This window comes from Anaerorhabdus furcosa (genome assembly GCF_900167375.1).
GTDB lineage: Bacteria > Bacillota_I > Bacilli_A > Erysipelotrichales > Erysipelotrichaceae > Anaerorhabdus > Anaerorhabdus furcosa.
The window spans coordinates 173,014-230,684 of sequence record NZ_FUWY01000001.1 but is presented as its reverse complement, the minus strand read 5'-3'; the positions used below and the strand labels follow the sequence as shown (position 1 = coordinate 230,684).

At 31.8% G+C, this 57,671-nt stretch carries 62 protein-coding genes and 3 tRNA genes (2 of these 65 only partly in view); 51 read left to right on the top strand and 14 right to left on the bottom strand.

What is annotated here, in order from left to right:
- The 14 genes from pulA to B5D14_RS01135 all read left to right on the top strand — a co-directional run.
- Nucleotides 1-1,459: the 3' portion of a type I pullulanase gene (pulA, locus tag B5D14_RS01200; protein ID WP_078710754.1), read on the top strand. The gene continues 677 nt to the left of window position 1, outside the view; only the last 1,459 of its 2,136 coding nucleotides appear in the window; its start codon lies beyond the left edge, outside the window; it ends in the stop codon at nt 1,457-1,459.
- 50 nt (nt 1,460-1,509) lie between these two features.
- Nucleotides 1,510-3,822, top strand: a complete 2,313-nt coding sequence (secA, locus tag B5D14_RS01195; RefSeq protein WP_078710753.1) for a preprotein translocase subunit SecA — start codon at nt 1,510-1,512, stop codon at nt 3,820-3,822.
- Nucleotides 3,822-4,070, top strand: coding sequence for a zinc ribbon domain-containing protein (locus tag B5D14_RS01190; protein ID WP_078710752.1), 249 nt, complete (start codon nt 3,822-3,824; stop codon nt 4,068-4,070). The genes secA and B5D14_RS01190 overlap by 1 nt, the downstream gene beginning before the upstream one ends.
- Before the next feature lie 8 nt (nt 4,071-4,078).
- On the top strand, nt 4,079-5,413 hold the full coding sequence (locus B5D14_RS01185) for an alpha/beta hydrolase (RefSeq protein ID WP_078710751.1): 1,335 nt from the start codon (nt 4,079-4,081) through the stop codon (nt 5,411-5,413).
- Nucleotides 5,406-6,629 (top strand): aminopeptidase, encoded by a 1,224-nt coding sequence (locus tag B5D14_RS01180; protein ID WP_078710750.1) that lies wholly within the window; start codon nt 5,406-5,408, stop codon nt 6,627-6,629. Before B5D14_RS01185 ends, B5D14_RS01180 begins: the two co-directional genes overlap by 8 nt.
- 152 nt (nt 6,630-6,781) lie before the next feature.
- Nucleotides 6,782-8,413: a Na/Pi cotransporter family protein gene (locus tag B5D14_RS01175; protein WP_078710749.1), complete on the top strand. Its 1,632-nt coding sequence runs from the start codon at nt 6,782-6,784 to the stop codon at nt 8,411-8,413.
- A 36-nt stretch (nt 8,414-8,449) separates the two neighbouring features.
- A complete protein-coding gene (locus tag B5D14_RS01170; RefSeq protein ID WP_078710748.1) occupies nt 8,450-9,115 on the top strand; it encodes a uracil-DNA glycosylase in 666 nt (221 codons plus the stop codon).
- 2 nt (nt 9,116-9,117) lie between these two features.
- Entirely contained in the window at nt 9,118-10,356 is a 1,239-nt protein-coding gene (locus B5D14_RS01165; protein WP_078710747.1) for a bifunctional folylpolyglutamate synthase/dihydrofolate synthase, read from the top strand.
- Nucleotides 10,349-11,206 (top strand): DUF3137 domain-containing protein, encoded by an 858-nt coding sequence (locus B5D14_RS01160; protein WP_159443679.1) that lies wholly within the window; start codon nt 10,349-10,351, stop codon nt 11,204-11,206. Before B5D14_RS01165 ends, B5D14_RS01160 begins: the two co-directional genes overlap by 8 nt.
- Nucleotide 11,207: 1 nt before the next feature.
- Entirely contained in the window at nt 11,208-11,747 is a 540-nt protein-coding gene (locus B5D14_RS01155; RefSeq protein WP_078710745.1) for a LemA family protein, read from the top strand.
- 117 nt (nt 11,748-11,864) lie between these two features.
- The gene (locus B5D14_RS01150) at nt 11,865-13,001 is read left to right on the top strand and encodes a glucose-1-phosphate adenylyltransferase (protein WP_078711122.1); all 1,137 of its coding nucleotides are present in this window, start codon (nt 11,865-11,867) and stop codon (nt 12,999-13,001) included.
- A gap of 12 nt (nt 13,002-13,013) precedes the next feature.
- A complete protein-coding gene (glgD, locus tag B5D14_RS01145) occupies nt 13,014-14,129 on the top strand; it encodes a glucose-1-phosphate adenylyltransferase subunit GlgD (RefSeq protein ID WP_078710744.1) in 1,116 nt (371 codons plus the stop codon).
- An 8-nt stretch (nt 14,130-14,137) separates the two neighbouring features.
- Nucleotides 14,138-15,571: a glycogen synthase GlgA gene (gene glgA, locus B5D14_RS01140; protein WP_078710743.1), complete on the top strand. Its 1,434-nt coding sequence runs from the start codon at nt 14,138-14,140 to the stop codon at nt 15,569-15,571.
- A 153-nt stretch (nt 15,572-15,724) separates the two neighbouring features.
- Entirely contained in the window at nt 15,725-15,934 is a 210-nt protein-coding gene (locus tag B5D14_RS01135; RefSeq protein ID WP_078710742.1) for a hypothetical protein, read from the top strand.
- Between the two features lie 12 nt (nt 15,935-15,946).
- On the opposite strand, the gene B5D14_RS01130 is transcribed toward B5D14_RS01135, so the two are convergent.
- The gene (locus B5D14_RS01130) at nt 15,947-16,288 is read right to left on the bottom strand and encodes a helix-turn-helix domain-containing protein (RefSeq protein ID WP_078710741.1); all 342 of its coding nucleotides are present in this window, start codon (nt 16,286-16,288) and stop codon (nt 15,947-15,949) included.
- 583 nt (nt 16,289-16,871) lie between these two features.
- On the opposite strand from B5D14_RS01130, the gene B5D14_RS01125 reads away from it, so the two are divergent.
- From B5D14_RS01125 to smpB, 8 genes are all read left to right on the top strand, one after another.
- Entirely contained in the window at nt 16,872-18,071 is a 1,200-nt protein-coding gene (locus B5D14_RS01125; protein WP_078710740.1) for a phosphoglycerate kinase, read from the top strand.
- 1 nt (nt 18,072) lies between these two features.
- The gene (tpiA, locus tag B5D14_RS01120; protein ID WP_078710739.1) at nt 18,073-18,816 is read left to right on the top strand and encodes a triose-phosphate isomerase; all 744 of its coding nucleotides are present in this window, start codon (nt 18,073-18,075) and stop codon (nt 18,814-18,816) included.
- Between the two features lie 77 nt (nt 18,817-18,893).
- On the top strand, nt 18,894-20,210 hold the full coding sequence (eno, locus tag B5D14_RS01115) for a phosphopyruvate hydratase (RefSeq protein ID WP_078710738.1): 1,317 nt from the start codon (nt 18,894-18,896) through the stop codon (nt 20,208-20,210).
- Between the two features lie 95 nt (nt 20,211-20,305).
- Nucleotides 20,306-21,205 (top strand): SPL family radical SAM protein, encoded by a 900-nt coding sequence (locus B5D14_RS01110; RefSeq protein ID WP_078710737.1) that lies wholly within the window; start codon nt 20,306-20,308, stop codon nt 21,203-21,205.
- Nucleotides 21,206-21,258: 53 nt separating this feature from the next.
- Nucleotides 21,259-22,137 (top strand): DUF1307 domain-containing protein, encoded by an 879-nt coding sequence (locus B5D14_RS01105; RefSeq protein ID WP_159443678.1) that lies wholly within the window; start codon nt 21,259-21,261, stop codon nt 22,135-22,137.
- A gap of 114 nt (nt 22,138-22,251) precedes the next feature.
- Nucleotides 22,252-22,473, top strand: a complete 222-nt coding sequence (gene secG, locus B5D14_RS01100) for a preprotein translocase subunit SecG (RefSeq protein WP_078710735.1) — start codon at nt 22,252-22,254, stop codon at nt 22,471-22,473.
- Nucleotides 22,474-22,521: 48 nt separating this feature from the next.
- Nucleotides 22,522-24,654, top strand: a complete 2,133-nt coding sequence (rnr, locus tag B5D14_RS01095) for a ribonuclease R (RefSeq protein ID WP_200804727.1) — start codon at nt 22,522-22,524, stop codon at nt 24,652-24,654.
- Between the two features lie 29 nt (nt 24,655-24,683).
- A complete protein-coding gene (smpB, locus tag B5D14_RS01090; protein ID WP_078710734.1) occupies nt 24,684-25,133 on the top strand; it encodes an SsrA-binding protein SmpB in 450 nt (149 codons plus the stop codon).
- Here the strand turns inward: smpB and B5D14_RS01085 are convergent.
- A complete protein-coding gene (locus B5D14_RS01085) occupies nt 25,130-25,792 on the bottom strand; it encodes a Crp/Fnr family transcriptional regulator (RefSeq protein ID WP_159443677.1) in 663 nt (220 codons plus the stop codon). The two genes, smpB and B5D14_RS01085, sit on opposite strands and share 4 nt — an antisense overlap.
- An 82-nt stretch (nt 25,793-25,874) precedes the next feature.
- Between B5D14_RS01085 and B5D14_RS01080 the strand changes: the two genes are divergently transcribed.
- The 12 genes from B5D14_RS01080 (at nt 25,875) to B5D14_RS01025 (ending at nt 33,954) form a co-directional block, all read left to right on the top strand.
- Complete coding sequence (locus tag B5D14_RS01080; RefSeq protein ID WP_078710732.1) at nt 25,875-26,558, top strand: ATP-binding protein; 684 nt, start codon at nt 25,875-25,877, stop codon at nt 26,556-26,558.
- A gap of 23 nt (nt 26,559-26,581) precedes the next feature.
- A complete protein-coding gene (locus B5D14_RS01075; RefSeq protein WP_078710731.1) occupies nt 26,582-26,767 on the top strand; it encodes a ferredoxin in 186 nt (61 codons plus the stop codon).
- An 85-nt stretch (nt 26,768-26,852) separates the two neighbouring features.
- Nucleotides 26,853-27,410, top strand: coding sequence for a lytic transglycosylase domain-containing protein (locus B5D14_RS01070; RefSeq protein ID WP_159443676.1), 558 nt, complete (start codon nt 26,853-26,855; stop codon nt 27,408-27,410).
- Between the two features lie 9 nt (nt 27,411-27,419).
- Complete coding sequence (gene rpiB / locus B5D14_RS01065) at nt 27,420-27,866, top strand: ribose 5-phosphate isomerase B (RefSeq protein WP_078710729.1); 447 nt, start codon at nt 27,420-27,422, stop codon at nt 27,864-27,866.
- A 122-nt stretch (nt 27,867-27,988) separates the two neighbouring features.
- Nucleotides 27,989-29,356, top strand: a complete 1,368-nt coding sequence (locus tag B5D14_RS01060; RefSeq protein WP_078710728.1) for an MATE family efflux transporter — start codon at nt 27,989-27,991, stop codon at nt 29,354-29,356.
- Between the two features lie 111 nt (nt 29,357-29,467).
- On the top strand, nt 29,468-31,201 hold the full coding sequence (locus tag B5D14_RS01055) for an ABC transporter ATP-binding protein/permease (protein WP_200804726.1): 1,734 nt from the start codon (nt 29,468-29,470) through the stop codon (nt 31,199-31,201).
- Complete coding sequence (locus B5D14_RS01050) at nt 31,198-32,847, top strand: amino acid ABC transporter ATP-binding/permease protein (RefSeq protein ID WP_078710727.1); 1,650 nt, start codon at nt 31,198-31,200, stop codon at nt 32,845-32,847. Before B5D14_RS01055 ends, B5D14_RS01050 begins: the two co-directional genes overlap by 4 nt.
- The gene (locus tag B5D14_RS01045) at nt 32,847-33,173 is read left to right on the top strand and encodes a nitrous oxide-stimulated promoter family protein (protein ID WP_078710726.1); all 327 of its coding nucleotides are present in this window, start codon (nt 32,847-32,849) and stop codon (nt 33,171-33,173) included. The genes B5D14_RS01050 and B5D14_RS01045 overlap by 1 nt, the downstream gene beginning before the upstream one ends.
- Nucleotides 33,170-33,544, top strand: a complete 375-nt coding sequence (locus B5D14_RS01040; RefSeq protein ID WP_078710725.1) for a YbaN family protein — start codon at nt 33,170-33,172, stop codon at nt 33,542-33,544. Before B5D14_RS01045 ends, B5D14_RS01040 begins: the two co-directional genes overlap by 4 nt.
- A 102-nt stretch (nt 33,545-33,646) precedes the next feature.
- Nucleotides 33,647-33,722, top strand: a tRNA-Asn gene (locus B5D14_RS01035).
- Between the two features lie 8 nt (nt 33,723-33,730).
- Nucleotides 33,731-33,807, top strand: a tRNA-Glu gene (locus B5D14_RS01030).
- Between the two features lie 71 nt (nt 33,808-33,878).
- Nucleotides 33,879-33,954 (top strand) — tRNA-Lys (locus tag B5D14_RS01025).
- A 222-nt stretch (nt 33,955-34,176) separates the two neighbouring features.
- Here B5D14_RS01025 and B5D14_RS01020 read toward each other — a convergent pair.
- Entirely contained in the window at nt 34,177-34,653 is a 477-nt protein-coding gene (locus B5D14_RS01020; protein ID WP_078710724.1) for a helix-turn-helix domain-containing protein, read from the bottom strand.
- Nucleotides 34,654-34,892: 239 nt separating this feature from the next.
- Here B5D14_RS01020 and B5D14_RS01015 point away from each other — a divergent pair, with 239 nt between their 5' ends.
- The 4 genes from B5D14_RS01015 to B5D14_RS01000 all read left to right on the top strand — a co-directional run bounded on the left by B5D14_RS01015 (nt 34,893) and on the right by B5D14_RS01000 (nt 38,516).
- A complete protein-coding gene (locus B5D14_RS01015; protein ID WP_078710723.1) occupies nt 34,893-35,102 on the top strand; it encodes a hypothetical protein in 210 nt (69 codons plus the stop codon).
- A gap of 2 nt (nt 35,103-35,104) precedes the next feature.
- Nucleotides 35,105-36,700: a tyrosine-type recombinase/integrase gene (locus tag B5D14_RS01010; RefSeq protein ID WP_078710722.1), complete on the top strand. Its 1,596-nt coding sequence runs from the start codon at nt 35,105-35,107 to the stop codon at nt 36,698-36,700.
- Between the two features lie 214 nt (nt 36,701-36,914).
- Nucleotides 36,915-37,220: a plasmid mobilization protein gene (locus tag B5D14_RS01005; RefSeq protein WP_078710721.1), complete on the top strand. Its 306-nt coding sequence runs from the start codon at nt 36,915-36,917 to the stop codon at nt 37,218-37,220.
- Nucleotides 37,221-38,516, top strand: a complete 1,296-nt coding sequence (locus B5D14_RS01000) for a relaxase/mobilization nuclease domain-containing protein (protein WP_078710720.1) — start codon at nt 37,221-37,223, stop codon at nt 38,514-38,516.
- 189 nt (nt 38,517-38,705) lie between these two features.
- Here B5D14_RS01000 and B5D14_RS00995 read toward each other — a convergent pair whose 3' ends face one another.
- The 7 genes from B5D14_RS00995 to B5D14_RS00965 all read right to left on the bottom strand — a co-directional run bounded on the left by B5D14_RS00995 (nt 38,706) and on the right by B5D14_RS00965 (nt 44,585).
- Entirely contained in the window at nt 38,706-39,002 is a 297-nt protein-coding gene (locus B5D14_RS00995; protein ID WP_078710719.1) for a hypothetical protein, read from the bottom strand.
- Nucleotides 39,003-39,064: 62 nt separating this feature from the next.
- On the bottom strand, nt 39,065-39,589 hold the full coding sequence (locus B5D14_RS00990; RefSeq protein WP_078710718.1) for a hypothetical protein: 525 nt from the start codon (nt 39,587-39,589) through the stop codon (nt 39,065-39,067).
- A gap of 67 nt (nt 39,590-39,656) precedes the next feature.
- The gene (locus tag B5D14_RS00985; RefSeq protein ID WP_078710717.1) at nt 39,657-40,895 is read right to left on the bottom strand and encodes a GHKL domain-containing protein; all 1,239 of its coding nucleotides are present in this window, start codon (nt 40,893-40,895) and stop codon (nt 39,657-39,659) included.
- Nucleotides 40,896-40,900: 5 nt separating this feature from the next.
- A complete protein-coding gene (locus B5D14_RS00980) occupies nt 40,901-41,587 on the bottom strand; it encodes a LytR/AlgR family response regulator transcription factor (protein WP_078710716.1) in 687 nt (228 codons plus the stop codon).
- Between the two features lie 288 nt (nt 41,588-41,875).
- On the bottom strand, nt 41,876-42,403 hold the full coding sequence (locus tag B5D14_RS00975) for a lipoprotein (RefSeq protein ID WP_078710715.1): 528 nt from the start codon (nt 42,401-42,403) through the stop codon (nt 41,876-41,878).
- Nucleotides 42,403-43,188, bottom strand: a complete 786-nt coding sequence (locus B5D14_RS00970; protein ID WP_078710714.1) for a hypothetical protein — start codon at nt 43,186-43,188, stop codon at nt 42,403-42,405. The genes B5D14_RS00975 and B5D14_RS00970 overlap by 1 nt, the downstream gene beginning before the upstream one ends.
- Nucleotides 43,189-43,385: 197 nt before the next feature.
- Complete coding sequence (locus tag B5D14_RS00965; RefSeq protein ID WP_078710713.1) at nt 43,386-44,585, bottom strand: helix-turn-helix domain-containing protein; 1,200 nt, start codon at nt 44,583-44,585, stop codon at nt 43,386-43,388.
- A gap of 169 nt (nt 44,586-44,754) precedes the next feature.
- On the opposite strand from B5D14_RS00965, the gene B5D14_RS00960 reads away from it, so the two are divergent.
- Entirely contained in the window at nt 44,755-44,952 is a 198-nt protein-coding gene (locus tag B5D14_RS00960; RefSeq protein WP_078710712.1) for a hypothetical protein, read from the top strand.
- 371 nt (nt 44,953-45,323) lie between these two features.
- Here the strand turns inward: B5D14_RS00960 and B5D14_RS12405 are convergent, their stop codons facing one another.
- Together B5D14_RS12405 and B5D14_RS00950 are read right to left on the bottom strand one after the other, a co-directional pair.
- The gene (locus B5D14_RS12405) at nt 45,324-45,503 is read right to left on the bottom strand and encodes a tyrosine-type recombinase/integrase (protein ID WP_159443675.1); all 180 of its coding nucleotides are present in this window, start codon (nt 45,501-45,503) and stop codon (nt 45,324-45,326) included.
- Nucleotides 45,504-45,541: 38 nt separating this feature from the next.
- Nucleotides 45,542-45,787, bottom strand: a complete 246-nt coding sequence (locus tag B5D14_RS00950) for a helix-turn-helix domain-containing protein (protein ID WP_159443674.1) — start codon at nt 45,785-45,787, stop codon at nt 45,542-45,544.
- 127 nt (nt 45,788-45,914) lie between these two features.
- Between B5D14_RS00950 and B5D14_RS12400 the strand changes: the two genes are divergently transcribed.
- The 7 genes from B5D14_RS12400 (at nt 45,915) to B5D14_RS00915 (ending at nt 52,972) form a co-directional block, all read left to right on the top strand.
- The gene (locus B5D14_RS12400) at nt 45,915-46,172 is read left to right on the top strand and encodes an Abi family protein (protein ID WP_078710709.1); all 258 of its coding nucleotides are present in this window, start codon (nt 45,915-45,917) and stop codon (nt 46,170-46,172) included.
- 43 nt (nt 46,173-46,215) lie between these two features.
- Nucleotides 46,216-46,392 carry an Abi family protein gene (locus B5D14_RS12395; protein ID WP_078710708.1) on the top strand — a complete coding sequence of 59 codons (177 nt, stop codon included), beginning with the start codon at nt 46,216-46,218 and terminating at the stop codon, nt 46,390-46,392.
- A 796-nt stretch (nt 46,393-47,188) separates the two neighbouring features.
- Nucleotides 47,189-48,847 carry an ATP-binding protein gene (locus tag B5D14_RS00935; RefSeq protein ID WP_078710707.1) on the top strand — a complete coding sequence of 553 codons (1,659 nt, stop codon included), beginning with the start codon at nt 47,189-47,191 and terminating at the stop codon, nt 48,845-48,847.
- Between the two features lie 1,071 nt (nt 48,848-49,918).
- The gene (locus tag B5D14_RS00930; RefSeq protein ID WP_078710706.1) at nt 49,919-50,509 is read left to right on the top strand and encodes a DUF308 domain-containing protein; all 591 of its coding nucleotides are present in this window, start codon (nt 49,919-49,921) and stop codon (nt 50,507-50,509) included.
- Between the two features lie 180 nt (nt 50,510-50,689).
- On the top strand, nt 50,690-52,048 hold the full coding sequence (brnQ, locus tag B5D14_RS00925; protein ID WP_078710705.1) for a branched-chain amino acid transport system II carrier protein: 1,359 nt from the start codon (nt 50,690-50,692) through the stop codon (nt 52,046-52,048).
- Nucleotides 52,049-52,198: 150 nt separating this feature from the next.
- A complete protein-coding gene (locus tag B5D14_RS00920) occupies nt 52,199-52,690 on the top strand; it encodes a YbaK/EbsC family protein (RefSeq protein WP_078710704.1) in 492 nt (163 codons plus the stop codon).
- Nucleotides 52,691-52,735: 45 nt separating this feature from the next.
- On the top strand, nt 52,736-52,972 hold the full coding sequence (locus tag B5D14_RS00915; RefSeq protein ID WP_078710703.1) for a hypothetical protein: 237 nt from the start codon (nt 52,736-52,738) through the stop codon (nt 52,970-52,972).
- 28 nt (nt 52,973-53,000) lie between these two features.
- Here the strand turns inward: B5D14_RS00915 and B5D14_RS00910 are convergent, their stop codons facing one another.
- A complete protein-coding gene (locus tag B5D14_RS00910) occupies nt 53,001-53,876 on the bottom strand; it encodes a LysR family transcriptional regulator (RefSeq protein ID WP_078710702.1) in 876 nt (291 codons plus the stop codon).
- Nucleotides 53,877-54,006: 130 nt separating this feature from the next.
- Here B5D14_RS00910 and B5D14_RS00905 point away from each other — a divergent pair, with 130 nt between their 5' ends.
- Genes B5D14_RS00905 through B5D14_RS00890 form a run of 4 tightly spaced genes read left to right on the top strand, consistent with a single transcriptional unit; the run spans nt 54,007 to nt 56,461 of the window.
- Complete coding sequence (locus B5D14_RS00905) at nt 54,007-54,249, top strand: hypothetical protein (RefSeq protein WP_078710701.1); 243 nt, start codon at nt 54,007-54,009, stop codon at nt 54,247-54,249.
- Nucleotides 54,246-55,034 carry a transporter substrate-binding domain-containing protein gene (locus B5D14_RS00900; protein ID WP_078710700.1) on the top strand — a complete coding sequence of 263 codons (789 nt, stop codon included), beginning with the start codon at nt 54,246-54,248 and terminating at the stop codon, nt 55,032-55,034. The genes B5D14_RS00905 and B5D14_RS00900 overlap by 4 nt, the downstream gene beginning before the upstream one ends.
- Before the next feature lie 9 nt (nt 55,035-55,043).
- Nucleotides 55,044-55,706, top strand: a complete 663-nt coding sequence (locus B5D14_RS00895) for an amino acid ABC transporter permease (RefSeq protein ID WP_078710699.1) — start codon at nt 55,044-55,046, stop codon at nt 55,704-55,706.
- Nucleotides 55,707-55,714: 8 nt separating this feature from the next.
- Nucleotides 55,715-56,461, top strand: coding sequence for an amino acid ABC transporter ATP-binding protein (locus B5D14_RS00890; RefSeq protein ID WP_078710698.1), 747 nt, complete (start codon nt 55,715-55,717; stop codon nt 56,459-56,461).
- Between the two features lie 19 nt (nt 56,462-56,480).
- Here B5D14_RS00890 and B5D14_RS00885 read toward each other — a convergent pair whose 3' ends face one another.
- Nucleotides 56,481-57,383: a sugar phosphate nucleotidyltransferase gene (locus B5D14_RS00885; RefSeq protein WP_078710697.1), complete on the bottom strand. Its 903-nt coding sequence runs from the start codon at nt 57,381-57,383 to the stop codon at nt 56,481-56,483.
- A 66-nt stretch (nt 57,384-57,449) separates the two neighbouring features.
- Between B5D14_RS00885 and B5D14_RS00880 the strand changes: the two genes are divergently transcribed.
- Nucleotides 57,450-57,671: the start of a Maf family protein gene (locus B5D14_RS00880; protein ID WP_078710696.1), read on the top strand. It continues 345 nt past the right edge of the window; only the first 222 of its 567 coding nucleotides appear in the window; the start codon lies at nt 57,450-57,452; the stop codon falls past the right edge of the window.

Here is a 57,671-nt window from a genome sequence, read left to right as displayed (position 1 = left end):
TATGACATCAAGCAGTACAAGTGGAACAAAAAAGAATGGTAAGTATGAAGGATTAATTGAAAGAAATACAAAAAATAATGGTAGACCTACTGGTTTTGATTACATCCGTCTTTTGGGTGTAACACACGTTCAACTCATGCCTGTTGCTGATTTTGCGACAATTGATGAAGATAATCCAAATCGACAATATAATTGGGGATATGATCCATTGAATTATTTCTGTCCAGAAGGGTCTTATAGTACAAATCCAAATCATCCATTAACACGTGTAAACGAATTGCGTAAAGTGGTTAGTTCATTTCATGATGTGGGTATAAGAGTAAATCTCGATTTAGTATTAAATCATCATTATGATTTATCAAAATCAAACTTGAACTTAATTGTTCCATATTATTATTTTAGATATCATGAGAATGGATCACTATCAAATGGTTCATATTGTGGTAATGATACGGATAGTTGTCGTTTCATGATGCGAAAATATATGATTGATAACATAAAAATGTGGATTCAAAAATATGACATTGATGGATTTAGATTTGATTTGATGGGAATACTGGATGTGGATACAATGAATCGTATTGTAAAAGCAGCAAAAGAATTAAAACCAAATTGTATGATTTATGGGGAAGGCTGGAATCTACCAACCTACCTTAGTGAAGAAAACAAGGCATGTATCTCGAATAATGCGAAGATGCCTGATGTAGGACACTTTAATGATTACTTTAGAGATTCAATTAAAGGGAAGTCATCTGAAACAGAATCATTTGTTAAAGGATATTGTACGGGTGATGGTGATTTGGCTTATAATGTCGCAAGTAGTTTTTGCGGTAATGTAAAAAGCAGCAATGCACTTCGTATCTTTCAAGAACCAAGACAATCCATTAACTATGTAGAATGTCATGATAATCAAACCTCTTGGGATAAACTTAAAGACTGTTGCAAGGAAGATACAAGAGAGGTAAGAATTAAGAAGCATAAAATGTGTATAGCAAGTATCTTGTTTTCGCAAGGTGTTCCATTTCTTCATGCAGGGCAAGAATTTTGTCGTACAAAACTAGGCTATCACAACACATACAACTCACCAGACTCAATCAATCAAATGGATTGGGACCGAATGATTCGTTATGAAGATGTAGTACAATATACACGAACTTGTATTATTTTGCGTAAAAAGTTTGAAGCATTTCGATTAAGAAGTGCATTGGAGATTGAAGAGAAGATTAGTTTTGATTATCTTGATGCCAATGTAGTTGCGATTACAATTCATCACCAAGAAAGCAAATGGAATTGCAAAGGAATGAAAATCATACTAAATCCATTTGGGGTAGATCGTCATTTGCATTTTAATGAGAAATGCACATTATTATTAGATGAAAACGGGCTTGTAAAAGAGTTGCATAGTTCACAAGATATTCAGATTAAAGCATATAGTTTACTTGTATGTGCAGTCATGTAAGAGTAAAATAATAAAGGGGTTTAATCCCCTTTTACTTATAGGAGAAAAATATGGGATTTTTAACAAATTTAATTAATAGTGAACAACGTCATTATTCAAAGGCGCAAAAACTTCAAGAGAAAGTATTAACTTTTGAAAATACGATGAGCCAATGTAGTGATGATGAACTTAGAAACAAAACAGATGAATATAAAAGTAGAATCGCAAAAGGAGAATCTTTAGAAAGTTTGTTGCCAGAAGCATTTGCGACTTGTAGAGAAGCAGCAAAAAGAGTATTGGGTGAATTCCCATATCCTGTACAAATACTTGGAGGAGTTCTTTTGCATTTTGGTGATGTAGCTGAAATGAAAACAGGTGAAGGTAAAACATTAACTGCAACTATGCCAATCTATTTAAATGCACTTGAAGGAAAAGGTGCACATGTTATCACCGTGAATGAATATTTAGCTGCACGTGATGCTGAGTGGATGGGAGAGGTTTATCGTTTCTTAGGTTTAACTGTCGGCGTGAATTTACACAGTCTTTCATTTGAACAAAAGAAGGATGTATATCTTTGTGATATTACTTACTCAACAAACTCAGAATTAGGTTTTGATTATTTACGTGATAATATGGCGAAAACACTTGAAGGTAGAGTACAACGTGGGTTACATTATGCAATCATCGATGAAGTGGATTCAGTATTGATTGATGAATCTCGTACACCGCTTATACTATCTGGGTGGGGAGATCAATTATCTCCTTATTATATGAAAGCTGATGCTTTTGCAAAAAGTTGTCGTCGTGAACAGGATGTCGAAATTGTACTTGAAGACAATGCTGTGACATTAACAGAGTCAGGTATAAAGAAAGCAGAGAAAGCATTTAATATGGATCATTTGTATGGTTCTGAAAATGCTGAATTAATTCATTATTTACAAAATGCATTACGTGCAAACTTCTTAATGTCAAAAGATGTTGAATATGTTGTTCAAGAAGATGAAATTGTTTTAGTGGATCAATTTACTGGAAGAAAAATGGAAGGGCGCGAATTCTCTGATGGATTGCACCAAGCCATTCAAGCAAAAGAAAATGTTGGAATTAAGATTGAAAACAAAACACTTGCGACAATTACTTATCAAAACTTCTTCCGTTTATATAATAAGTTATCAGGGATGACAGGTACTGCAAAAACAGAGGAACAAGAATTTTTAAATACATACAATATGCGTGTTTATGTAATTCCTACCAATCGTCCAATTGCACGTGTTGATTATCCAGATGCAATATTTAAAACTAAAAAAGAAAAGTATGAAGCGATTTTAAATGAAGTAGTCTCTTTATATGAAAAAGGACAACCCGTACTTGTTGGGACAATTAGTATAGGAATGAGTGAAAACTTATCAGAATTACTTAAGAAAAAAGGAATTCCACATCAAGTTTTAAATGCTAAAGAAGATGCGAAGGAAGCGCACATTGTTGCAGAGGCTGGAAGAAGAAAAACAGTAACTATCGCAACCAATATGGCAGGACGTGGTACTGATATTAAACTTGGTGAAGGTGTTGTTGAGTTAGGTGGTCTTGTTGTTTTGGGTAGTGAAAGACATGAATCAAAGCGTATTGATAATCAATTACGCGGACGTTCAGGAAGACAAGGTGATCCTGGTTATTCTAGATTCTTTGTATCAATGGAAGATGATTTGGTAGAAAAATTTGCTACTGATTATATGAAAGAAACTATAGATGATTACGAATCTGATAAAGTAAGTGAAGATAAAATGAGAAAACTAGTGGATTCAATTCAAGAAAGAGCAGAGGGATTGCACTTTGATTCAAGAAAGAATGTCTTGGAATATGATGATGTTCTAATGGAACAACGTCGTATGGTGTACTCTCAGCGTGACGAAATCTTAGCAATGGAAGAAATTACTGAACTTGTTGAAAGTTTATATGTTCGAGTAATTGAACGACTTGCATTATCATACAATCAAGATAAAACCAATCAAAATCGTATTCATTGTCATGAACAACTTAAGCGATTAAAAGTAAGTGAAGAAGCTATTGAAGAAGGCTTTAATCAATCAGATAAAGCAAAAAATATTTGGATAGAAAGTGCATTAAGTAATTATCGCCAAATATATCCAGATAATAAAACAATTGAGAAAATAGTCTTCTTAACAATTCTAGATAGACAATGGATGGATCATGTTGATAATATGGACCGATTAAAGAAAGGGATTTATTTAAGACAATATGCATCTGTAAAACCAATTGATGCTTACAAAGAAGAATCAATTGAACGTTTTGAAAACATGATGGATAATATTACAGAACAAACAATTTTTACATTAACAAGTCAACCAGAAAAACAAGAGGAAGCATAATGTTTATCATTTTTGGTACAAAATCAACAAAGAAAATATTAGGTGTACAAAAAAGAGTTCGTTGTGGACGATGCAATAATATCGCACCATGGCAAGTTCTTAAAATTACCAATTGGTTTTCATTATTCTTTTTACCAATTATTCCAATATCAACAAAATATTTTGAAATTTGCCCAATATGTCATGGGGCTAATCAAATTACATATGAAGAAGCAATTCAATCTATTGTAAGTGAGAATGCAGAATAGGAGATAGGATGAAAAAACTAAGTTTAGCAATCCTCTTAGGTTGTTTATTACTAACAGGATGTAGTAAAAAAGAGAAGTTGGATGTGACATCTGAAAACATAGAGATGGTTACAACAGCGGTAGGTAATGCCCTTAAAGATCAAGATACAAAGATGGTAATTAGTTATTTATCAAAAGAAACAAAAAAAGATGTTTCTGATGAAAAAATCAAGACCGCATGGAATTCATTAATTGCGGATGCGGGTTCATTTGTGGATATGGAAGTACAAACATATCGACCTGATGATCGAAATCTAGGTTATGTATTGTATAACTATGAGAATAAAACTTTGAAATTGATGCTTCGATTTGATGATAATATGGAGATTGATCGTATTGTAATTAATCCAGTTCATGAAGAAATTGCACCAGTAACAACGGAAGAATTTACAGAAACAGTTGTAAAAGTTGGTTATGAAAATATGTTAGATGGCATGCTAACGGTACCAAATGGTATTGAAAATCCACCTGTTGTAATTTTGGTTCAGGGATCTGGCTCATCAAATTTAAATGAAGAAGTATATGGTAATAAACCATTTGAAGATATTGCACATGGTTTAGCAAAACAAGGGATTGCATCGATTCGCTATGATAAGCGTTATTATGCTTATCCTGAGTGGGATGGTGTTCGTGAGACTTCACTTGATTGGGAATACTTTAATGATTTTTCAAGTGTAGTTCATCAATTGGAAGATATGCCAGTAAATCACAATCAAATTTATGTAATTGGTCATAGTCAAGGAGGCATGTTAGCTCCTCGACTTGCATATGATCATCCAGAGGTAAAAGGAATTATTTCGCTAGCTGGATCACCTCGAGGACTTGAAGAAATTATAAAAGATCAACAATTGAATGCCCTTTTAGATCAAGGGTATAAAATGGAAGAACTTGAAGGACAAGTTAAATCAATTGATGATAATATCGTAAAGATACAAGCATTAACAGAAGAAACAGCTGATGATTATGTTGTGTGGAACTTCCCACTAAGTTATTGGTATCAAATGAATCAGTCTCGTGCAAAGAATTACTTTGATGAATTAAAATGTGATGTGCTAATTCTTCAAGGTGAAGAAGACTTCCAAGTATTCTTTGACAATGATTATGAAGAATGGAAAAAACTTAGCGAAGGAAAAGACAACGTTATGTTTAAATCATATCCAGGATTAAATCATTTGTTTATGCCAACAATCGAAGGAACAACAGAAGATTATCAAGTGCCTGCTACTGTAAATCAAGATGTTATTGACGATATGGCAAACTGGATAAATAATAGAGAACTAAGTAAAGGGGATAAAAATGGATAAGAAAACATTAAAAAGTTATGCAAAGTTAGTTGTTCAATCAGGAATTAATTTGCAAAAAGGGCAAGAAGTAAAAATTGTGATTTCACCACAAAATGCAGAGTTTGCACAATATTTAACTGAAGAAGCATATAAAGCAAAAGCAAGTAAGGTTATTGTGAATTTCCAAGATGAAACAATTTCAAAACTGAATAGTAAATATCGTTCATTAAAATCATTAAGTACAGTAGAAAAATATGAAGAAGCAATTGAACAGTATGATGTAGATAAGAAACCTTGTTATATCTATGTAGAAGATAAGGATCCAGATTATTTAAGTGGTGTGGATACAGGAAAACTTTCAAAAGCAAGACAAGCTCGTTATCCAATTTTAAAACCTTATCGTGATGCACAAGATAATCAATATCAATGGGTTATCGTAGCTTTGCCTTCAGTGAAGTGGGCTAAGAAAATATTCCCAAATGTTAGTGATGAAGAAGCATATCGTTTATTGGATGATGCCATTTGCAAGTGTACACGTCTAGATGGAGATCCAATTGCGAATTGGGAAAAACATAAGAAAACATTATCTACAAAAGCACGTAAGATGAATCGTTATCATTTTGATAAATTGACTTATACTTCATCAAATGGAACAAACTTAACACTAGGATTACATCCTAAGCATGTATGGTTAAGTGCTGAAGAGACTCATTTAGGTGGTATTCAGTTTGTAGCGAATATGCCTACTGAAGAGGTTTTCACAATGCCTGATAAATATCGTGTTGATGGGAAAGTTGTATCAACAAAAGCATTATCTTATCAAGGAAACTTAATTGAAGATTTCTCAATTCAGTTTAAAAAAGGAAAAGCTGTTAAAGTTAAAGCAAAAGTTGGACAAAAATATTTGGAAGAAATGGTAAAGATGGATGATGCAGCAGCATATTTAGGTGAAGTTGCACTAGTTCCTTTTGATTCTCCAATTAATAAAACGGGTATTATGTTCTACAACACATTGTTTGATGAGAATGCATGTTGTCATCTTGCGTTTGGTATGGCATTTAAGAATAACTTAAAAGGTTATGAAAAAATGACAAATGATGATTTTGAAAAAGAAAATTACAATGATTCAATGATTCATGTTGATTTTATGATTGGATCTGAAGATTTAAAAATAGTAGGTACAACGATGAATCAAGAAGAAATAACAGTATTTGAAAATGGAGTTTGGGCTATATAATCAGTGTTTATGCCTTATTTTAAGAATTAATGTTCTTGAAATAAGGCTTTTATTTTGGGTGTGGGTTAAAACTTTCACAAAAAAGTACGATTTTGAATGAATTTATCATGATGTCTTGTTATAATAACACTGTAAACTTTGGGGGACTAACAATGAACATTTCTTGGGATGCGATATTAGGTGGATTTGGCCTCTTTATATTCGGAATTAAGTTTATGGGAGATGGCTTAAAGAGCCTAGCAGGCGATAAGCTAAGAGAATATATTGATAAATATACAACTAAACCAATTATGGCTGTTTTAATTGGAACGTTGATTACCGTAGTAATTCAATCATCATCTGCTACTACAGCAATAACAATTGGACTAGTTCGTGCAGGGTTGATGAAACTTGAACAGGCTGCTGGAATAGTGATGGGTGCTAACATTGGTACTACAATTACAGCGTTTATTATTGGATTAAAGGTAGAAAAATTTGCGTTGTTCTTTGTTTTTGCAGGAGCAATTGTCTTGTGTTTTGGTAGTCGTAAAAAATTACATTACTTAGGTGAAGTAATTTTAGGTTTTGGATTATTATTCTATGGATTAAGAATCATGGGTGATGCATTAAAAGCATTAAAAGATATTCCGCAATTCATTGAATTTGCACAACTTGCAGGTGAACAACCAATCTTAGCGTTACTTGCAAGTACAATCATGACGGGATTAATACAATCCTCATCAGCGGTAATTGGTGTTGTTCAAAAAATATATGAAGCTGGCGGTATGCCATTAATGGCTGCCATCGCATTCGTGTTTGGTTCAAATATTGGTACCACAATTACAGGTATCTTTGCTGCAATTGGAGGCTCACTTGCTGCCAAGCGAACTGCTGGTATACATACATTATTTAACGTAGTTGGAACACTATTGGGAATGTTACTTTTAGTCCCATATGTTCAAATCGTAATCTACTTAACGGGAATGTTTAATTTATCGCCAATGATGCAGATTGCAGTAGCGCATATTATATTCAACTTAGTTACTACACTCTTGTTCTTCCCATTCTTAAAACAAATGTGTGCGCTTATTCGTAAAATTATTCCTGGTAATGAACCAGAAAAATTGGATGTTAATATTGATGGATTGTCTGATGTATTACCACACACACTTCCAAGTACCGCATTGAATGTTGTTAAGGAAGTTATTGTGAAGATGAATGCAGTGGTAGAGCGCAATGTTAAAGACTCACAAAAATATTTAATGAATCCAAAAGCAAATGCTGAAGATAAAGAACATATCATGCAAGCAGAGGGATTAATTAATAGTTTAGATAAAAAGATAGTTGATTATTTGTTACTCATTTCAAAAGCTGATATGACAGAATCTGATTTTGTTGAGTACAATTTAGATTTACAAGTAGTAAAAAATTTAGAGCGTATTGGTGATATTACGGTGAATCTTACAGAATTCTATGAAATGGTAAAAGAAGATAAATCAAATTTCACAAAAGAGGCAATTGGTGAATTAAATTCGATGTATGAATTGTTCTATCATATGGTAAACAGTTCAATTGATATTTATTTGACCAAAGACTATGCACGTTATGAAGCACTCATGGAAGATGAGAATTATATGGATTTACTAGAATATGAATCACGTCAAAGACATTTTGAAAGAATGCGTGATGGAAAATGTTCATCAATGATATCTGGTTCAGTATATTGTGATATTTTAAGTAATATGGAACGTATGGCTGACCATTGTTGCAATATTGCGAAAGCAGTTTTTGTTGATAAGAAATAAACCATCGTAAGATGGTTTTCTTATAGAGGTGAGACTATGTTTAAGAATGAATGGACTCCTTTTTTAAAGGAAGAATTTGAGAAAGATTATTTCAAACGATTATCAGCTTTTATTCATGAAGAATATGAACACAAAAAAATATATCCAATCAAGCAAAATGTATTCGCTGCTTTTGAGAATACAGATTTTTCTGATGTAAAAGTGGTGATATTGGGACAAGATCCATATCATCAACCCAATCAAGCTCATGGGATGTGTTTTTCTGTACAAAAAGGTGTTGCTATACCACCTAGTTTATTAAATATATACAAAGAATTATACAATGATTTAGGATATCCAATTGCGAAGCATGGTTATTTGATGTCGTGGGCAAAGCAAGGAGTATTCTTATTAAATACAATTTTGACAGTAGAGGATTCAAAACCCCTATCACATAAGGGAAAAGGGTGGGAAATTTTTACTGATGAAGTAATTCGCAAATTGAATCGCAGAGAAAAACCAATGGTATTTATTCTTTGGGGAAGAAATGCTCGCGATAAAAAGGTTCTTATTACAAATCCAAATCATTTGATACTGGAGGCATCACATCCTTCTCCTTTATCGGCACATACTGGTTTTTTCCAAACAAAACCTTTTTCAAAATGCAATCAGTTTCTTGAAGCTCATCATCAAGCACCAGTAATGTGGAAGATTGAAGACTAGCTATGTTTAATACAGTTGAACAAGCAATTGAGTGGATTACTGCGCAAAGAAATCCATCTCGAGGAATTGAAGCGTTTCGAAGTTTAATGACAAGGTTAGGAAATATTCAAGATAAGATTCCATCAATCCATGTGGCAGGGACTAATGGAAAAGGAAGTACTTGTACATTTTTAAAGGATTGCTTAAATGAAGCGGGATATACAGTAGGAACATTTACGTCGCCACATATGGTTAAACATCAAGACCGGATACGCATCAATGGTAAGTGGATTGACGATGATAGCTTCTTGAGGATTTGTAATGAATATTATTCAGTCTTTATCGAAAATGAATTAAATATGTTTGAGATTGATTTTATCATAGCGTGTGAGTTTTTCATTACGCAAAGTGTAGATTTCATGGTTATTGAAGTGGGCTTAGGAGGAAGATTAGATTGTACAAATTGTTTGCATCATCCTCTTATATCTTGCATTACATCCATTGGCTTAGATCATATGGAATTGCTTGGTGATACAAAAGAGAAGATTGCATTTGAAAAAGCAGGAATTATTAAAACAGATTCTATTTGTGTTGTTGGTCAAGTGAGTGATTCTGTATTTAATGTAATCTTAAAACAAGCTAATGAAATGCATTCAAAAATTATACGATGTAAAGAAGTCATAAAAATAGATGAGGCATCATTTCTTTTTAATAAGAAAAGATATGAAATACAAAGCAAAGCAAATTATCAAATGCAAAATGCAACAGTAGCACTAACGATACTTAATGAATTAAGTAGGATGAATAAAATAAAAATTACCAATGATCAATTATTCAATGGAATTAAAAGAAGTAATTGGGAGGGACGTTTTGAGATTGTAAAAAAACATCCTATTCTATTGCTTGATGGTGCACACAATGAAGAGGGCATAGATGCTTTGTTATCTTCTATTAAGAACTTACCTAAACCATGGATATTTGTATTCTCTGCATTAAAAGATAAACCTGCATTAAAAATGGTTGAGAAAATTTATAATGTTGCAGATGAGTTGATTGTTACAGAGTTTGATTTCTATCGAGTTGAACATGCGATTAATTTAAAGCAATATGATGATATACTATGTATTGAAAATGCAAAAGAAGCCATTAATCGAGGAATTCGTGATGCCGAGGAAAGTGGAACATGCATTGTATGTGGTTCTTTATACTTTATAAGTGAGATACGTGATTATTGTCTGGAAAAAGGGAGAAATGATGAATAATAAGCGAGTGATATTAGAAGAATTAGAAGGATATCGTAAAGAAGCCTTGAAGTGGACGACGATAACTATTGTAACATTTGCAATAGGAGCCCTTTTAGCGATTACAGGTTTTTTCTTTTTGGTTTTAGTTGGTATTATACCTGCTATAATTAGTGGTAAGAAAAATAAAGAATTCAAAATGCGTTATAAGAATTATTTCTTAGCGAGTCAATTTGAAGAAGTATTTGAAACACCAGTGAATGTTGATTTAAGTGGTTATTCTGAATCAAAGATTAAAAACTCTTACTTAATCCCAGAGGGGAACCGATTTTATAGTGATGATTTAATTAGTTTAGAATACAAGGGTGTGAAAATTAACCGCGGTGATGTAACAATTCAAACAGTAACATCAACAGGTAAAACAACAACGACGGTTACAAACTTTCAAGGGCAATATATGGTGTTCTCATTCCCCAAAAATATTACAGAGTTTATGGTTATTAAAGAAAATGCATTTTTTGGCAATAAACCTGGAGGGATGTTCTCAAATTGTCCCAAAACAAGTAAAGTTGAATTTGAAAGTATTGAGTTTAATAAAATGTTTGATGTCTATGCTAGCAATGAACATGAAGCTTTCTATTTATTAACACCGCAATTCATGCAAGTTATCATGGATTTTAGGAAGAAAAATAGTCATGAAGTTTATTTTGGATTTATGAATAATGAATTTCATGTTGCAGTAAATACGGGAAAAAATCTATTTGAACCAAGTATATTAAAATCAGTGACAACAAGTGATAGTGAGTTTGATAAAGGACATATTTACGATTTAAAGGATATGATTGAACAGTTTAGGCTGATGGAGGAATAAAATGGAAATGATATGGATAGTAATTGGTATTGTTGTTATAGTAGGGTTCATGATAATTAACATTTATAATCAATTGGTTAAATATAAAATCAAAGTTGAAGAAGGTGCATCAGGTATTGATGTAGCACTTGTAAAGAGATATGACACCATTACAAATTTAGTGGAATGTGTTAAAGGATATGCAAAACATGAAACAGAAACATTAGAAAAAGTAATTGAATTACGTAATTCAATGAGTATGAAAGAAAAATCAAATTTGGAGAATCAATACAGTGAGACACAAACAAAACTGTTTGCGATTGCAGAAGCTTACCCAGATTTAAAAGCAAGTACTAATTTTGAACAATTACAAAAAAGTATTTTTGATGTTGAAGAGCATTTACAAGCTGCACGACGTCTATATAATTCTAATGTTTCCATCTTTAATCAAAAGGTAGAAATGTTTCCAAGTAATCTTATTGCATCAATCATGAAATTTTCTAAATTTGACTTCTTTGAAGCAAATGAAAATGAAAAACAAAATGTGAATATCCAAATTTAAGAAAGTAATGAAAATTACTTTCTTTCTTTTTTCTAAAAAGGTGAATAGATGCTTTTAAAAAATTTGACTTTGGGTTATAATGAAAATATAAATAAAGATCATGTGAGGGAAAAGATCATGAGACAAAATAATAATATGGTTGCAATGATTCTAGCGGGTGGAAGGGGCTCGCGACTTTTTGAACTAACCAAAAAGGTGGCTAAGCCAGCAGTTTACTTTGGTGGTAAATATCGAATCATCGATTTTCCACTAAGTAATTGTGCAAACTCTTCAGTAGAAGTAGTAGGTGTTTTAACGCAATATGAGTCAGTACTATTAAACTCTTATGTTGCAAGAGATCATCATTGGGGATTGGATGCGAAAGATAGTGGTGTTTTCGTTTTACCTCCTCGTGAAAAAGATGAAACAGGATTTGGAGAATATCGTGGTACTGCGGATGCGATAACTCAAAATATTGATTTCTTAGATCAAATGAAAGCAGAATATGTTTTAGTTTTATCAGGAGATCACATCTATAAGATGGATTATGCTGATATGCTTGAACATCATAAGAAAACAGGTGCAGATGCAACAATTGCAGTACTTGAAGTACCTTTAAAAGAAGCAAATCGTTTTGGAATTATGAATACAGATAAAAATGATATCATTGTAGAATTTGAAGAGAAACCTGCGAAGCCAAAGAGCAATCTAGCTTCAATGGGTATCTATATTTTCGAGTATAAACAATTAAGAAAATATTTATTACAAGATGAAAAGAATCCTGATTCTAGTCATGACTTTGGTAAAGATATCATTCCTAATTATTTAGCAGATGGTAAACGTTTAACAGCTTATCGTTTTAAAGGATATTGGAAAGATGTTGGAACAATTGATAGTTTATGGGAAGCAAATATGGATTTGATTAATCCGAATAATGAATTAGATATTTTTGATCTTGATTGGAAAATTTATACAGAAGACGTGAATGCAGTACCACAGTTTATTGGTGAGAATGCCGATGTAAACAATGCATTGATAACACAAGGTTGTCAGGTATATGGAAGTGTTAAGAATTCAGTATTATTTACCAACACGGTAATATCACAAGATGCTAAGATAATTGATTCTGTCATTATGCCAAACGCAACAGTAGGTAGAGGTGCAAAAGTAACACGTTGCATTGTTGCTGATAATGTTGAAATTGCGCCTGGTGCTGTTGTAGGAAACAAAGATAGTGAAAATATTCTTCTTGTAGCAAAGAATGTTTCTAAATAGGAGGACAGAAAAATGGTTGATGCATTAGGGATTATAAATTTTGAAGACTCAACTGCTGATATTGAAGGTTTAGGTAATTATCGACCTGTACCTGCAATTAGTTTTTTGGGACGTTATCGAATCATTGACTTTGTCTTGTCAAATATGACAAATTCAGGGATGTCTCAAATTCAAGTTCATATCAAAGAAAAACCAAGAAGTTTGATTGAACATTTAGGAACAGGATTGCATTACAATATTAACTCAAAGCGTGGAAAACTTAGATTACTTTATGGTGAAAGTAAAGTAATGTCTGAAGTATATAATCATGATATTGGAAGTTTTATTCAAAACATGCAATACATTGAAGATTCTAATAAGCCTTATGTGATTATTGCTCCAAGCTATATGATATATAAAATTGATTACACTGAAGTATTAAAAGAACATATTGCATCACAAAATGACATTACAGTTCTTTATAAGAATGTTGATAATGCGAAAACAGAATTTATTGGTTGTGATACATTAGTTATGGATAAAGATAAACATATTACTTCAATTGAAAAGAATCGTGGTAAATACAAAACACGTGCTGTTTCCATGGAAGCTTATGTATTAAGTAAAAGATTATTTATTGAATTAGTAAATCGTGCTGCAAATACAAGTGCACTTTATTGGTTTAAAGATATTCTTAGAGAAGTATGTGGTGAATTGAAAATGGTAGGATATCCAGTACGTGGATATGTTGCATGCATTAATACACTTCCATCTTATTTCAAAGCAAATATGGAATTACGCTGTCCTGATATTGCATCGGATTTATTTGTAGAGGATTGGCCAATTCATACAATGACCAATGACTCAGCACCAACACGTTATTCTAAAGATGCACAAGTATGTAGTAGTGTTGTTGCTAATGGATGTGTTATTGAAGGTAAAGTTGAGAATTGTGTTATTGGACGAAATGTAACTGTGAAAAAAGGTGCGGTTGTTAAGAATTGTATTATTTTACCAGGTGCCTTTATTGGTGAAAGTGCGAAGTTAGATAGTGTTATTGTGGATAAGAGTGCAATTGTTCATCATGTTAAGAAATTAGTTGGAACTCCTGAAGCTCCAATTTATGTAAAACGTGCTGATAGAATCTAGGAGGTTTTATGAAATCGATTTTATTTGCAGCAGCTGAAGGATTACCATTTATTAAAAGTGGTGGTTTGGCAGATGTTATTGGATCATTACCAAAAATATTAAATGAAAAAGGATATGATGTACGAGTAGTATTACCTTTATATAAAAAGGTTGCGGAAAAGTATTTTGATAGTTTTGAGTATTTAGGTACTGTTCAGATTAAAATTGGATGGATTGATCAACCTGCGAGTTATTTTAAAACAGAAGTTGAAGGTGTGACATATTATTTTGTGCAACACCAAGCATATTTTGAAAGAGATGCATTGTATGGATTTGCAGATGATGGTGAAAGATTTTCTTTCTTCCAAAAAGCAATCTTGGAAATGTGTAAAATGTTGGACTTCTTTCCAGATATCATGCATGCGCATGATTGGCATACAGGAATGCTTGCGGCACTTACAAAGATTCATTATGGTAGTGATTGGCGATTTGATAAAGTTAAACACGTTTATACAATTCACAATTTAGCTTTCCAAGGAAATTTCCCTAAGGATATTCTTGGCTCATGTTTGGGGCTTTCGTATAAGTATTACGAAGATGGATCAATGCGTTTTGATGGTGGAATAAGTTTTATGAAGACAGGAATTGTGTATTCTGATAAAGTAACTACTGTTTCTCCTTCTTATGCAAAAGAAATTCTTACAGCTGAGTATGGTGAACATTTAGATGAAATACTTCGTTATCGTCAACATGATTTATGGGGTATCGTAAATGGTATTGATACAGTTGAATGGAATCCACAAACGGATAAGCACATCACGAAAAACTACACAATGAAGAATGTGCAAAAGGGGAAGCGTGATAATAAGATAGCATTGCAAAAAGATTTAGGATTAAGAGAAGCACCCGATGTATTAATGGTAGGTATCGTATCACGTTTAACTTATCAAAAGGGTGTATACTTGATTGCTGAACGTCTTGCGGATATTATGGGACTTGATCTTCAATTTGTTGTGTTGGGTACAGGTGAGCAAGATGCAGAGAGTACATTTAGATACATGGAAGAAAAATATAAACGTCGTGCTGTTTATTATTGTGGATACAATGAAGAATTGGCTCATCGTGTTTATGCATCATGTGATTTATTCTTAATGCCTTCTCTTTATGAGCCTTGTGGTATTGGTCAATTGATTGCGATGCGTTATGGTTCACTACCACTTGTTAGAGAAACAGGTGGCTTACGTGATACAGTTCATGCGTATAATCAATATACAAATGAAGGAAATGGATTTAGCTTTTGGGCATTTAGTGGCGATGACTTAGTTCATACATTAAGATGGGCAACAGATACATACTATACAAATCCTGAAGGTTGGAAATCTCTAGTACAGCATGCAATGGAAACTGATGTAAGTTGGGAATATAGTGCTAACTTATATCATGAGTTATATGAAATGATCTAGAAGTTATAGGTAGGATGAGAGTTCTACCTTTTCTAATTATCAGTTAATGGGAAAATGGAAATGGATAACTTATTGAGAGTATTGATATTTTGTTGCATAATAAAAACTTAATAATTATAATGTATACAATAACTAAAATTAGAATGTATTGAGGTGATAGATATTAAACTTGAATTAGTAAAATCGAAATTACAAAGTGTATCGAAACTGATTAAGTTGATTACTTTTTCTTCAGATGTATCTGAAGGTACAGTAATAGAAGTATCTGAATTAGCAGATGGCATGAATTTAATTCAAAAAGAACTTGAAGAGATATGCCATGAATTGGATCAAATCATTGAGAATCAAAAAGAAACGGAATAAGTATCCGTTTCTTTATTTTTTTGTTGTAAAGTTTTGTGCTATATAATTTGCAATAAATGATATTTTATCAATGTTTTCATTCTCTGTATTTGTTGTTAAGAAAATCTTTTCATCAGTAGGTATAAATTGATCGTCACAACTTTCTCCAAATAAGATATAGTCTACCGATAAATCTAGGACTTTTGAGAAATTTGCGAGTGTTTGTATCGACATTCCTTTTTGGCCTAATTCAATATCGGATAAAAACTTAACGGTGATATTTAGTTTATCAGCAAGATTTTCTCTTGTCATTTTCATGAGTTCTCTTTGCTTTCTTAGCCTTAACCCAATTTGGCTTATATTTAGTTTATCCATTGGTTACCTCCACTTTTAGTTTACCCTTAATAGTTTATGTGTTAAATGAACAATAGGTGTTGAAAAAAGATAACTATTAGGGTATAATTAATCAAGATAAGTCTAATATTAGTGAATTATGGCTAGGCGTTTAGATTTAGAATAGAACTACCAGGTGGTCTATCATTGACTAAACATAAATCAATGAAATTAGACGATTGAATTAATTAATTTTCCAGAGCTGTATGTGCAGATTTTAATGAGTTTAGAACCCAACTCCGACTCATATGAATTTGAAACATCATTTCATAAATTAAAAATCATTAGTTACCCACTTATACACTATACAAAAGCACTACAGTTTCTGGCTATTAAAATACTCTTGGTGCACTAAAAGATATAGAATAAGGTCCATTCTTTTTTTTGAAAAATGATTGAAATTGCATTTAATTTTAAGATTTATGGAGTAAAAAAAAGAATAAAAAAGTACTTTGTTGAAGTAAGCGTTTTCAAATTGTGAAATCTTACACAAAGTGCTTTTTTTACGTTTACTTCAATTCGCTATCGGTGGTATAATTTAGTAGCAAAGAGGAGGATAATTTGCATGGCAAAACAAACTGTAAAAGATTTAGATGTAAAAGGTAAACGCGTCATAGTTCGTGTTGACTTCAACGTTCCTTTAAAGGATGGTGTGATTACGAATGATAATCGTATTCAAGCAGCACTTCCTACAATCAACTATTTAACTGAAAATGGTGCAAAGGTTATTTTGATGTCACATTTAGGAAAGATTGATCATAAAGATCCAGAAAAATGTGAAGCAGGTAAAAAGAAAAATAACATGGCTCCAGTTGCTGCACGCTTAGCTGAACTTGTTCCAGGTAAAGTAACTTTTGTTCCTGAAACTCGTGGTGAAGTTTTAGAAAAAGCTGTTGCAGAAATGAATGATGGAGATATCGTTCTTATTCAAAATACTCGTTATGAAAAAGGTGAAAGCAAGAATGATCCTGAATTAGCTGCATACTGGGCTAAACTTGGAGATTTATTTGTTTCTGATGCATTTGGTTCTGTACACAGAGCTCATGCTTCAACAGTTGGTATTGCAACACACTTACCAAGTGCTTGTGGATTCTTAGTACAAAAAGAAATTGAAAACTTAAGTGCAGCTATCGACAATCCAAAACGTCCATTAGTAGCAATCTTAGGTGGAGCAAAAGTTTCTGACAAGATCGCAGTTATTGAAAATTTATTAAATATCGCTGATAAAGTTATTATTGGTGGTGGTATGGCTTATACATTTGCTGTTGCTGAAGGGCATGGCGTTGGTAATTCATTACTTGAAGCAGATAAAGTGGATATGGCAAAAGATTTCATGGCTCGTGGTAATGGAAAATTAATCCTTCCTGTGGATACAGTTATTGCAAATGACTTTGAAAATCCAACAGATATTAAAACAGTAGATATCGATGCAATGCCTGATGGTTATATGGGTCTTGATATCGGTCCTAAAACAATTGAATTGTTTAAAAAAGAATTACAAGGTGCTCATACAGTAGTATGGAATGGACCTATGGGTGTATTTGAAAAACCTGAATTTGCTACAGGAACTATTGAAATTTGTAAAGCAATTTCTGAATTACCTGATGCAATGACAGTTATTGGTGGAGGAGATTCTGCTTCTGCTGCAATTAACTTAGGATTCAAAGACAAATTTAGCCACATTTCAACTGGTGGAGGAGCTTCACTAGAATATATGGAAGGTAAAGAACTTCCAGGTATCGCAATCATTCAGGAGAAAGCATAAAATGAGAAAACCGATTATTGTTGGAAACTGGAAGATGAATAAAACTTGTAAAGAAACAGTTGAATTCATCAATGCAATTGAACCAGTTTTACATGATGCTGCTGATTATGGAGTAGGTGCTCCATTCACAGCACTTAAAGATGCAACTGCTACTGCAAAGAATTTAATCATTGCAGCAGAAAACTGTCACTTTGAAGACAATGGCGCATTTACTGGTGAAGTAAGTGTTCCTATGTTAGAAGAATTAAATGTTAAGTATTGTATTATTGGTCATTCTGAACGTCGTACGATGTTTGGTGATACTGATGAAACAGTAAACAAAAAAGCAAAACGCTTAGTTAAAGCTGATATTACTCCAATCGTTTGTATTGGTGAAACTGAAGCTCAATATGATGCAGGTCTTACTGAAAAAGTAATTCGTGATCAATTAACAGGTAGTCTTGCTGACATGTGTCCTAACTGTGTTAAAGACATCGTTATTGCTTATGAACCAATTTGGGCTATTGGTACTGGTAAATCTGCTAGTAAAGATGATGCTCAAAACTGTTGTGCAATTGTACGTGACCAAGTTCGCAAAATGTATGGTGATGATGCAGCTGAAGGTGTTCGTGTACAATATGGTGGATCAGTTAAACCTGAAAACATTAAAGAATACATGGCTTGTGAAGATATCGATGGAGCACTTATTGGTGGAGCTTCATTAAAAGTTGATTCATTCACAGCAATTATTGACGCAACAAAATAGTAAAAACAAGTGAATAGTGGTTTAAAAATAAACCTATCAAATGTATAATGATAAAAGAAAAGAAGGAGGGTATTATAATGCCTTATATAGTAGACGTTTACGCACGCGAAGTTATTGACTCACGTGGAAATCCAACAATTGAAGTTGAAGTTACAACAGAATCTGGTGCATTTGGACGCGCAATGGTTCCATCTGGTGCATCAACTGGAGAAAGAGAAGCTCTTGAATTACGTGATGGAGATAAATCTCGTTTCTTAGGAAAAGGTGTTTTAAAAGCAGTAAGCAATGTAAATGACATCATCGCTGATGCAATCGTCGGTATGGATGTTACTGATCAATGTGGTGTTGATAAAGCAATGATCGAACTTGATGGTACAAAAGACAAATCTAAATTTGGAGCTAACGCTATCTTAGGTGTTTCAATGGCTTGTGCTATTGCAGCAGCTGATTACTATGGTATGCCTTTATACCGTTACTTAGGTGGATTCAATGGTAAAACATTACCAGTTCCAATGATGAACGTTCTTAATGGTGGTAGCCATGCTGACTCTACAGTAGATTTCCAAGAATTCATGATTATGCCTATTGGAGCTACAGATATTAAAGAAGCATTACGTATGGGAGCTGAAACATTCCACAACTTACGTAAAGTATTAAAAGCTAAAGGATACAACACTAATGTTGGTGATGAAGGTGGATTCGCTCCTTCTTGTAAAGATGGTAATGAAGAACCTCTTCAATTAATTGTTGAAGCTATTAAAGCTGCAGGATACAACCCTTCTAAAGAAGGTAAACCTGGAGATATCGCTATCGCTATGGACGTAGCTGCTAGTGAATTCTACAACACAGAAACTAAAGTTTATGAACTTGTTAAATCAAATGGTGGTACAAAAACTACTGCTGAAATGATTGATATGTATGCTGAATGGGTAGAAAAATATCCAATCGTTTCTATCGAAGATGGTCTTGGAGAAAGAGACTGGGACGGATGGAAAGTATTAACTGATCGTATCGGTGATAAGATCCAAATCGTTGGTGATGACTTATTCGTTACTAACCCAGCTATCCTTAAAGAAGGAATCGACAGAGGAATTGCTAACTCAATCCTTATCAAAGTTAACCAAATCGGTACACTTACAGAAACATTTGATGCTATGACTATGGCTAAAGAAGCTGGATATACTTGTGTAGTTTCTCATAGATCTGGTGAAACAGAAGATACAACAATTGCTGATATCGCTGTTGCATTCAATGCTGGACAAATTAAGACTGGTTCAATGTCTCGTACAGACCGTATTGCTAAATACAACCAATTAATCAGAATCGAAGATGAACTTGGCTGTGTTGCTAAATACCTTGGACGCCAAGCTTTCTACAACGTTAAAAACAAATAGTTTAATAAAACTCATTAACTTCGGTTAGTGAGTTTTCTTATGTTGACAAAAGATGTCATGTTACCTAATGTATAATATAAATAAGAGGTAATCGTATGGAGACTGTTAAGGCGAAAACAATTATAACGAATTGCAAAAATGATTTTTGGTTTGGAACAAAATATAATATGAACATTTATCGTGGATGTTGTCATGGTTGTATTTATTGCGATTCTAGAAGTGATTGTTACCATGTTGAAAATTTTGATCAAGTACGTGCTAAAGAAGATGCATTAAGAATAATACGTGATGATTTAAGACGAAAGAAAGTAAAAGGTGTAGTAGGTACAGGTGCAATGAGTGATCCGTACAACCCATTTGAAGAAAAGGAACAACTTACTCGCCATGCATTGGAATTGATAAATGCATATGGATTTGGCGTAGCTCTTGCAACAAAAAGTGATTTAGTCACGCGTGACATTGATATTTTCAAAGAAATTAAACAACACTCTCCAGTACTTGTTAAAATGACAGTGACTACAGTAGATGATGAGCTTTCTAAAATAATTGAACCACATGTATGTGTTAGTTCTAAACGATTTGAAGCATTAAAAAAGTTAAGTCATGCGGGAATTAATACATGTATTCTATTGATGCCTAATTTACCATGGATAACTGATAGTGATGAAAATATTCTAGCTTTAGTAAAAAAGGCACATGAATGTGGTGTGAAATATATATATTCTGGTTTTGGTGTTACATTAAGAATGAATCAAAGAGATTATTATTATGAAAAGTTAGATCAATATTTCCCAGGACTTAAAGAAAAATACCAAAAGAAATATCGAGATAATTATTCATGTGCTATACCAAATGTTAGAACGAAATATAAAATGTTTGTGGAAGAATGCAATAAATATGGAATTATAACGGACATGAAGAAAATAGTTGAGGATTATCAATCTCCTTATAGGAAGTCCCAATTAACTTTTTTTGACGAGTTGAGAGAAAAATAGATTGAAACCTTTTCGTACCCTCTCTATAATTAATGATTAGTGGGGGTTATTTTATGAAGAAAATAATATGGGTGTTGATGATTTTAATGCTGGTGGTTGGGTGTAGTAGTAGCCCTAAAATAATAAGTTATGCTGGGATGGATCATGAAGCGATTTATCAAGATATGAATAAGAAGAAGATGGTCAATTTCTCTAGCACTTTTGTTTATGTTGTATTTGAAGATAAGAATTCAAATTGGGAAATTACAGGTATTTTAAATACAGCGAAAGATGCAAGTGATAAATTGGGGGAAATAAGATTTACCTATGAAAATGAAGAAGATTTCTTTTATGGTAATGTGTACATAAGTGATCCAATAAGTCCATATTCTGATAATAATCTTGTCATTGATGAGGATGCAAAAAATAAATACATAGAAATTATCGATGAATTGGGTATGACTGAAGAGGAAATGCATGATTACCTTGTATATTTAGGTGAAACTTATGCATTACCAGGAGATGAATGGGCTAAATTCGATGATCTTCAACAAGATTGGTTAATTGAGGATCAAAAAATATCTAAAGCAGTTTGTACTTTTGAAAATAATGAAGTAAAAGATTCACTTACAATGTTATCTGAGACGGGTGTTCATGTGGATGGTGTATTGTGGGAAACTACATATTTTAATCCAACAGATGAAATCATAACAGCAATCAAAGACACAGCAAAATCATATGAAGGAATTCTTGGTTTAGAATATGAAATTGATGAGAAAACTGATCAAGTTGTTACAAAGTTGGTTATTCAATATACTTCATTAAACCAATCTGATTTAGAGCGAGTTGGTCTTGTTACTGGTGGTGATGGACTTAGTGTTATTATCGGTTTTGATGAATCAGTAGCTGGTTTTAAGGAAGATGGGTACACATGTGAGGTAGTTAGAGAGTAATAAGAGTCTAAATAGGCTCTTTTCTTTTGTAAACTAGGAATGTATTTGCAAATTTACATCCATATGCTATAATTATTTAGCAATGTTTTATTCATTCGCTAGGAGGAGAAGTCTATGCTAGATATTTTATTGATGGTCGTATCCGCTGCATTAATAATACTTTCTTTACTACAAAGTGGAAAATCAGATGGTATCTCAGGTGCTTTTACAGGTAGCGGTGGATTAAATCTATTTGCCAACACAAAAGAAAGAGGATCAGAGAAAATTATTTCTAACCTAACTTTAGGAGTTGGTATATTATTCTTTGTCTTAGTTATATTAATGAGAATTATGTAGGAAAGGCCTTGAGCCTTTTTTATTTGCCGAAAGAAGGAGGTGAGCTTTATGGAAATGATGGAATTAAAAAACAAAATAATTACAAAAATAGAAAATGGAAAATTAGCTTATTACGATATGGAGAAGCTTGCAAAAGAACTTGATTGTACATCAACAAGTGATTTTGTTTTGTTAAATAAAGCATTAAATGAGTTAGAAGATGATTATGTTATAGCGCGTAATCCAAAAAATTTCTTTATGACTGCAATCCAAGCAGGAATTTATGTGGGTAAAATATCAATTAACCGAAAAGGATTTGGGTTTTTAGATCTTGATCAGGACAATAGTATTCATATAAGCCTAGAAGATTTAAGAGGTGCAATGGATAAAGATGAAGTTGTTGTAAAACTTTTTAAATTGGATAGCAATGAAGGTGAAGTAGTAAAAATATTAAAGCGAAATACAGAAATTTGTATTGGTACTTTTATTGTTCGAAAAACAGGAACAATTGTTGAATTGGATGATGAGCGATTAAAGGGAAGAATTGTTGTTAAGAATTTATCTAAGTTTAAAGTTGTGACGGGTACAAAAGCACAATTTAAAATACTTAAGATTTTTAAGAATACAATTGAATTAGAAATCCTTCAACTCCTAGGTCATAAAGATGATCCAGGAGTGGATGTATTATCGATTCTTCTTCAACATGATATTCAACCAGAATTTGATGTTGAAGCAATTAAACAAGCAGAATCAATTTCGCAAGAAGTTTTACCAGAGCAAAAAATAGGTAGAAGAGATTGTACAAATATGATTGTCGTTACGATTGACGGAGATGACTCAAAAGACTTTGATGATGCAATTAGTATTACAAAGGAAGAAGATAAGTATCGTTTATGGGTGCATATTGCCGATGTTTCTTATTATGTGACTGAAAATTCACCACTTGATGTTGAAGCTGAAAATCGTGGAACATCTACTTATGTAACAGATCGTGTTGTACCGATGTTGCCTCGTATCTTATCTAACGGAATTTGTTCGCTTAATCCTAAAGTAGAACGATTAACATTGACGTGTGAAATGTTGATTGATGAAAGTGGGGAAGTAAGTTCTTATGAAATTTATCCTTCTTTCATTCGTTCAACTGAAAGAATGACATACAATAATGTAAATAAGATTTTAGATAATGATCCAGTTGTTATGCGTAAGTATGAGCATTTAGGTGATTTATTCGAAAATATGAAAGTTTGTGCGTCACGAATTAGAAAAAACAGAGAAAAACAAGGTGCAATTGATTTTGATAAAGAAGAAGCAAAAATCATTGTAGATAAAAATGGTAAAGTAAAAGATATACAATTAAGAGAACGTGGTGAATCTGAAAGAATCATTGAAGATTTTATGATTTGTGCAAATGTAACAGTAGCTAAACATATGAAATGGTTGGAAATTCCTTCTCTTTATCGTGTTCATGAACAGCCTCTTGCGAAAAAATTAAGAGAGTTTGCAAAAGTTGCGCTCATCATGGGGCATAAATTCAAAGGGAACATGGAAGATATTCGTCCATTAGAAATTCAAAAAGCATTAAATGAATTTAAAGATGAACCAGAATATCCTGTTATATCAACATTGATGCTAAGATCAATGCAAAAAGCCAAATACGATTCAAAATGCTTAGGTCACTTTGGGTTAGCTTTGGATGAATATTTGCATTTTACATCACCAATTCGAAGATATCCTGATTTGATTGTGCATCGAATGTTGCGTAAATATTCATTTAATCAATGTTTGGATGTCAATGAAATCAATAATGATGAACTTAAGATGGAAAAACTTGGACTTGAAACATCTGAAAGAGAAAGAGCATCGATTGAAGCTGAACGTGATGTTGAAGATATGAAAAAAGCAGAGTTCATGCAAAATAAAATTGGCTTAACTTTTGATGCAGTAATTAGCTCTGTAACAAAATTTGGTTTCTTTGTAGAACTTCCAAATACGGTTGAAGGATTAGTACATGTACAAAGTTTATCGGATGATTACTATCGTTATGATGAATCAGGTTATCAATTGATTGGTGAAAGAACAGGAACAACATATAAATTAGGACAAGAAGTTCGAGTTAAATTGATTGATGCCAGCAAAGAAAAACAAACAATTGATTTTATTATTTATAAAGATAAGAAAAAGAAGAAACAACGCTGGATTTAAGTTATAATAGAACAAGGGAGTGATTCTTGATGAGTGAAAAACTTATAGCATTAAATAGAAGAGCAAGTCATGATTACTTTTTAGAGGATCGTTTTGAAGCGGGGCTTGTACTTGTGGGGACTGAAATTAAATCAATACGCCAAGGAAAAGTTCAGTTCAAAGATGCTTTTATTTCGTTTGTGGAGGGTGAAGCATTTATTAAAGAAATGCACATTGCTCAGTATGATCATGGGAATCAATTTAACCATGATGAAACACGTGTAAGAAAGTTACTACTAAATAAAACTGAAATACGCAAACTACATAATAAAGTGAAATTAAAAGGTTATACCGTTGTACCAACAAAGATGTATTTAAAAAACGGTAGAGCAAAAATTGAAATAGCACTAGCAAAAGGAAAAGCGCTTTATGATAAGCGCCATGATGATAAATTAAAAACAGCAAAGCGAGAAATGGAAAAAGCGACAAAGCTTCGTTAAATTTCTTTGAAAAGAATGAATTCATTCTTATGGAAATCGAGAATGCATTCTTGTTTCATTTTAGATAACTCGTTAGAGCAGGCACTTCGATCAATGGATAGATAATCAGCAAGCTCTTGTCGATTAAATGGTATTTTAAAAATTGAATTCTTGTTTTTAATTGCTTCAGAAGATAAATAAGAATATAATTTCTCACGAATTGAACGCTTAGATAAGTGTTCAATTTTTTTTGATAGAAGTAAGTTTTTACTAGTAAATTCTTTTAGTAAATATTTAATGAATTCCTGTTTAAGTGGGTTAGTGTTTGAATCGAATAATTCGTTTACATTGATATATAAAACAGTAGTGTTTTCAGTGGCTAACACGACAAGAGGAATTGGGATCTTATCGGAAAGTGCATAAACTTCACCAAAGGTATCTCCTTCTTCAAGTTCGGTAAGAATACTTTTGTTGCCAAAAAAATCGCAATTGTAAACTTGGACAGAGCCAGTTAAAATAATTCCAATATCACGTATAGTTTGTCCTTCATTTAGGATGATTTTATTTTTCTTGTATTGTTTTTCTATGACGTGTAAACTGCTTAAAACCTTCGATAAATCTTCATAATCAAAATTTTTAAGTAGTTTAATTTTTAAGTGTAATTCTTTAGTAATCATCATATATTTATCTCGTTGTAAAAACAACATACTTTCTAAATGCATTCTATTATAATAACTTTGTAAAAACAAGGAGGATACATTGATGAAAAGAAGAATTATCAAAATAGATGAAGAGAAATGTAATGGTTGTGTAGCGTGTGCTGTTGCATGCCATGAAGGAGCGATAGGTATGGTTAATGGAAAGGCAAAACTTTTAAGAGATGATTACTGTGATGGGTTAGGAGATTGTTTACCAACTTGTCCTACAGGTGCAATTACATTTGAAGAAAGAGAAGCGCTAGCTTACGATCATGAAGCGGTGCAAGCCAATATGAGGAAGGAAGAAGTTCTACCTTGTGGGTGTCCAGGAACACAATCAAAGATAATGAATCCTAAAGTACATCAACATATTGAGATTAATCAACAAAGTGAACTTAGACAATGGCCAATTCAAATCAAGTTAGTGCCAATTCATGCTCCTTATTTTGATGGGTGTAAATTATTAATTGCGGCTGATTGTACTGCTTATGCTTATGCAAATTTTCATCAAGATTTTATTAAGAATCATGTGACACTTATTGGGTGTCCAAAACTGGATATGGAAGATTACAGTGAAAAACTAACTGCAATACTTCGTGATAATGATATACAAGAAGTTAAAGTTGTTCGAATGGAAGTGCCTTGTTGTGGTGGACTTGAGCAAGCAACTAAACTAGCATTAAAAAATAGTGGGAAGTTTATACCTTGGCAAATCGTTACAATCTCAACTGATGGTGAAATACTATAGCGAAGATAAAAAGGAGATCATATATGAAAGTTAAAATTAATGAAGGATGTATTGGGTGTGGTATGTGTGTTGCGATTTGTCCTACCGTATTTAAAATGAGTGATGAAGGTATCGCAATTGTAACTGTGGAAAATCCAACAAACTTTGAAATTGAAACAAATGAGGCAAAAAACAGTTGTCCTGTTCAAGTTATTGAAGTTATTGAATAAAAATGAATTCATACGAATTCCTTACTATTGTAAGGAATTTGTTGTTTTAAGAAGAAACTTTAGTATAATATGGGATATGAAGAAAATGAAGAAAAAGCCAAGGGCAATTTTGCTTGTATGTTTTGCGATTATGTTAATTGCACTGAGTATTCAAGTAGAATCGAAATATAGTAACTTACGATCTGAATATCCTAAACCTTATCATCAACTAGTATTGAAAGTTTCGAAAGAATTCAATGTTGATGAGAATTTAATCTATGCAATTATGCGGCAAGAAAGTAAGTTTAAAACAGATGCTGTTTCTAGTGCTAATGCGAGAGGGTTACTGCAAATTACTGAACCGACATTTGATTGGTTGAAAATGAAACTAAATGATAACACAACAGTGTACGAAGACTTATTTGAACCTGAACATAATTTACGATATGGTGCATATTTTTTAAGTCTACTACGAACTGAATTTAAAGAAACAAGTACACAATTAGCTGCTTATAATGCGGGGATGAATATTACGAAAACATGGTTAAGTGATGGCGAGTATTCAAGTAATGGGAAAACATTAGATGTTATACCATATCCTGAAACACGTAATTATGTTAAAATTGTTTTAGAGAATTATCGTATCTATGAAGAAATATACTAGGAGGTTAACATGAAAATTGGAATTGGGAATGATCATACTGCTGTAGAACTTAAAAAGGAAATTATGAATCATTTAAAGCAACGTGGATTTGAAGTTGTGAATTATGGTACAGATGAATCAGTAAGTTGTAATTATGCCTCACAAGGAGAAACTGTTTCAAATGCTGTAGTTAAAGGTGAAGTGGATTGTGGTATTGCGATATGTGGAACAGGTATTGGTATTTCAATTGCATGCAACAAAGTAAAAGGAATACGTGCTTGTGTGTGCTCAGAACCTTTTTCTGCAAAACTTTCTAAGCAACATAACAATTCAAATGTTTTATGTTTTGGTGCAAGAGTTGTTGGTAGTGAACTTGCAAAGATGATTGTCGATGAGTGGGTAAATGCGACTTATGAAGGTGGTCGTCATGCAGAGCGTGTTCAAACAATCATGGATATTGAAAATAAAAATTGTTAACTAATTAAATAAATTAACTAAACGAACTGTTTTAATGAATAGTTCGTTTTTATTTTTGATTGTGGTAGCGTTGCTTGGTTGATTATGATAAAATAAGTCGCATACAGAATGGGGGAAATAGGATGAATTTATCAAAATACATTGGTGATAAAGCGTTTATGAAAACTGCAATCCTCGTAGGGGTTCCGCTCATGCTTCAACAATTAATCACAGGTTCTGTAAATCTTGTGGATAATTTAATGGTAGGTCAATTAGGGGATGCTGCTATTGGGGGAGTTGCGGCTGTGAATCGTTTTTATATTATTGCTCAATATGGTACAAATGGAATTGTTGCAGCAGGATCAATTTTTATAGCACAATATTATGGTGCAAGAAATCAAGAGAAGATGAAAGAGTCATTTCGATTCTTAATCAATATTTCTTGTGCAATTATGTTGATGTTCTTTTTAGCGGCAATCTTTTTTCCAACAGCGATTTTAGGTTTTTTTACACCTGATCAAGAAATTATACAAATGGGTGTCTATTACATTCGATTGGTTGCATGGTCATATTTACCTATAGCATTAACACTTTGTTTCTCTGGTGCAATGCGTGCGGTAGGTGAAACAAAAATTCCATTGTTTGTCAGTGCAATTGCAGTACTTGTAAATACGGTATTAAATTATTGTTTGATCTTTGGTAAATTTGGGTTTCCTCAACTGGGAATACGCGGTGCAGCATACGCAACAGTTGTTGCTCGTATTATAGAGGTGTGTATTCTACTTTATTTCTTGAAAGACAGAGATTTTGGATTTAAAACAAAAGTGAAAGAAATTGTTAAAGTACCTTTGACTTTATCGAAAAAGATTATGATTAAAGCTGCACCACTTGCGTTAAATGAAATCTTATGGTCTGCAGGTATGGCAACATTATTTAAATTTTATTCAACACGCGGAGCAGAGGTAATGTCAGGATATTCTATATCGAGTACAATTGGTGATATTTTCTTTGTATTGTTTGGTGGTATGGCAGCAGCATCAACAGTTCTTATTTCGCAACCTTTAGGTGCAAATAAATTAGATGAAGCAAAGCAACATGGTTATCAACTAATTGGATTTAGTTTTGTTTTATCTTTCATCTTTGCAAGTTTAATGTTTATATCAAGTTTCTATATTCCATATCTATACAGCAATGTTTCAATTGAAGCGTTAAAGATTGCAGAAATCATGTTAAGAATACAAAGTGTTATGTTTGCAATCTATGTATTAAATACACAAAACTACTTTATATTAAGGGCGGGCGGAGATACAAAATCTACCTTAATTATGGATAGTGCTTTTATGTGGTGTATTAATATACCATTAGTAGGGATACTTGCTTATTTCTCCCCATTAAGTGCTTTCTTGCTTTATATAGCTGGACAATCTACTGATCTTATTAAATTAATATTTGGATATTGGCTAGTTAAAAAAGAGAAGTGGGTAGTAAATTTAACGCACGAACCACTATAAAAATACATTGACAAGAAACACAAAATTCTATAAACTATAAACAGTTAGTCAAGGCTAACTGTTTTATTGGTTTAATGGTTAGGTAAAACTAACTTGTAGGAGGAATTTACGATGATGGTAAATAAGAGACTTATTGAAAGTATGGGAGATTCAAAGAAAAACATAGGGAAAATCGTATTATTCCAATGGTTGAATTTGTTAGGAACAATTGTAATTATCTATCTATTAGGTTATTTACTTCAAGGAATTTATTATAAAACAATTGTAATCCAAGAGTTATTCTTTGGTGTGAGTATAGGTGTTGTTCTATTATTTTTTAAATCTTTTTGCACAATAAAGACAAGTGATGCTAGTTATATTGCGTCAAAAGATGTAAAAAGAAAATTACGCCACTATTTGTTGGAGAAGATATTAAAATTGGGTCCTTCATATACTGATAAAATATCATCTGCAGAAATTGTACAACTATCTTCTGAAGGGATTGAACAATTAGAAAGTTATTTTGGTTCATATCTACCACAACTTTTCTATAGTTTACTTGCGCCTATAACTTTATTTGTCATCATTGCCCCAATTAGTTTGAATGTTGCGCTTATATTGTTAGCATGTGTTCCCCTTATTCCTTTGTCGATTATCATTGTTCAAAAAGTTGCGAAGAAATTATTGAATAAATATTGGGGACAATATACAAAACTAGGCGATTCTTTTTTAGAAAATCTACAAGGATTAACAACATTAAAAATTTATCAAGCAGATGAAAAGAAACATCATGAAATGAATTTAGAATCAGAGAAGTTTAGAAAAGTGACAATGAAAGTATTATCAATGCAGCTCAATTCAATTATTGTTATGGACATCATTGCTTATGGTGCGTCTGCTCTAGGTATTGGTGTTGCGTGTATGTTATTTCTACAAAATGAAATTAACATAGCGCAAGCATTTATAATCATTATGCTGAGTGCGGAATTCTTCTTGCCCCTACGCTTACTTGGTTCATACTTTCATATAGCGATGAATGGCATGGCTTCAAGTGATAAGATATTTAAATTTTTGGATGCAAAGGAGAGAGCGAAGGGTGAAGAAGAAATTGTTTCAAATGCAATAAGAATCTCTCTTGATAAAGTATCTTTTGGTTATACAGATAAAATAGTGTTAGATGAATGCAGTTTCACTGCAAATCCAGGACAACTAATTGCGATTGTGGGTGAAAGTGGATCTGGAAAAAGTACGATTGCTTCACTAATTATGAACAAGAAAGAGTTAAAACAGGGAGATATAAAAATAAATGATGTATCAATACACAAAATAAATAAAGAGAATCTAGCGAGTAAGATTACCTTAGTATCAATGAATAGTTACCTGTTTAAAGGAACAGTGAGAAGTAATTTATTAATGGCTAAAGATGATGTAACAGATGGTGAATGCAAAGAAGTACTAGAGAAAGTTGGTTTATTAGATTTCTTTGAATCTGAAGATGGTTTAAATACCCGTATAAATGAAAAGGGAAGTAATCTTTCAGGAGGGCAACAACAACGTCTTGCATTAGCACGGGCAATACTACATGATAGCCCAGCCTATATATTTGATGAAGCGACATCAAACATTGATGTGGAAAGTGAAAATAAAATACTAGAAGTTGTTAAGAATATTGCGAAAGAGAAGACAGTCATTTTTATTACACATCGTTTAATGAATGTTATAGATGCTGATCAAATATTCGTTCTTGGTCAAGGTAAATTTGTAGAAGTGGGAAATCATCAAGAATTGTTGAAGAAGCAATCCATTTATTATAAGTATTGGAATGTTCAACATGATATAGAGAATTATTTAGGAGTGAATATATGAAAAGAACGAAATTATCAATAATGATGCAATTAATTGTCTTGATAAAACCAATGCTTCTTATCATGACGCTTGCGATTGTGCTAGGTGTACTTGGATTTATTTGTGCTAATTTTATTCCGATTCTAGGTAGTATTTTAATTGGTGATTTACTTCAAGGAAATAATACAATCCAACCTATCTTGATTTTACTTGCAATCATTTCGATAGCACGAGGAATTTTGAGGTATGGTGAACAAACATGCAATCATTACATAGCATTTAAACTACTTGCAATGATTCGCGATAAAGTATTTACGGTGCTAAGAAAACTTGCACCTGCAAAACTAGAAGGTAAAGAGAAAGGACAGTTAATCACAATCATTACAAATGATATTGAACTTTTAGAAGTATTTTATGCTCATACGATTTCGCCTATTTGTATCGCAATAATAATGAGTATAATTATGACAATCTTTATAGGTGGATATTCAGTTGAGTTAGGTATCATTGCGCTAATAGGATATATATCAGTAGGTGTTATAATTCCACTTATTGTATCTTCAAAGGTTGGTAAAGATGCAAGTGAAATACGTCAGGAAGTAGGAAATATTAGTAGTTTCTTTCTCGATAATATTCGTGGTGTTCAAGAAAATATACAATACAAACAAGGCTATGTGAAACTTGATGAAATAGATAGAATGACTGATGAGATGTCTTTAAAAGAAAAACAATTGAAACGAATGTCTGGAAAAACAACAATGTGGATCAACAACACGATATTTGGGTTTGGATTTGTGATGTTTATTGTATCAAGTATGATGTATCTAAAAGGTGCAGTTCCATTTGAAGTTATACTAGTATCTACGGTAAGTATGATTAGTTCATTTGGTCCAGTGGTAGCTCTAGGTAATTTGGGACATGGGTTATCACAAACTTTAGCGGCGGGAGATCGTGTGCTAAATTTGTTAGATGAAAAGCCTGTTGTGAATGATGTTGAAAATGAAAAAAATATTGCCTTTGCAAACATAAGTGTAAACTCTGTTTCTTTTGGGTATCAAGAGACACCAATTCTTGAAAATATCAATTTACCAATAGAGAATAATAAGATATTGGGAATAGTAGGAAAGAGTGGATCGGGGAAATCAACTTTGTTGAAATTATTAATGCGATTTTGGGATGTACAACAAGGAAACATTGAAATTGCAAATGAAGATATTCGAAATATAAATACCAAGGATTTAAGAAATCATCAAAGCTATGTAACACAAGAAACAATTCTGTTTAAAGATACAATTGAAAATAATATAAAGGTAGCTAAGCTTGATGCTACAAATGAAGAAGTGGTGGATGCGTGTAAAAAAGCAGCGATACACGATATGATTATGTCTTTACCACAAGGATATAAAACGCAGGTTGGTGAATTGGGGGATACTTTATCGGGTGGGGAGAAACAAAGGATAGGTGTAGCACGTTCATTCCTGCATGATGCGCCGTTTATGTTCCTAGATGAACCAACGAGTAATTTGGATAGTTTAAACGAAGCAGTGCTCTTAAAATCGATCTACGAGCAAAGAGAAAACAAAACAATTGTCTTAGTATCTCATCGAGAATCAACGATGAAGATAGTTGATCAACTAATCACGCTTGATAGTGGCAGAGTAAGCTAATGAATGTCAAAGAAAGAAAAAAGAAACAAGAAAAAGAATTAATAGAAAAAATGATTTCTATTTATTGCAAAGGTCATCATGAAATAAATCTTTGTGATGATTGCAAAGAATTGATAAATTATGCAAATCAGCGCATTGATCATTGTCCATTTATAGAATCTAAAACATTCTGTAGTCAATGTAAGGTTCATTGCTATGATCATAATCATCGTGACAGGATTAAGCAAGTCATGAAGTATTCTGGAAAAAGAATGATATGGGTGAATCCAATTGTTGTATTTAGACATCTAACTGATTCACTTAAGAATAAGAGGAGAACGACATGAAAATATTTTATATTGTTTTAGGTACCATTGGTTTAGTCTTGGGTGCAATAGGTGCTGTAGTACCTCTAATGCCAGCATTTCCTTTCTTACTACTTGCGGCATATTGCTACGCAAAAAGTTCCAAAAGATTGCATAATTGGTTTATTGAAACAAAACTCTATAAGAATAATTTAGAAAGTTATGTAGAAGATAAGACAATGACAAAGAAAACAAAAATTAAAATCATGATCATTGTAACATTGACAATGATTGTTGGTTTTATCATGATGCACAAAGTTCCAATTGGACAAATCGTTTTATTTATTGTTTGGTTATTCCATTTATTCTACTTTATTTTTAAAATTAAAACACGACCTTCTGAGCAAGCATAAATAGTAGATTTTACTAGATAAAAGAAACATCAAAAAAAGATGTTTTTTTTACAAAAAACAGTTGCAATGGTGGTCAGTGCATGTTATTATAATTTAGCACACGCCTAAATAGCTCAGTTGGTAGAGCAAACGGCTGTTAACCGTTAGGTCACAGGTTCGAGCCCTGTTTTAGGCGCCATTTTTTTTGGCTCGTTGGTGAAGCGGCTTAACACAGCGCCCTTTCACGGCGTCATTCACGGGTTCGAATCCCGTACGAGTCACCATTTAAAATAACAGCCCGCAAGGGCTTTATTTATTGAAAATATACTTCGTAAAGTATATAATAAGTGTGCATGACTCCTTAGCTCAGATGGTAGAGCAACTGACTCTTAATCAGTGGGTCTGGGGTTCGATCCCCCAAGGAGTCACCATTAAAAAATAAGGCTATTTCTACAATATGTTAGAAATAGCCTTTTGTAATGCGGTAAATCGGCGATTCTGTATACGTCCGTAAAATTCGGATATAATATGATGTTTATGAATAAAATTATTGATTTGAAATAAAAAATACAAATTGATTATTGGCAAAAATATTGGCAAACAAGTAAAATTCATTTCCATTATTGGCAAAGATGACTTCAATATATGAGCCTTTATTTTAGTTTCTTAGAAATTTTAGGTTTGTTTAGTTGAACATTATTTTGAGATTCATTCTTCTCATCCATTTGCTTCCTTATTTCAGATAAGATAATATCTGAAATTTGAAAGACAATGTGATCGGGCATTTTACTCGACATCTGATTAATAATTCCTAATGCTCCAGCTCGCAACTTGTTTTTAGTATCTTTATCACTTGTTTTTGTGCTAAACCATGCTGGTTCGAAAATAAGGGCACCAGAAGTCAACCAAAAGTAGTTGACTGAAAGAACATTAGCTATTTTTCTTAGTGTTGTTTCTCTAGGCTTAAATTGACCGTTTTCATATTCGATGATTCTTTTATAAGAAATACCTAATTGATCTGCTAGCTGAGTTTTTGTATAACCATAGTGCAGTCTTGCGAGTTTAATTCGCTCGCCAATTTGAATCGAAGAGTCTTTAACTTCTTTTTCGATTTGTTTCTCTGATTTCATTACTATCACCTCTTAAATAATAATATCCGACAAAGTCGTACATGTAAAGAAAAATAAAAATATTTGACATATCCGATAAAATAGGATATATTACGATTGTATTGTATGTCCGAAATACACGGATAGCGATACAAAAATAAAAGGAAGCCAACTTTCGACGGACGACTTCCTGCAGGGATTGCTCCCAAGGCATTTATATTATCTCATAAATGTCTTTCAAAAGAAAGAGAGGAAGAGAAATGAGCAAATCAAACGAACAAAAGAAATTAACTATTAGTATTGCTGAGATGGCTGAAGAACTAGATATTAGTTACACACAGTCAGCTCGCAAGTATCGAGAAATCAAGAAAAAGTATAACTTGAATGATTCCCAGTTACCTAAAAGTGGAATGATATTCAGGAAGTATTATGAAGACTTCTTTGATATCCATGATGAGGATTATTATTAAGAATGTTATCTAGAAAACAAAGAGCAGACGGTCGATATGCTACAACAATTCTAGTATTCAATCCTATCACAGGAAAAAGTGAAAGAAGATACATATGTGCTAACAATACAAGAGAACTCAATAAAAGAGTTCTCGAGGCAAAAGTCTCTGGATGTTTTACAGATAAAACTTTGTTTAAAGATTATTCAAAACAGTGGTATGAAAGAAATATGATAACCAAAAGTGCTAATACTAAAAGAATGTATGCAACAACACTAAATCATTGTGAGCCACTCAATGATTTGCAAATGAAAAAGATCAACATGTCCCATATTAACGCAATTATGAATGAACTTAAAAATCATCCTAATCAGTCTCAAAAAGTACATATGACTTTAAATTCAATCTTCAAAGAAGCACATCGACTCAATATTGTGAAAGTAAATCCATGTGATTTTATTCCAAAACCAAGTGTAGTAAAGAATGAAAAAAGAGTATTAACTTCTAATGAGATTAAAATATTGAACTCAATAATTCTGACATTAAGAGAGAAATTGTTCATAACACTTGCATGGCATTATGGATTAAGAAAAGGAGAAATTCTAGCTCTTAAAAAATCAGATTTCAACTTTAATGCAATGATGATTAGTATAAATAAATCAATTGAATTCACACAAAATCAAGGCAAAGAAAAAGGTACAAAATCAAAATCATCAATGAGAAAATTACCAATGCAAAATGGAGATGTTGATTACTTAAAGAAAACTTTAGCGAAATGTCCGATGGAAAATCTATTTACTAACGTAGATGATAGAAAACCAATATCAGCACAATCTTACAAAAGAATGTGGGAACAAATTAAAGGTAAAATGAAAAAAGATATTGACGAACGATTCAATCTATTTGGTATTGATAAGAATATCGATATTCAATTCAGAATAGGGTCAAAAGGGAATTACTTCCATCTCGATAAGTGCATCCAAGAATGGAAGGAAGGATATCCAAATCTCATCGCAGTTTTTGTGGATACCTATGGTAAGTTAAGAGATTCAAGTAATGAAAAAGCAAACTACCAAGATGATTATAAACAAACAAGCGAAATCAGAGAGCTTGCAGTAGAGAATAATATCGCTATTATCTTGCTTCATCACTTAGTCAAAGATTGCAGAAAGAATAGTCCATTTGAAGCCTTCTATGGAACCAATGGTATCCCTGCAGCTGCCGATAATATGATGGTACTGTATCGTGAAAATATCATGAGTGATACAGCAGAGTTGATGATAACAGGTAAAAGTATTCCGATGAGAAGTATCACAATTAAGCAAAATGAGAGACTTCTATGGGAAGCTTACGATGAAGAACAAGATGAAAGTTTGGATGTAAATATTGCGAAAGTAATCAACTATATATCCAAAGAAAAGAAGTTTAATGACACAGCCAATGAGTTGTGTAGCAGAATAGGTTTAGTGATTTATCCCAATCAATTATCAACATTACTAAGTAAAAATGTGGAAATATTACGAAAGAATAACATTGTGTTCAGCAAAGGTAGAGGAAAGAAAAGGTGGTTGGAACTAACGCTCGTGGACGACAGTGGCGCCGATGCGCCGATGGAATAGGGATACCCCTAATCGTCGTCACCATCGTCAACAACGACGCCGTGTTGGGCTAAAAAGGGGCTAGTTCAAGAAAATAATTTATTTGAGACAATTAACCTTAAAGTATTAAAAGAACCTTCCATTTGGAAGGGCAAGCATAGCACTCGGCTATACGCCGGCGCAGTCTTGAGTACGGGGGTTCCCCGTGCCCCTGTAAAAATAGGAAAGAGGAAAGATGAAAAATAAAGTAACAGTATTTAAAACAACAGAATCAGACTTTGAAAAGATTTGTGACCTATCATGTGAAGCAGGACTCACGAAAACAGACTTCATTGTACGATCATGTTTGAATAAAAAAGTTATTCGAATAGATGACTTGAAAGAAACGTATATCCAACTAAAAAAAATTGGAAATAACGTGAATCAATTAACAGTACTAGCGAACATGAATAAAGTTGAGGTAGTGAATCTTCAAGAGACACAGAGTGCATTGAACAAGTGTCTGGAAACCTTAGTGGCTTTACAAGAAAGAATACACTAAATGCCCATTGTAGAATACATCCGTGAATCAAAACAAACAGAGAGCGCTGTAGGAGTAGTACTGAAGTATTGTACGCAAAAGAAAAAGTCAATGCACGAGGGAAGGAATTTAGTAACAGGAATTAACTGCCATCCGAGTACTGCCCAGCAGGAGTTCAAGAGAACACGACTAATGCATGGTAAAGATACAGGAGTTCGATTCTACATGACCATTCAGTCATTTGAGAAAGGAGTAAATCTTACTCCTTCTCAAGTTCATGAGATAGGTTGTAAGTTGGTACAAGAATTCTATCCCAACTATGAAGTTGTTGTATCAACCCATGTGGATCGAGAACATGTGCATAATCACTTTGTGATTAATAGTGTAAATATGGAAACAGGAATCAAGCTCCATCAAAACAAACATACGTTAAAAGAGTTGAGACGTGTATCAGATCGAATAGCCCTCGAGTATGGCATTCAACAACCCATCCAACTTCACAAAGAGAAGGGGCTGTCACCACGAGAATATCGAGCTGCTGAAAAAGGGATGAGCTGGAAGTTCAAACTAATGAATGCAATTGATAGATGCATGAATGAAGCGCAAAGCAAAAATGAATTTATTGATAAGATGCAAAAAAGTGGTTATACAGTTAAATATAATGATAACTATAAATATATTACCTATACGTGTCCAAACGGAATGAAATGTAGAGATAATAAATTACATGAAAGGAAATACTTAAAAGAGGTATTAGATTATGAGTTTGAGTTTAGAAGAATTGAAAGAGAAGAACATAGTAGAAACACCACTGACTTTGGAACAAATGAAAATGTACCTGCCACAGTTAAAGCAAGTAATCGAGAAAACGCCTTACGCTGTATCTCTGAGCAAGAGCGAATTCAATCAGTTGTTGAAAGCGGTATCGGATTATCGAGAGATGAGTTTAGAAAACTTTGGCAAACAAAACCAATTAATCGAACTGATGTCAGAGGATCTGATGCAAATTGTTACAAATACGCAGATGGAGGAAGCAATTATCACTATGAATCAAATTATGAGCAAACAAGAGAGTTTAACATTAGCGATGAAAAATCAGATGAATACTTCGTTCCAGTTGATAGAAAACAAAGAACAAATGAAGTTAAAACAAATCATGAAGTGGGTGTGGTGCTTACTATCGGCGCAATTACTGGTCTTATTGATGTTGGTGTGCAACTTGACTCGAATGTAGTAATTAATAAGAGAAAATATAGTGGAAAACATGAAAGAAAGAATAAATATAAGCAAAAGATGAAAGAGCAAAAACTTGGTTAATTGAAAAAGTACGTATTATCCTTTATTATAGATTTGAAATCATTTGAGATGATACTTGGAAATTAATAAAAAGTGTAGATTTATACAATATATTTAGACAAAAAAGACAAGTAAGTATTTGAATTGTCTTTAACTTACTTGTCAATAATATACATATAGAATTGCTATGAATTTACATTGTGATTCTAACTAAGAGTTTGAATGAAGCTCTCCTGCATACATATAACAATTGTATGTTACATTCCCTTGTGTATATGAACTAACCCAGTCGCCTTTATAAACAGCACCAGACCAATATACACCGGAAATATAGTAATTATGTATAGAAACAAGATCAGGAGCAGTTGATCCAGCATAGCAGAATGAATTCTTGTAATTATAATAAATTGGAACTCTAGCCTCTTGACTGCTTTCCGCTAAAGTTGAAAAACCAGATGTAAAGATGTAGAATAATGAAATTGCTAAAATTATTGTTTTCTTTTTCATAAGAATACCTCCATAACTAATAATTTTAATTTTTGTGGCAAGCAATTCTATATGTTAGAAAATTATTCGGAAATTTTGTAAAATGAAATTGATTGATCAAGAGTGGCTCTAATTTCTTCAAGAGAAAAATTTTCAGGTATTGCTAACTCGTCTAAATAACTGTTAGATATAAATATACTATAGTCAGCAATTTCATCTATTTTTTGATAACCTACTAAAGAATCAAAACTAAAGATATTATCTTTTTTTAAAAGGACATATTCCCTCAACTCAATGGACTCATTTTGTACACCAATTTTCGTATACAAATTAATTCTAATTGTAATTAGTCCAGGAATATCTGAAAAGTTACCATTATTTACCTCTTTGAAATAAGTGGGCTGGCTGCAATAATAAGGAAATTCAAGTTTTATCTCAGCGAGCACAGAATTATCAATATTATAGGCGAGATTATCGTTATAATTTAAAGAAGTAATTCCTGTTGCTATTTGATTCTGATTTATATTGGGATCAATGGTGATTTCCTTTTCGTTAAATACACCAAATCCAAATAATGCTATTGCAAGTAATAAATAAATACGTTTCATCTGTATACCTCCTCTACTTAGATTGTATATCGTTAAAATATAAAAGTATAAAAGTGTGATAAGTTATCTACTTTGAGGGATAATTAGGAATAGATATTGATGTATATGCTAAAGAATCTAATATAATATTAAAATTGCCATTTAATGAATTTATATTGGAACGAATATTGTTAATTCCTTTGCCGTGAAATTTTTTATCTTTTTGAATAGGAAAAATATTTTTTGCAATACTATTTGTTATGTTGATATTAATTGAAGAATCATTGATAACAGCAGATAATTCAATAAAACCTTCTACGCCACAATTTTCAAAAGCGTTATCAAGACAATTACAAAGTATTGAATTGAATTTAAGTGCATCAATATTAACGTCAGAAGTAATGTTTGCAGTCGTTTTAAAATCAAATTTTTCAACTATTGACTTATCTTTATAATCATTAATAATCAGGTCAAATAGAGGACATTGAGTAATAACATAATGTGAGTTTAAAACAGGAAGTTCATGCTGTTTCTTAACAATACTTAGTGCTGTAGAAATATCACCAATCTGTAGTAAATCTTCAATATAGCGAAATGAATGTTTTATATCATGTCTAAAATGGATTATTTCATCATTAAGTTCACAAATTCTTTTTTGAGTAATGATTTTATTTTGTAAAATAATTTTTTCGAATTCAACTTCATTTATTCGTTCTTTATGTTGAACTAAATAATGATATAGAATATTAACAATAATAACAATTAATAAAATAAAAATATCTATAATGAGTATATCTATACTTAAAATCCATTGGCCAAAAAGCATTTTAGAAAGCAAGACACATATAAATAGCAAAGTTCCACTTATAATCAATAGTGGTAAAATCTCTAATAGACTAAATTTAATTTTATGTTTATTTCTAAAGTGTGCTAATAATAGATAAGTCAAAAGAATAAAAATGCGACTAATAATAAAAATATTTGCATAATTATTTAACAAGTAAATCAATAAGTTTTTGTAAGTGGTTTGTAAATTGTAATAAGAATAAGTAACTATTTGGCTCATTAAGTTTCCTAAAACCAAGTATAGAACCATAGTATAAAAAATTTCAAAATCACTTTCATCAGATAAATTTATAATAATTGCGTATATTAATATAATAAATGTAACATTTTTAAAATTAAGTTCAAAAATGCTAATCTTGAATAGAAATGCTAAAAATATAAGTGAAAATAAAATACTAATTGTTAAATGTGTTTTATCTTTCTTTCGGAACATTATAAATAAAAATGATAAATAAATCGTGGTGTCAATTATATAGTTCATGTATGTTACCTCCTTGACGAAAAGAAAACATTTAGGTCTAATTTGTGGTTGGGGCTAATTGGTAGTATTAAGCCATTTTTTAGATGGCAAGTATTTTGGTGAACATAATGTATATATTCACTATTTACCAAGTAAGAGTGATGTATTCTAATGAAAATTTTATTATTTAATTCATTTATAATAGATTTCATCGTTTTTCTTACTATTAGATTATAGCTTGGCATGTAAATAGATAGATTGTTGCCATTTGATTCTATCCAGATGATTTCATTATGATTTATTTGATATGTATTGTGATTACAATTTAAAATTATGTAGTTTGATTTTTGTACTGTCTGCAAATACTTTGAGATACATCTTTCAATATCATTTGCTAGATGTGATTTTCTAACAAAATAAAATACATTTAAATCGAATGAGTTAAATACCAAGTCTTCTCGATTTGAAACAAATATGATGAATTTATTTTCATTTTTTTGAAGAATGAATTTAGCTATTTCAAATCCATTATACTTTGGTAAATCTATATCAATGAAATAAACATCTGAATCAGTAATCATTGATAGATTATCTACTGAGTTTACCAATTTAATAATAGGATCAAAATAGTCAGTACAATGTTGCGTGATCTCATTTCGAATATTTTTAAGATCATTGTCTTTGTCGTCAATTATACAAATTGTTACTGACATAATAAAACCACCCTTTCAGTCATATTGTTATATATACATACATATATATTAACTGATTATTCATGAAAATAACAAATATGTGATAAATTAATAGTTTAGAGTGATTTTATTTGAGAAAAACAAATGATTATACAATATGTTAGAAATACCCTTTTGTTATACAGCAAATCGATAATTATTGATTTGAAATAAAAAGCAAAAGATATAAGAGTGAGAGATATAAAAAAAGAAGCTATTACGCTTATAGATGATTGATCTCAATCATCTATTTCGTAACAGCATCAATACTTATTTATTAGTGAATATTACAGTTCCTGTATACTTCTCTTTTATTTCTGATGCAATAGATTTTTCTTCGTCAGAGTCAAAAATATCGTAGTCATAAAAATCCACGAGATTATGTTCCATAACATAGTATCCATTTTCTTCATAAATGATATCTGATCCTTCAATTTTATTTGTAACTATCCAATAATCTTCAATCCATATCGAAAATGGCTTTTCTGTATAAACTAGTATTCTTGCTACGGTTCCCTTAGTTTCGGTGTTTAGTGCAGGATTGAATACAACAATAATATCTTCAGGTAGCGGATCTTTAACATAATAATGTAGTTTCCCTTCAAATAGAGATTCTTCTTTGTATAAGGTTAAATCTATATCGCTTACAACTTCTTCTGGTATATTTGTTGGGTCAATAGACGGTTCTGTACTAGACATTAATGTTGGAGCGGTTGACGATACAACAGTGGGCTCACTTGAAGTAGAACACCCAGAAAGGAGTAATAGACATACTATAAAATAGATATACTTTTTCATTAGTTTCCGTAGTTATGTAAAGATACTATATAATAGTGATCCATGTACTGGTTTATCTCATTTTTATTTGCACCACCAGGATTGTGTAGATAGTAATAAGTAGTATATCCAGTTCCATCATCGTTCCAATACATTTCGTAACCATAGTTAACAACGAAGTGAGTTAGTGCTTCACAATTTGCTTCATGTCCAGAAACACATTTAAGAGACACAATCGGTGAGTAACCTTTTTGTACCCTTTCTTGCATTTTAAGTTTAGCAGTACTTTCATAATAATTTGGTGCAAAGTCATCTTTTTGATATGACAAACTTAAGCGATTAGCAGCAGTAATCCAGTTTAATAAACATCCGTTGAATGCTCCTTTACCTAAAAATATATTTAGTTCAGGTGGATTGTAATATTTTCCATAGCGACTTACTACAGAAGCTAAAGCTGTCAAAGCACATCCACTTGTAGCAATACTATCAGAGCAGTTATCTGCCCCATAATAATTATTAGGATAATCACCTTGTTTATAGTATGAAAGACCATCAGTGGTCCAACGTGAATCTACTATATATCCACGTGATAAATGATGTTCAGTGAATGTGTATGGTAGATTTGAAGGTCTTGGTTCAACACGATAAGTTGTGTCTATGGTGAAATCGTCAGGCACGTTTGTACCAGGTGGATCATTTGGTGTAAAACCAGGATCTTCGCCAGTTCCATCAAGTGCAAATACATTGCCACTAAATGAGATAGCAAACAAACAACAAGTAACAATGCCAATCAAAATTTTTTTCATTTCATTTCTCCTTTTCTATTTTAATTAAGCATATTAATGATTATTGAATTATCTCCATTCTCATACCTGTTTGGCAAGCGAATCAACCACCTTTCTTGTTAGTACTTATAATTAAATTATAAACTATATTTCAAGTGAAAAATGTTTTAGAGTGAGCATAACAAAAGGTCACTTAAGCGACCTTTTGTTATGGGAATTTATAACTTAGAATTAAATAATTCTCTTAAATAATAATTAGCTTGCTTATATTCGCGATTTAAAATAAAGTAATCAACCAAGTACGAATTTAAAAGTGAGACAATTGTAATATCAAATGAATTCTTTGCTTGTTTATAGCTGGTGATTAGTAGTTGTTCAAAATCGTCTGAATATTGACTTGTTATCTTGCACTTTAATATGAAAATAATTTGCCTTTCTATATTATTGTTTGATTTTTTCAAAAACTCATTAATTAGTGATAAGGCATCAGAAGTATTCTTTAGAGCCGCGTTAATTAAGATTGAATTGAAGTAATAACTAAATCTTTTATGTGTACATTTTGAAATCATAAGTTTTGCCTTATCGTATTCTTTAATGCTGTAGTATGCCCAAGAGAGATTTGAAAATACAATTGACTTATCTTCTACTGCATCATTATCTATCAATTTTTTATACATTCCTATTGCTTTATCGTAAGCTTGATCAAGCATGAAGATGTTAGCAATATGAAATTTAGTATAGAATAGTCTTTTATAATTTAATTCAGTGCTAAACTGATTGAAAGCTTTCGTGGAGAATGAGAATGCTAAACATAAATGATTACAACGATATTGAAAGACACTAATATGGTAGTATAACATACTCGTCGACTCATTGAATACTCCACAAGCGATTGCTTTATCAAAATATATTTTTGCTTTTGATACATTACTGTACATAAAATCAAATCCTAAATAATCATAAATAATCTGTTGATGATTTGGTGAAAAGGAATGAACTAGTGATAATATTTCAGCTAAGAATGTTTCTTTTTCTTGTTGGTTTTCTTCGGGGTAAGTAACATAATAAATAAGTTGTATAATCATGTATTTAGCGAATAGTGGAGAATACTTGTAATCAGCTAGTTGAAAGAGTAATTCTGAAATATTCTTCTTTTTATCTTTTATATATATGAAGTCTAAATAAGCATAATCAAGTTTATTTTCATGTGCTTGGCATTCACTAATACCATAATAAGGCAAATGAAAATAAGCCATTATCTTTTTGTAGATTGAATCATCTACTAAAACTCCGTTTTCAATTCTAGAAATATAGCTTCTTGAAAAATTTACTTTTTTTGCTAGTTGTTGCGCTGTTAAATTGTTTTTTAGTCTTTCGCGTTTAACAAGCACTCCTAATGCAACCCCATAATTTTCCATAGCTTTCACCTCTACATTAATGGTATCACACTATCAAATGATTGAGTGTTATAAATAGACAGTAATTTAATGTGCTTAAAGATGAATTAATTATTTAAATCTATAACACAAACTAAATCTTAATTATTGCTAAATAAAGTATAATATATATAAGAAGGGAGACTGAAGAATGAAAAAAATAATGAAGACCATTCTCAACTGTTCAATTATTTTGATGCTAGTACTTGGAAGTCATAATCAGATTATTGTAAATACAAGTAATAATATAAAACCTTGTATTTATGATGTTAACACTGGTAAGTTGTCAAAAGATAGTCCGATTCCCTGTACTTCAAAATTTAGAATGATTGATGATGGACCAGTATGATGGAGCTATGAATAGGAGTGGGTTTATACAACCCACTTTTATATGTATGTAGTTTATAGAAAAATGATTTAACTGAAGAATTGAATTATTTTTTCATTATATCAACTATTAATTATTGGCAAGAATGAGAAATTTGTTGATATTTCTTTGATTATTAATAGATTTTTTTATCTCTTAATCAGTGGGTCTGGGGTTCGATCCCCCAAGGAGTCACCATTAAAAAATAAGTGGTATAAATAGCCACTTTTTTTTGTTGTCTAAAGTAAAAATGGCACCACTTTGGTACCATTTATTTATTTTCTAATATTGCGATAAGTTCATCTTCACTTCTTTTCATTAGATGTGTGTATACTCGCAATGTCATTGATATATCACTGTGTCCTAGGCGTTTTGATACTGCTACTATGTTTGCCACCTGCATTGATTAAGTTTGTTGCGTGAGAATGTCTTAAATCGTGTATACGTATCTTTTTAACTCCTGAGGTTTTTATTCCATTATCGAAGATTCGTTGTATTGTTGTATTTGATAATGGTTCATCATCAACAAACAAACCCAAGGCGCTTTTAATAAACGAGGGCAAGGTTCAAGCTAATAAAGCTTACAGGTTTGATTGCAACCACGTTTAATACTTGGATAGGTACGAGCATGCGTACATAAGGTATCATTGTCATTGAAGACCCATTTACGATAACAATTGATTTTTAATTCTCGAGAAATAGAGGAAGGTGATTTACCTAAAATCATTCCAATCTTACACATACTATAATTCTTAGAAACAAAAGATAATAGTTTAAGACGATCATCATAGGTTAAATGTTTATTTGTGCCAGTCATAAAATGACCTCCTTTCAAGACCATCACAAATCATCTCTCATTTCCATTATATTTCATTCATGCTTTCTTTCACTGTCCAATTTAACTTGATAATCTACGCTTAGTGGCTATATGATTGATTTTTTAGATGAATGTGGTAAATTTAAAGATAAGGTTAGTTTTGAAAATGTATATTATATATAAATTTGACAAAGAATTAAGAGGTATATTATTCGAAATAATAAGTGATGTTGAAGTATATTTGAAAACACAAATTTCCTATAGTTTTTCATTAAAATATGGTGGAATGGGATATAGGAACTTAGATAATTACAGCAACTATGGTGACAGCTTAAGGATTCTTAAAAAAATGAATGATATAGCAGAAAAAACGATAAAAATCTAATTGTTGCACATCATAGGAATAAATATGATGGTGAAATACCGCTATGGGCAATGGTGAAATAATGTCATTTGGAGATATATCCAGATTTTATTCTGTTTTAAAGTTAAAAGATAAAAAGATAGATGGTTATTCAAATATTAGTCCTTTAGACTTGAATCGCCTTTATCATAGTGCGGCATATCTTAGAAATCTATGTTGCCACTTCACTCGTTTATATTAGTTTTAAGCACACCATCAAACCAGCCATAGTTAATGAAAATTTTTTGAATGGAGAACCTGTCGATAATTCCACTACATTCTATTTCATTTACATACTCATGTTACTCAATCCAAATAAAAAATTAGGCGAGAGAGTTGTATTTAAATTAGGGGAATCTATGAAGAAGAATGGTGCCTGTGTTCCAAACGAATATGACTTTTCAACCAGGTGGGAAAAAATATTGCATAATGCAAATGGATACTGTATAAAGTAATCATAGAATTAAAAAAATATGGCACCATAAAAATAAAAAGTATGAAATTATATGTTGAGCTATAGTGAAGAACTAATGCTTTTTATTAACTATAGAGAAGCAAAATGAATACATTTTTTACCAACCCAAGGACTTACCATTATAAATTGAGTGTTTTAAATAACCGCTTTTTATATACTCAATACGAAAGGAAGTATTAGGCTAGAACTATTTATTTAGCAAATATTAGAATAAACTCTACTTGACTTTCTTTTGTCACTGTCACATGAATTAATATTATCAAAAGTTCTGATTTTTTGTTGTAAATTTGTAAAAATGACATGCTAATGGATTTTCATATTAAAACAAGATCTTTCATAATTAAGAAAAATTAAACTAATGTTTTATTTAAATCATTTAGGATAAATCTTATATTTTCAAAATGAGGTAGTAGAACATATGCATTTAAAGTTATTTTAAGTATTATAGGAGATTATAATTATGGAAAAGATCTTGTAATTTACTGTAATTCATGATCTAATAAACGAGGGTGACGAACTGGATATGAATGAAATAGAAATTATTCCTGAAGTTAACAGTGTAGGGGAATTCAGTGAAATAACAGGTGATTTTGGAGATCCTTTAGAAGTGACAAGAGAAGGTATTTCCAATGCTTATGATCATGGAGCGACGGAGATTTCATTAATATTTCAGATGACTGAAGACATTTTTACAATTGAAATAATAGACAATGGCAGTGGAATGTCTGAAAAAATGTTAAAAGAAAATTTTTGGAGCTTAGGTAATTCTTCTTCTAAAGAAAATAAGGAGAAGATTGGAGAAAAAGGACATGGTACAAAAATTTACTTAAGGTCTGAGAAAATTGAAATATGGACATCAACAGGTGAGGAACATTATTACTCTTACTGCGATAAACCTTATGATGCCTTAAAACGAGGAAAACTTCATGCACCTAAGTTCAAGAGTTTACACGAATGTGAACGAGGAACACGAATTAAACTCACAAATTATTCTAGAGATTATTCGAAGTATTCGCATGAAATTGTGAAAGATTATATTTATTGGTTTACTAAGCATGGATCTGTTGAAAAAGAATTTGGGAAACTTGAATTAAGTAGTTGTATCATAAAGTTAAAAGGGTTAGATCGGGATAAATATGAGAAACTTGAATTTGGTCATAGATTTCCGAAAGTCAATGATAATATTAATGAATTATTTGAGTTGCATGACGTTGATGCTTGTGATTATTTTGTTAAGAAATATGAGAAAAGTGATTGCTTGGAAAAGTATCCCTATTTTAAATACGAAGTTGTGATCTATGTTGAAGGAGATTCTGCTAAAAAAAATTACAATCCGATGCTTGGGGCCAAGAAAACCCAAAAAGGAAGATATAAAGTTTCGGATAGATACGGAATCTATTTGTGTAAAGACTATATTCCCGTGCAGCGAGTGAATGAGTGGATTTCTAACTTTGGAACCGGATCAAATTCGTTTGTAATGATTCATGGATTTGTAAATTCACAGCATTTTAAACTTACTGCAAATAGAGGATCAATAACAAATACTTCGGTTGAGGAATTGAATGCATTAGAAGAAGAAATTAAAGAATTTATTCAAGAAATTAATATAGATCTCTATAAAAATAATTGTTTAGATGCATTGAAATCATGGCAAAATGAAAAGAGAACTATGGAGGTGGAAAGAGAAGAATTTAATGCAAGAAAAAGACGGATAGAAGAAAAAAAGAAAATAACATTCTGTGGATGTTCATTTTATGAACCTAATAATGAGCAAGAAACATATGCGATTTTTGTTTCACTCTATACTTTGAAAAGAGAATATTTTAATTTCGAGCCAATTGATTATAATACGTATAAAGGGATAGATATTTTAGCTAGAAAAAATAGTGATCAACCTTTAAAAGATTGTGAGTATTTTTATGTAGAATTAAAGTATAAATTAAAAAAAGATTGCTTTAATCATTCTTTTGAAAATGTAGATACTATTATATGCTGGGATCTTATGAATGATATAAAGGACGGCACAAAAATGACTTCAGCGGTTGAACAAGAAACAGGTTATATTTTTAAAATTGTAAATAGTGGAGAAGATAAAAAATATTATATAGATAACGACTCTAAAAAATCTAAGATAGAAGTAATAAAACTAAAAGATATTATTGAGAAACTTACTAATGTCTGAAGTTAATATTAATTTTATAATACTTAATGATAATTCGGATACATATTTAGTATAAAAGCGGATGGGATTATAATATGAATTTTGAATATATTGATTCAAAGAGTTCTCTCGTAATTAATGATTTTTGTTGTTAATTTGATGATGTTAAAATGATAATCCAAACAACACTATATTTAAAGTTTTTATCACATTGTGATTGTTTTGTGCATGTGGTAATTGTGAGGTTTATTTTAAAGATTTTTACTTTTGTCATTGAGCTAAATGAAATGTATGAATTCAATCTTAAAGAGGTATTGTTCAAAAATTCATTTTACGGTACTGAAATTCATTTTAAATTAGTAGGTTAGGAAAATTGATATTAATGGTGAGATCTTTGCTAGTTATTTTTCACATTCTTTTAAATTTACATTTCAAACTGATTGAACAGTTTGAAAACAATTTAGTAAAGACCTAAAACAGTTAGTGGGGTATTATAAAATTGATTAAAAACATCTTGCAAAACTGTGGATATTTTTAAAGTAAGTAAAATAAATGTTTTTTATGGTATGACAGGCATATGCTAGTAATCTGTGGTGAAAGTGCACATAGAGTGAAGTTGCCAAAGCAGAGAGAATTTCAAAACGATTTAAGGTTATTATCGTAATTCGGGGACATTTCTATTAATGATTAACTGTAGTTTGTATAATATCTATTAGGTATAAGATGATGTATGCAAAATTATATTTTATGATATAATATCATCGTAAGTAACAAGAAGTATAGGGTTCGCAACTCATACCCCTATTCACACCATTAGTAAATGAAGCAACGATCATAATAGATTGTTGCTTTTTTTGGCTTCAATTATGTATTGAGATAATTCATACATAATTGGCTTTATTAACTTATTCTTAGCTATTAAGTGACTTATAATTATTAAATGAGAAATGATTGAAAGAGTGAAATCCACGTGTTTTATAAAAAAGCGTATTATAATGAAATTAACCAAGTAGTGACAAATATTATTACCAAGATTTAAATCTTGATATGACCCGCTTTGTCAAAACCAACTTGTATTGAAAGGAAAAAATTATGTTAAGACAAGATTTTACTATGGAAACATCGATGGAAGGCATGCTAAAACGCCATGCTCTTTCTGGAATTATTGCTGCTATCCTTATGATAGCTGTTGGCGTTTTATTATTTATTAATCCTCTTGCAGTGAGTATTGGTGCAGGAATATTAATTGCAATTGGAATCGGGATTGAAGGAATATATATTTTAGTTCGTTACTTTAGTTCGAAAAGTAGAAGTGCATGGGATTTAGTATTAGCGATTATTAATATTTTATTTGCTGGTTGGATTCTTACTCTATGGATGGGGGATTCGAAAGCATTAACAGTAGGAGTTATTCTTAATTTCTTGGCTATGATATTCGCAATAGTATTGCTTATGTCAGGATTTAATAAACTGAATTTCGCATCATCATTGAAAATGGCTGGAGAATACAAAACTGGAATGATTACTTTCAGTGGCTGGCTAAATATTATCCTTGCATTCTTCTTTATTATTAGTCCATTTGTGACTACGTTGACATTTGAGTGGATGTCGGGAATTTATTTAATAGTAAGTGGTATTATATTATTGATTGAAGCAATAGCGCTTATGATAGCGAAGGGATAAATCAAACAAGTGACGCAAGTCACTTTTTATTTCTTTGAAAATGGAAAGATAAATTACCAAAATGCAATTATCTATGCATAAGTACAGTGATATTTATTTCTTATTTGTAATGAGTCATTTTATAGAATATAATAGTAAAAACTTATTTAAGTTAATGAGAATGTAAAATGGGGTATAAGCATGGATAGAAAATTAAAGGGCAAAGAGTATTTTTATATTAGTTCAATGTTGTTTGGATTATTCTTTGGAGCAGGAAATTTGATTTTTCCTGTTCACATGGGACAAGAGGCAGGTGGGAATGTCTTCTTGGCAAATATTGGTTTTTTAATTACAGGGGTTGGATTGCCTTTCTTAGGAATCATAGCGATGGGGATATCACGAAGTGAAGGATTATTTGACATGGCGAGTAGAGTAGGTAAAAAGTATGCATATATTTTTACAATTCTTTTATATCTTGTTATTGGTCCTTTCTTTGCATTACCACGTCTTGCGACAACATCGTTTGAAATTGGTATTGCTCCTTTTCTTGATGCTTCAAATATAAGCGTTGTTCTAGCAATATTTAGCATTGTATTTTTTGTGGTTGCTTGTTTTTATGCAAGAAAGCCATCTAAACTGCTTGTCTATGTAGGTAAAGTTCTAAATCCATTATTTTTGATTTTACTTTTTATTCTCTTTGCGATTGCGTTTACAAATCCAATGGGTTCAATAAATGATATGGCAGTACAAACTAGTTATCAAACTCAACCTTTCTTTACAGGTTTTATTCAAGGGTATAATACTTTGGATGCTTTAGCTAGTTTAGCATTTGGCATTATTGTTATTACAACACTTAGAAGTAAGGGTGTAAATGAACCTAAGAATATAGCGATGGATACTGTTAAATCGGGTATCTTAACAATTATTTTAATGGGACTAATCTATAGTCTATTAGCATATATGGGTGCAATGAGTGTAGGTCAACTGGAAGTAAGTGCAAATGGGGGAATTGCGTTAGCACAAATAACTCATTATTACTTAGGAAATTTCGGTAGTATTGTTGTAGCAGCAATAGTTATCGTAGCTTGTTTAAAAACAGCAATTGGTTTAATATCATCTTTCTCTGAAACATTTGTTGGGTTGTTTCCAAAAGGTAAATACTTAGTATTTGCAATTACAGTTAGTGCGATGGCATGTTTATTTGCAAATGTTGGTTTAACAAAAATTATCGAGTTTTCAATTCCTGTTTTAATGTTCTTATATCCTCTTGCGATGACATTAATTTTATTATCGATTTTTGGATCATTCTTTAATCACGATAAAATTGTATATCAGATGACAACAGGTTTTACATTAATTGCAGCAATCATGGATGGCTTAAACGCTTGCCCACCATTTATCCGCGATTCTTCGTTGGTTCAAAAAAGCATTTCTATTGGTAGTAATTTACCATTCTTTGGTATCGGTATGGGGTGGGTAATCCCTGCGTGCCTTGGATTTATTCTTGGAATCATATTAATGATAATGAAAAAAGGAAAAACTAATAAAGCAGAAAACTAAAAAATGAATGTAGTTTTAGCTAGTATAAGATTAATTAAGTGTTATCTATCATATGGTGATAATAAAATAAAAGAGTATAGACAATAAATTAATGGAGGAGAGTATTTATTTGCTGAAATGATAAAACAAATAAATAGAAAATGAAGTATTATGTCGATTGAGAATGTGAAAGCTTATTTTAAACAGTTCAATATGGAAGAAAAAATAATAGAGTTTCCTATTTCAAGTGAAACAGTAGAGTTGGCAGCGATAGCGTTGAATGTTGAACCTGCAAGAATTGCGAAGACAATGGCATTCCTTGTTAGTGATAGGCCTATACTTATAGTAAGTGCAGGAGATGCAAAAATTGATAATCGTAAGTACATGGACTGCTTTCATACAAAAGCAAAAATGATTAAAGCTGAGGATGTTGAAATACTTGTAGGTCATGCAGTTGGGGGAGTATGTCCTTTTGCAATTAAGGAAAACATCGTGGTATATCTAGATGATTCTCTTAAACGATTCAAAACTGTTTTTCCAGGATGTGGTAGTGGAAATAGTACAATTGAATTAACAATAGATGAGCTAGAAAGATTCTCAAACTTTAATTGTTGGATAGATGTATGCAAGGGTTGGAGAAATGATAGTAACGAATCATTCTAATGAATTTAATATGATATACTGTAAGTACAACTTGGAGGTAATGAGATGATTAAGTCTGATGCTGTCAAAGAAACTCTTGAATTCGCAATTTTATTCTTAACTGCTCTTTCGGAAATACTTCTACTCATGTTTTATTCAATTTTTGATAATAAACTTCTTATTAATATTTTGATTGTAATCATTCCAGTAATTTTCTGTACGTTATTTTATCTTAGATATAGAAAAACTCACTATCAACAAATATATTCAAAAGAAGAGTTAAAAAAACAAAATCGTGGCTAGCAATGCTAAACACGATTTTTTATTTGGATTAAAATTTTTCTTGGAGTCTTGATAAGAAGATTTCTGTTGGTTTTGAGAAGATTTGGTATTTTTTCCAGACGATATGCATACCAATTTCTAGTGATGGTGATAATGGTTTAAAACATAATTCGCTATCTCCAGAAGTATTAACTAAATGATCAAGCGTAATCGCATGCCCCATTCGTTCTTGAACCATGAGAGAGGCATTGTAAATTAGATTATATGTTGCGGTAACATTTAACTTAGTTATATCTCTTTTAAGCCATGTGGGTATACCATATTGCTTAACAGATTGTCTTGATAAAAGAAGGGGTTCATTCCATAAATCTTGTGGGTGAATCTCTTTTTTCTTTGCAAGGGTAGAATCTTTTCTTGTAAGTACACCCCAAGTATCTTTACAAGGTAATTCAATTGAATCATATTTTGCTGTATCAATTTCGCCGAGTAATATTGCAAAATCATATAAGCCACGATTGAGTTTCTCGATAATATCAACTGAATCTCCACTTACAATATGAAAATGGATATTGGGATATATTTCTTGAATTTCTTTTGCTGTCATTGCAATTAGTTGCATAGCATGGGTTTCACCAGTACCAATATAAATATCTCCGCTAATGTAATCATCTGATACTTGGATTTCGTTTTCTGTTTTTCTCACTAAATCCAAAATTTCTTCGGCACGCTTACGTAAAATCATACCTTCTTCAGTTAATGAGATTTTGCGATTGCCTCGAACTATAAGTTGTTTTCCAAGTTCATCTTCCATGTCTTTTAATTGTCTTGAAAGTGTTGGTTGTGATAAGTGCAATGATTCAGCAGCACCAGAAATACTTTGTTCGCGTGCTACTGCTAAGAAATATTCTAATACGCGTAGTTCCATAGGATACCCTCTCTTATAGTTCTATTGTACTATACCTGTCAAGCATAGTTGGCTATTTGATATAAGTATTTGTTATTACATTATCGGGGTGTTAAGATTCTCAGTGTAATAAAGAAATGGGGATGATCAAGTGAAAAATAATAATTCTAAAGAAGCAATAGAACAGAATTTAAAAGATGCTGGTTGTGATTGTGATACGATAACGTGTTTTATGAATTGTAATGAAAAAGGTTATAAAGATGAACAAAAATATTTACTGGCAAAGCATAGAAAAAAATTATTAGAGCAAGTGCATGAAAGTCAAAAATGTATCGATTGTTTAGATTATTTAGTATATCAAATTGATAACAAAATCAAAGGAGAGAAAAAATGAAAAGGAAGTTTTTAGTATTAATTTTATTTGTATTTATGATTGTTGGATGTACAGCAAAACAAAGCAATGACATGGATTTATTAAGACAAATTCAAGAAAAAGGTGAACTAGTAATTGCGACAGAAGGCACATGGGCACCTTGGACATATCATAACCAAGATGATCAATTAGTTGGATTTGATGTTGAATTAGGAAAATTAATTGCAGATAAATTAGGTGTAGAAGCAGTGTTCGTTGAGGCAGAGTGGGATAGCTTATTTGCGGGATTAGATGCTGGTCGTTACGATTTAGTAATTAATGGCGTAGAGATTACAGATGAAAGAAAAGAGAAATATGACTTTACAGAACCTTATGCATATATAAAAACGGCAATTATAGTAGAAAATAGCAATGATAGTATTCATTCTTTTGAAGATTTAGAAGGTAAACAAACTGCGAATACTCTAGCTAGTACTTATGCAACTTTAGCTGAGAGTTATGGTGCAAATCCAACAGGTGTTGATGATTTAAGTCAAACAATGGAACTTGTATTATCGGGTAGAGTTGATGCTACATTGAATGCTGAAGTATCTTACTATGACTACATAAAAGAGCACCCCAATGCAAGTATTAAAATTGCTGCATTAACGACTGATGCATCATTTGTTTCAATACCACTAAGAAAAAATGAGAATACAGAATCATTAATGAATGAGATTAATAAAATCATTATGGAACTTAAAGAATCAGGAGAGCTAAGTGAACTATCAAATCAATACTTTGGTGTTGATTTAGTAAATCAATAGGCAAAGCTAATGAATGAAAGATTAATAGAAATTCTTATAGATTCATTTTGGAAGATAGTCGTACCTGGTTTAACGATGACAATACCACTTACAATCATTTCGTTTTCAATCGCAATACTACTTGCGTTATTCATTGCAATGATGCAAATGACAAATAATAAAATCTTAAATCAGATTGCAAGATTTTATGTATGGATTATTAGAGGAACACCTCTGCTAGTACAACTTTATGTTATCTTTTATGGTCTACCTAACCTGGGAATATTAATTGATCCATTTCCAGCAGCGGTAATTGTATTTGCATTAAATACGGGTGCTTATGATTCTGAAACAATTCGAGCGGCAATTGAAGCAATACCTAAAGGACAACTAGAGGCAGGTTATTGTGTGGGCATGACAACTCCTCAAATTATGATACGCATTGTTTTGCCACAAGCTTTACGCATAGCATTTCCATCTTTGAGTAATTCATTAATCAGTCTAGTTAAAGATACATCTCTTGCATCAAATATAACAATCCTTGAGATGTTAATGGCAACACAGAGAATTATTGCAAGAACTTATGAACCTTTTGCTTTGTATTGTGAAGTGGGATTAATCTATTTAATCATCTGTACAGTACTAACAAAACTACAACATAAATTGGAATCAACTTTCAAATTAGAATACTAGGTGAAGAAATGTTGAAAATAAAGAATTTAAGAAAAACATTTGGTAATAATACGATATTAAAAAGCATTGATTTAGATGTAAATAAAAAAGATGTGGTGATGATAATTGGACCAAGTGGATCTGGCAAAACAACATTATTACGATGTATTAATTTGTTGGCCCATGCAGATAGCGGAATTTTAAACTTTGATGATGAAGTGTATGAACTTGATAAAGTAACGAAGAAAGATAGTTTGAAAATAAGAAAAAGAACGGGATTTGTTTTCCAAAGCTTTAATTTATTTAGAAATAAAACTGCATTACAAAATGTGACTGAAGGACTCATAGTAGCAAGAAAAATGTCGAAAGAGAAAGCGAATGAAATAGGAAAAGAATCTTTGGATAAAGTTGGATTATCACAAAGATATGATTATTACCCGCATGAGTTATCGGGTGGTCAGCAACAAAGAGTCGCTATAGCACGTGCTATAGCGACAAAACCTGAACTTATTTTGTTTGATGAACCTACTTCAGCGCTTGATCCAGAACTTACTCATGAAGTATTATCGGTAATACAAGATTTAGCAGCAGAGGGAATGACGATGATCATTGTGACGCACGAAATGGAATTTGCTAAGAAGATTGGAACTAAAATTGTATTTATGGATCAAGGAGAGATTATTGAAGCAAATGATGTAACAACATTTTTCAATCATCCAAAAGAAAATAGAACTAAACAGTTTCTTCAATCAATTAATCAAAATAAAACCGTGTAGGATTAGTACACGGTTTAGTTTATTTCCATAAATCAAAAGGATATAGGCCAGCATCTTTGCATTCTTGAAGTTTAGCAACAACACCAGGTTTATCTTCTTTATAAGTAACACCAAACCAAAGATCTTTGCTACTCATAATCTTAACTTTACATTTACCTTCTTCAATTAGTTGTCCAACTGCTGTAGGTAGTACATGTTCGCATTTCATTGGATTTTCTTCTAATCCCTTTTTAATGAAGTTTTCAAAAATTGGCTTACAATCTTCAATCATTTTAGGTGTAAATCCCCAGAAATTCATTGAAACAACTGCGTCATCAGATAGAGGTTTCCATTCACCATTTTCTTCGAATACTGGTTTACCATCTTGTCTAGCAATTTTTTGAATTTCAACAATCTTTGTTAAGTAGCCATCTGTATTTTCGCATAGACCACGTGTTACAGTTCCGTTATCAGTTAAGGTATTGTTGCACAAGTAACCAACCATACCATAGTTATCATCACTTACTTCATTAGCTAAGAAGTCGTAGATTACTTTGAATGCATCTTTACCATAATAATCATCTGCATTGCAAATTGCGAAAGGTGCATCTAAGTTTTTAAGTGCTAATAAAGCATGAGTAGTACCCCAAGGTTTTTCTCTACCTTCAGGTACTTTAATCCCTTCAGGTACATCATTAATATCTTGATATGCAAATTCTACTTCCATATGTTTTGAAACTTTATCTGTTAGACATTGTTTGAAAGCTTCTTCATGTTCTTTACGAATAATTAAGACAACTTTCTCGAATCCTGCTTCATGAGCATCATAAATAGAGAAGTCAATAATAGATTCACCATTATTTCCTACTGTATCAATTTGTTTAAGTCCGCCATAACGGCTTCCCATTCCCGCAGCTAAAATTACTAAAACTGGTTTTTTCATTTCATTTCTCCTTCAAATATTGTTAAAATTATTATACCATGCTTATAATAGATTAGAGGATGAAATATGAAAAAGTGTAACTTAATTCTAGCAAGTCAATCACCAAGAAGAAAAGAACTCATGGAAGTTATTGGGCTTCCTTTTACCATTGAGGTTGCAGATATTGATGAAACAATGGATTTGAATGGAGATTTAGTAGAAGAAATCAAACATTTAGCTTATCGTAAAGCAAAAGTTATTGCGGATAAACACGATGATACGGTAGTTGTTGGCGCAGATACAATTGTT

Coding starts and splice junctions, on each gene's coding strand:
- secA (WP_078710753.1), top strand. CDS start 1,510: ATGGGATTTTTAACAAATTTAATTAATAGTGAACAACGTCATTATTCA.
- B5D14_RS01190 (WP_078710752.1), top strand. CDS start 3,822: ATGTTTATCATTTTTGGTACAAAATCAACAAAGAAAATATTAGGTGTA.
- B5D14_RS01185 (WP_078710751.1), top strand. CDS start 4,079: ATGAAAAAACTAAGTTTAGCAATCCTCTTAGGTTGTTTATTACTAACA.
- B5D14_RS01180 (WP_078710750.1), top strand. CDS start 5,406: ATGGATAAGAAAACATTAAAAAGTTATGCAAAGTTAGTTGTTCAATCA.
- B5D14_RS01175 (WP_078710749.1), top strand. CDS start 6,782: ATGAACATTTCTTGGGATGCGATATTAGGTGGATTTGGCCTCTTTATA.
- B5D14_RS01170 (WP_078710748.1), top strand. CDS start 8,450: ATGTTTAAGAATGAATGGACTCCTTTTTTAAAGGAAGAATTTGAGAAA.
- B5D14_RS01165 (WP_078710747.1), top strand. CDS start 9,118: ATGTTTAATACAGTTGAACAAGCAATTGAGTGGATTACTGCGCAAAGA.
- B5D14_RS01160 (WP_159443679.1), top strand. CDS start 10,349: ATGAATAATAAGCGAGTGATATTAGAAGAATTAGAAGGATATCGTAAA.
- B5D14_RS01155 (WP_078710745.1), top strand. CDS start 11,208: ATGGAAATGATATGGATAGTAATTGGTATTGTTGTTATAGTAGGGTTC.
- B5D14_RS01150 (WP_078711122.1), top strand. CDS start 11,865: ATGAGACAAAATAATAATATGGTTGCAATGATTCTAGCGGGTGGAAGG.
- glgD (WP_078710744.1), top strand. CDS start 13,014: ATGGTTGATGCATTAGGGATTATAAATTTTGAAGACTCAACTGCTGAT.
- glgA (WP_078710743.1), top strand. CDS start 14,138: ATGAAATCGATTTTATTTGCAGCAGCTGAAGGATTACCATTTATTAAA.
- B5D14_RS01130 (WP_078710741.1), bottom strand. CDS start 16,288: ATGGATAAACTAAATATAAGCCAAATTGGGTTAAGGCTAAGAAAGCAA.
- B5D14_RS01125 (WP_078710740.1), top strand. CDS start 16,872: ATGGCAAAACAAACTGTAAAAGATTTAGATGTAAAAGGTAAACGCGTC.
- tpiA (WP_078710739.1), top strand. CDS start 18,073: ATGAGAAAACCGATTATTGTTGGAAACTGGAAGATGAATAAAACTTGT.
- eno (WP_078710738.1), top strand. CDS start 18,894: ATGCCTTATATAGTAGACGTTTACGCACGCGAAGTTATTGACTCACGT.
- B5D14_RS01110 (WP_078710737.1), top strand. CDS start 20,306: ATGGAGACTGTTAAGGCGAAAACAATTATAACGAATTGCAAAAATGAT.
- B5D14_RS01105 (WP_159443678.1), top strand. CDS start 21,259: ATGAAGAAAATAATATGGGTGTTGATGATTTTAATGCTGGTGGTTGGG.
- secG (WP_078710735.1), top strand. CDS start 22,252: ATGCTAGATATTTTATTGATGGTCGTATCCGCTGCATTAATAATACTT.
- rnr (WP_200804727.1), top strand. CDS start 22,522: ATGGAAATGATGGAATTAAAAAACAAAATAATTACAAAAATAGAAAAT.
- smpB (WP_078710734.1), top strand. CDS start 24,684: ATGAGTGAAAAACTTATAGCATTAAATAGAAGAGCAAGTCATGATTAC.
- B5D14_RS01085 (WP_159443677.1), bottom strand. CDS start 25,792: ATGATGATTACTAAAGAATTACACTTAAAAATTAAACTACTTAAAAAT.
- B5D14_RS01080 (WP_078710732.1), top strand. CDS start 25,875: ATGAAAAGAAGAATTATCAAAATAGATGAAGAGAAATGTAATGGTTGT.
- B5D14_RS01075 (WP_078710731.1), top strand. CDS start 26,582: ATGAAAGTTAAAATTAATGAAGGATGTATTGGGTGTGGTATGTGTGTT.
- B5D14_RS01070 (WP_159443676.1), top strand. CDS start 26,853: ATGAAGAAAAAGCCAAGGGCAATTTTGCTTGTATGTTTTGCGATTATG.
- rpiB (WP_078710729.1), top strand. CDS start 27,420: ATGAAAATTGGAATTGGGAATGATCATACTGCTGTAGAACTTAAAAAG.
- B5D14_RS01060 (WP_078710728.1), top strand. CDS start 27,989: ATGAATTTATCAAAATACATTGGTGATAAAGCGTTTATGAAAACTGCA.
- B5D14_RS01055 (WP_200804726.1), top strand. CDS start 29,468: ATGATGGTAAATAAGAGACTTATTGAAAGTATGGGAGATTCAAAGAAA.
- B5D14_RS01050 (WP_078710727.1), top strand. CDS start 31,198: ATGAAAAGAACGAAATTATCAATAATGATGCAATTAATTGTCTTGATA.
- B5D14_RS01045 (WP_078710726.1), top strand. CDS start 32,847: ATGAATGTCAAAGAAAGAAAAAAGAAACAAGAAAAAGAATTAATAGAA.
- B5D14_RS01040 (WP_078710725.1), top strand. CDS start 33,170: ATGAAAATATTTTATATTGTTTTAGGTACCATTGGTTTAGTCTTGGGT.
- B5D14_RS01020 (WP_078710724.1), bottom strand. CDS start 34,653: ATGAAATCAGAGAAACAAATCGAAAAAGAAGTTAAAGACTCTTCGATT.
- B5D14_RS01015 (WP_078710723.1), top strand. CDS start 34,893: ATGAGCAAATCAAACGAACAAAAGAAATTAACTATTAGTATTGCTGAG.
- B5D14_RS01010 (WP_078710722.1), top strand. CDS start 35,105: ATGTTATCTAGAAAACAAAGAGCAGACGGTCGATATGCTACAACAATT.
- B5D14_RS01005 (WP_078710721.1), top strand. CDS start 36,915: ATGAAAAATAAAGTAACAGTATTTAAAACAACAGAATCAGACTTTGAA.
- B5D14_RS01000 (WP_078710720.1), top strand. CDS start 37,221: ATGCCCATTGTAGAATACATCCGTGAATCAAAACAAACAGAGAGCGCT.
- B5D14_RS00995 (WP_078710719.1), bottom strand. CDS start 39,002: ATGAAAAAGAAAACAATAATTTTAGCAATTTCATTATTCTACATCTTT.
- B5D14_RS00990 (WP_078710718.1), bottom strand. CDS start 39,589: ATGAAACGTATTTATTTATTACTTGCAATAGCATTATTTGGATTTGGT.
- B5D14_RS00985 (WP_078710717.1), bottom strand. CDS start 40,895: ATGAACTATATAATTGACACCACGATTTATTTATCATTTTTATTTATA.
- B5D14_RS00980 (WP_078710716.1), bottom strand. CDS start 41,587: ATGTCAGTAACAATTTGTATAATTGACGACAAAGACAATGATCTTAAA.
- B5D14_RS00975 (WP_078710715.1), bottom strand. CDS start 42,403: ATGAAAAAGTATATCTATTTTATAGTATGTCTATTACTCCTTTCTGGG.
- B5D14_RS00970 (WP_078710714.1), bottom strand. CDS start 43,188: ATGAAAAAAATTTTGATTGGCATTGTTACTTGTTGTTTGTTTGCTATC.
- B5D14_RS00965 (WP_078710713.1), bottom strand. CDS start 44,585: ATGGAAAATTATGGGGTTGCATTAGGAGTGCTTGTTAAACGCGAAAGA.
- B5D14_RS00960 (WP_078710712.1), top strand. CDS start 44,755: ATGAAAAAAATAATGAAGACCATTCTCAACTGTTCAATTATTTTGATG.
- B5D14_RS00950 (WP_159443674.1), bottom strand. CDS start 45,787: ATGACTGGCACAAATAAACATTTAACCTATGATGATCGTCTTAAACTA.
- B5D14_RS12400 (WP_078710709.1), top strand. CDS start 45,915: ATGAATGTGGTAAATTTAAAGATAAGGTTAGTTTTGAAAATGTATATT.
- B5D14_RS12395 (WP_078710708.1), top strand. CDS start 46,216: ATGGGCAATGGTGAAATAATGTCATTTGGAGATATATCCAGATTTTAT.
- B5D14_RS00935 (WP_078710707.1), top strand. CDS start 47,189: ATGAATGAAATAGAAATTATTCCTGAAGTTAACAGTGTAGGGGAATTC.
- B5D14_RS00930 (WP_078710706.1), top strand. CDS start 49,919: ATGTTAAGACAAGATTTTACTATGGAAACATCGATGGAAGGCATGCTA.
- brnQ (WP_078710705.1), top strand. CDS start 50,690: ATGGATAGAAAATTAAAGGGCAAAGAGTATTTTTATATTAGTTCAATG.
- B5D14_RS00920 (WP_078710704.1), top strand. CDS start 52,199: ATGTCGATTGAGAATGTGAAAGCTTATTTTAAACAGTTCAATATGGAA.
- B5D14_RS00915 (WP_078710703.1), top strand. CDS start 52,736: ATGATTAAGTCTGATGCTGTCAAAGAAACTCTTGAATTCGCAATTTTA.
- B5D14_RS00910 (WP_078710702.1), bottom strand. CDS start 53,876: ATGGAACTACGCGTATTAGAATATTTCTTAGCAGTAGCACGCGAACAA.
- B5D14_RS00900 (WP_078710700.1), top strand. CDS start 54,246: ATGAAAAGGAAGTTTTTAGTATTAATTTTATTTGTATTTATGATTGTT.
- B5D14_RS00895 (WP_078710699.1), top strand. CDS start 55,044: ATGAATGAAAGATTAATAGAAATTCTTATAGATTCATTTTGGAAGATA.
- B5D14_RS00890 (WP_078710698.1), top strand. CDS start 55,715: ATGTTGAAAATAAAGAATTTAAGAAAAACATTTGGTAATAATACGATA.
- B5D14_RS00885 (WP_078710697.1), bottom strand. CDS start 57,383: ATGAAAAAACCAGTTTTAGTAATTTTAGCTGCGGGAATGGGAAGCCGT.